Source organism: Streptomyces sp. NPDC096046 (genome assembly GCF_040303285.1).
GTDB lineage: Bacteria > Actinomycetota > Actinomycetes > Streptomycetales > Streptomycetaceae > Streptomyces.
This window is the reverse complement of sequence record NZ_JBEOSZ010000055.1, coordinates 1-43,793: the sequence shown is the minus strand read 5'-3', so window position 1 is coordinate 43,793 and position 43,793 is coordinate 1. Positions and strand designations below refer to the sequence as shown.

The 43,793-nt window shown below is 68.4% G+C and carries 32 protein-coding genes and 11 pseudogenes; 14 read left to right on the top strand and 29 right to left on the bottom strand.

All coding sequences use genetic code 11. The features are described 5' to 3' along the window. Positions 1–164: 164 nt before the first annotated feature. The 3 genes and pseudogenes from ABTX62_RS32800 to ABTX62_RS32790 form a co-directional block, all read right to left on the bottom strand. Positions 165–1,073 carry a GlxA family transcriptional regulator gene (locus ABTX62_RS32800; protein WP_352119574.1) on the bottom strand — a complete coding sequence of 303 codons (909 nt, stop codon included), beginning with the start codon at positions 1,071–1,073 and terminating at the stop codon, positions 165–167. 10 nt (positions 1,074–1,083) lie between these two features. After that, positions 1,084–1,683, bottom strand: coding sequence for an isochorismatase family protein (locus tag ABTX62_RS32795; RefSeq protein ID WP_352119573.1), 600 nt, complete (start codon positions 1,681–1,683; stop codon positions 1,084–1,086). A gap of 225 nt (positions 1,684–1,908) precedes the next feature. After that, positions 1,909–2,759 (bottom strand): annotated as a pseudogene (locus tag ABTX62_RS32790) (IS5 family transposase). A gap of 234 nt (positions 2,760–2,993) precedes the next feature. On the opposite strand from ABTX62_RS32790, the gene ABTX62_RS32785 reads away from it, so the two are divergent. Further along, entirely contained in the window at positions 2,994–3,371 is a 378-nt protein-coding gene (locus ABTX62_RS32785; protein WP_352119572.1) for an STAS domain-containing protein, read from the top strand. Positions 3,372–3,616: 245 nt separating this feature from the next. Here ABTX62_RS32785 and rox read toward each other — a convergent pair whose 3' ends face one another. The 3 genes and pseudogenes from rox to ABTX62_RS32770 form a co-directional block, all read right to left on the bottom strand. After that, complete coding sequence (rox, locus tag ABTX62_RS32780; protein ID WP_352119571.1) at positions 3,617–5,083, bottom strand: rifampin monooxygenase; 1,467 nt, start codon at positions 5,081–5,083, stop codon at positions 3,617–3,619. Between the two features lie 528 nt (positions 5,084–5,611). Continuing rightward, positions 5,612–5,713: pseudogene (locus ABTX62_RS32775) on the bottom strand (IS5-like element IS4811 family transposase); the annotation flags it as partial. A 53-nt stretch (positions 5,714–5,766) separates the two neighbouring features. Continuing rightward, the gene (locus ABTX62_RS32770) at positions 5,767–6,306 is read right to left on the bottom strand and encodes a GNAT family N-acetyltransferase (RefSeq protein ID WP_352119570.1); all 540 of its coding nucleotides are present in this window, start codon (positions 6,304–6,306) and stop codon (positions 5,767–5,769) included. A 769-nt stretch (positions 6,307–7,075) separates the two neighbouring features. Here ABTX62_RS32770 and ABTX62_RS32765 point away from each other — a divergent pair. Beyond that, entirely contained in the window at positions 7,076–7,654 is a 579-nt protein-coding gene (locus ABTX62_RS32765; RefSeq protein ID WP_352119569.1) for a hypothetical protein, read from the top strand. Between the two features lie 201 nt (positions 7,655–7,855). Here the strand turns inward: ABTX62_RS32765 and ABTX62_RS32760 are convergent. Continuing rightward, a pseudogene (locus ABTX62_RS32760) lies at positions 7,856–9,179 on the bottom strand (aldehyde dehydrogenase family protein). A 476-nt stretch (positions 9,180–9,655) separates the two neighbouring features. Between ABTX62_RS32760 and ABTX62_RS38025 the strand changes: the two are divergent. Next, positions 9,656–9,799: pseudogene (locus ABTX62_RS38025) on the top strand (IS256 family transposase); the annotation flags it as partial. 18 nt (positions 9,800–9,817) lie between these two features. On the opposite strand, the pseudogene ABTX62_RS32755 reads toward ABTX62_RS38025, so the two are convergent. Continuing rightward, positions 9,818–10,906 (bottom strand): annotated as a pseudogene (locus ABTX62_RS32755) (IS256 family transposase); the annotation flags it as partial. A gap of 486 nt (positions 10,907–11,392) precedes the next feature. Here ABTX62_RS32755 and ABTX62_RS32750 point away from each other — a divergent pair. Together ABTX62_RS32750 and ABTX62_RS32745 are read left to right on the top strand one after the other, a co-directional pair. After that, entirely contained in the window at positions 11,393–11,887 is a 495-nt protein-coding gene (locus tag ABTX62_RS32750) for a lamin tail domain-containing protein (protein ID WP_352119568.1), read from the top strand. Between the two features lie 158 nt (positions 11,888–12,045). Then, positions 12,046–12,265: pseudogene (locus ABTX62_RS32745) on the top strand (IS701 family transposase); the annotation flags it as partial. A 166-nt stretch (positions 12,266–12,431) separates the two neighbouring features. Here ABTX62_RS32745 and ABTX62_RS32740 read toward each other — a convergent pair. From ABTX62_RS32740 to ABTX62_RS32720, 5 genes are all read right to left on the bottom strand, one after another. Further along, a complete protein-coding gene (locus ABTX62_RS32740; protein WP_352119567.1) occupies positions 12,432–12,878 on the bottom strand; it encodes a DUF2690 domain-containing protein in 447 nt (148 codons plus the stop codon). A 299-nt stretch (positions 12,879–13,177) separates the two neighbouring features. Beyond that, entirely contained in the window at positions 13,178–14,185 is a 1,008-nt protein-coding gene (locus ABTX62_RS32735; RefSeq protein ID WP_352119566.1) for a hypothetical protein, read from the bottom strand. Further along, positions 14,182–14,712: a SigE family RNA polymerase sigma factor gene (locus ABTX62_RS32730; protein WP_352119565.1), complete on the bottom strand. Its 531-nt coding sequence runs from the start codon at positions 14,710–14,712 to the stop codon at positions 14,182–14,184. The genes ABTX62_RS32735 and ABTX62_RS32730 overlap by 4 nt, the downstream gene beginning before the upstream one ends. A gap of 817 nt (positions 14,713–15,529) precedes the next feature. Next, positions 15,530–15,814 (bottom strand): hypothetical protein, encoded by a 285-nt coding sequence (locus ABTX62_RS32725; RefSeq protein ID WP_352119564.1) that lies wholly within the window; start codon positions 15,812–15,814, stop codon positions 15,530–15,532. Then, complete coding sequence (locus ABTX62_RS32720) at positions 15,811–16,473, bottom strand: HNH endonuclease family protein (RefSeq protein WP_502998058.1); 663 nt, start codon at positions 16,471–16,473, stop codon at positions 15,811–15,813. Before ABTX62_RS32720 ends, ABTX62_RS32725 begins: the two co-directional genes overlap by 4 nt. Before the next feature lie 2,625 nt (positions 16,474–19,098). Between ABTX62_RS32720 and ABTX62_RS32715 the strand changes: the two genes are divergently transcribed. Then, a complete protein-coding gene (locus ABTX62_RS32715) occupies positions 19,099–20,508 on the top strand; it encodes a NucA/NucB deoxyribonuclease domain-containing protein (protein WP_352119562.1) in 1,410 nt (469 codons plus the stop codon). Positions 20,509–20,561: 53 nt separating this feature from the next. Here the strand turns inward: ABTX62_RS32715 and ABTX62_RS32710 are convergent, their stop codons facing one another. Beyond that, positions 20,562–21,029 carry a hypothetical protein gene (locus tag ABTX62_RS32710; RefSeq protein WP_352119561.1) on the bottom strand — a complete coding sequence of 156 codons (468 nt, stop codon included), beginning with the start codon at positions 21,027–21,029 and terminating at the stop codon, positions 20,562–20,564. Positions 21,030–21,383: 354 nt separating this feature from the next. Between ABTX62_RS32710 and ABTX62_RS32705 the strand changes: the two are divergent. After that, positions 21,384–21,743 (top strand): annotated as a pseudogene (locus ABTX62_RS32705) (transposase); the annotation flags it as partial. Between the two features lie 33 nt (positions 21,744–21,776). Here the strand turns inward: ABTX62_RS32705 and ABTX62_RS32700 are convergent. The 5 genes and pseudogenes from ABTX62_RS32700 to ABTX62_RS32680 form a co-directional block, all read right to left on the bottom strand. Next, positions 21,777–22,196 carry a VOC family protein gene (locus ABTX62_RS32700; protein WP_352119560.1) on the bottom strand — a complete coding sequence of 140 codons (420 nt, stop codon included), beginning with the start codon at positions 22,194–22,196 and terminating at the stop codon, positions 21,777–21,779. After that, entirely contained in the window at positions 22,193–23,446 is a 1,254-nt protein-coding gene (locus tag ABTX62_RS32695; RefSeq protein ID WP_352119559.1) for an IS256 family transposase, read from the bottom strand. The genes ABTX62_RS32700 and ABTX62_RS32695 overlap by 4 nt, the downstream gene beginning before the upstream one ends. A gap of 388 nt (positions 23,447–23,834) precedes the next feature. Next, positions 23,835–24,062, bottom strand: a pseudogene (locus tag ABTX62_RS32690) (DUF8825 domain-containing protein); the annotation flags it as partial. Between the two features lie 306 nt (positions 24,063–24,368). Next, entirely contained in the window at positions 24,369–25,907 is a 1,539-nt protein-coding gene (locus ABTX62_RS32685) for an FAD-binding oxidoreductase (RefSeq protein WP_352119558.1), read from the bottom strand. 394 nt (positions 25,908–26,301) lie between these two features. Continuing rightward, positions 26,302–27,846: a serine/threonine-protein kinase gene (locus ABTX62_RS32680; RefSeq protein WP_352119557.1), complete on the bottom strand. Its 1,545-nt coding sequence runs from the start codon at positions 27,844–27,846 to the stop codon at positions 26,302–26,304. A 344-nt stretch (positions 27,847–28,190) separates the two neighbouring features. Here ABTX62_RS32680 and ABTX62_RS38020 point away from each other — a divergent pair, with 344 nt between their 5' ends. Beyond that, complete coding sequence (locus ABTX62_RS38020) at positions 28,191–28,550, top strand: helix-turn-helix domain-containing protein (protein WP_502998057.1); 360 nt, start codon at positions 28,191–28,193, stop codon at positions 28,548–28,550. Then, complete coding sequence (locus ABTX62_RS32675; protein WP_502998056.1) at positions 28,478–29,257, top strand: IS630 family transposase; 780 nt, start codon at positions 28,478–28,480, stop codon at positions 29,255–29,257. The genes ABTX62_RS38020 and ABTX62_RS32675 overlap by 73 nt, the downstream gene beginning before the upstream one ends. Positions 29,258–29,278: 21 nt before the next feature. Here the strand turns inward: ABTX62_RS32675 and ABTX62_RS32670 are convergent. After that, a pseudogene (locus ABTX62_RS32670) lies at positions 29,279–29,700 on the bottom strand (transposase); the annotation flags it as partial. A 161-nt stretch (positions 29,701–29,861) separates the two neighbouring features. On the opposite strand from ABTX62_RS32670, the gene tap reads away from it, so the two are divergent. The 3 genes from tap to tpg are packed head-to-tail and all read left to right on the top strand — an operon-like array spanning position 29,862 to position 32,810. Further along, positions 29,862–32,033: a telomere-associated protein Tap gene (gene tap, locus ABTX62_RS32665; RefSeq protein WP_352119556.1), complete on the top strand. Its 2,172-nt coding sequence runs from the start codon at positions 29,862–29,864 to the stop codon at positions 32,031–32,033. A gap of 3 nt (positions 32,034–32,036) precedes the next feature. Further along, complete coding sequence (locus tag ABTX62_RS32660) at positions 32,037–32,249, top strand: hypothetical protein (protein WP_352119555.1); 213 nt, start codon at positions 32,037–32,039, stop codon at positions 32,247–32,249. A gap of 3 nt (positions 32,250–32,252) precedes the next feature. Beyond that, positions 32,253–32,810, top strand: coding sequence for a telomere-protecting terminal protein Tpg (tpg, locus tag ABTX62_RS32655; protein WP_352119554.1), 558 nt, complete (start codon positions 32,253–32,255; stop codon positions 32,808–32,810). Between the two features lie 42 nt (positions 32,811–32,852). Here tpg and ABTX62_RS32650 read toward each other — a convergent pair whose 3' ends face one another. Beyond that, positions 32,853–33,590 (bottom strand): IS3 family transposase, encoded by a 738-nt coding sequence (locus tag ABTX62_RS32650; RefSeq protein ID WP_352119553.1) that lies wholly within the window; start codon positions 33,588–33,590, stop codon positions 32,853–32,855. A gap of 32 nt (positions 33,591–33,622) precedes the next feature. After that, positions 33,623–33,910, bottom strand: coding sequence for a transposase (locus ABTX62_RS32645; protein WP_352119552.1), 288 nt, complete (start codon positions 33,908–33,910; stop codon positions 33,623–33,625). A 487-nt stretch (positions 33,911–34,397) separates the two neighbouring features. Between ABTX62_RS32645 and ABTX62_RS32640 the strand changes: the two are divergent. Beyond that, positions 34,398–35,605 (top strand): annotated as a pseudogene (locus ABTX62_RS32640) (IS110 family RNA-guided transposase); the annotation flags it as partial. Positions 35,606–35,986: 381 nt separating this feature from the next. Here the strand turns inward: ABTX62_RS32640 and ABTX62_RS32635 are convergent. The 7 genes from ABTX62_RS32635 to ABTX62_RS32605 form a co-directional block, all read right to left on the bottom strand. Beyond that, a complete protein-coding gene (locus ABTX62_RS32635; RefSeq protein ID WP_466350461.1) occupies positions 35,987–36,658 on the bottom strand; it encodes a lytic polysaccharide monooxygenase auxiliary activity family 9 protein in 672 nt (223 codons plus the stop codon). A gap of 604 nt (positions 36,659–37,262) precedes the next feature. Then, complete coding sequence (locus ABTX62_RS32630) at positions 37,263–37,682, bottom strand: hypothetical protein (RefSeq protein ID WP_352119551.1); 420 nt, start codon at positions 37,680–37,682, stop codon at positions 37,263–37,265. Between the two features lie 280 nt (positions 37,683–37,962). Then, positions 37,963–38,283 carry a hypothetical protein gene (locus tag ABTX62_RS32625; RefSeq protein ID WP_352119550.1) on the bottom strand — a complete coding sequence of 107 codons (321 nt, stop codon included), beginning with the start codon at positions 38,281–38,283 and terminating at the stop codon, positions 37,963–37,965. A gap of 64 nt (positions 38,284–38,347) precedes the next feature. Continuing rightward, a complete protein-coding gene (locus ABTX62_RS32620) occupies positions 38,348–40,426 on the bottom strand; it encodes a sensor histidine kinase (protein ID WP_352119549.1) in 2,079 nt (692 codons plus the stop codon). Positions 40,427–40,481: 55 nt separating this feature from the next. Beyond that, positions 40,482–40,856 (bottom strand): response regulator transcription factor, encoded by a 375-nt coding sequence (locus ABTX62_RS32615; RefSeq protein WP_352119548.1) that lies wholly within the window; start codon positions 40,854–40,856, stop codon positions 40,482–40,484. Beyond that, a complete protein-coding gene (locus ABTX62_RS32610) occupies positions 40,856–41,227 on the bottom strand; it encodes a response regulator (RefSeq protein ID WP_352119547.1) in 372 nt (123 codons plus the stop codon). Before ABTX62_RS32610 ends, ABTX62_RS32615 begins: the two co-directional genes overlap by 1 nt. Before the next feature lie 761 nt (positions 41,228–41,988). Next, on the bottom strand, positions 41,989–43,161 hold the full coding sequence (locus ABTX62_RS32605; protein WP_352119546.1) for a glutathione-independent formaldehyde dehydrogenase: 1,173 nt from the start codon (positions 43,159–43,161) through the stop codon (positions 41,989–41,991). 418 nt (positions 43,162–43,579) lie between these two features. Here ABTX62_RS32605 and ABTX62_RS32600 point away from each other — a divergent pair. Continuing rightward, positions 43,580–43,675 (top strand): annotated as a pseudogene (locus ABTX62_RS32600) (transposase); the annotation flags it as partial. Positions 43,676–43,793 lie beyond the last annotated feature (118 nt).

Here is a 43,793-nt window from a genome sequence, read left to right as displayed (position 1 = left end):
TCCACGGCCGAGTACTCACACCATCACGAACGGCCAAATCAACCAGCCGGTCACGCCCGACCAGGACACCTCAACAAGATCGTGTTACGAGCTCTAAGAGGCTCCACCAGTAGGTAGGCACGGGAGTCAATTGCCTTCCAGGGGCGTTCGATTACCTGACGCAGTCAGGCCGTGCGGGCGCGGAGGCGGCGCAGCATGCGTGGGTCCTCGAAACCGACTGAGCGGGCGGCGGCATCGATCGTCGCGCCATGGCTGATCAAGTGTTGGGCGCGTTCGAGGCGCAGGGTCTGCTGGTACCGCAGTGGGGTGAGTCCGGTGACGCGGCTGAAGAGGCGGGTGAGGGTGCGTTCGCTCACGCCGACGGCCGAGGCCAGGGTGGGCAGCGGGAGCGATTGGTCGAAGCGGGCGTCGATGAGGTCCTGGGCGCGGTGCACGGTGTCGTCGAGGTGGGACCGGTGTCGGAGCATCGCGCTGGACTGCGGCTCATGGCCGTTGCGGCGAGCGTAGACGACCATGTCCCGGGCCACCTGGGCGGCGACGGCCGGGCCGTGCCGGGTCGCGACCAGGTGCAGGGCCAGATCGATGCCGCTGGCGATGCCGGCCGAGGTGATTACCCGGTCGTCGGCGGTGAACAGGACGTCGCGGACGACCACCGCCCTGGGGTGGCGCAGGGCCAGCTCGTCCTGCACGTCGTGGTGGGTGGTGCAGTGGCGGCCGTCGAGCAGGCCGGCCTGGCCGAGCGCCTCGGCTCCGGCGCAGACGCTGGCCACCGTCCCGCCCCTGGCGTGATGGTCCCGGAGGACCCGCAGGGAGGCGGCGCCGATGGCGGGGGCGTCGGCCAGGGGGACTGTCCGCCAGCCGGGCACCACGATCAGATCTTCGGGCCCGAGCTCGGGCCAGTCGAGTCCGGCCACCAGCGGCAGCCCCTGGGCGGTGGAGACCTGTGGCTGCTCGGCGACGTAGGCAAGTACGTAGGGATGCCCGAAGTCGGCGGCCGTGGAGAAGACCTGCGCGGGGCCGGCCAGGTCCAGCAAGTGAACTCCGGGCACCAGGAAGAAGACGATGTGGCTCACGATTCGGTCATCATGCCGGAAATCCTGCTGCGGCCTCCAGCTGGTCGACCGTCGCGATGGTGGCGAAGCGTCCGGCGAGGGCGTACTCGGTGCGCCTGATGACCTCTTCGGCAGGCAGCGTGCGGGGGTCGGCCAGCAGCTCGGCGACGCTCTGGTCGGCGGGAGCGTCGCGGTGCGGGATGGGATTGGTCGCGGTCGCGTCGACGGCAAAGGTGACCCGGTAGCCGAGGTCGCTGGCGACGCGGGTGGTGGTCTCCACGCACTGCTCGGTGCGGATGCCGCAGACGGTGAGTTCGTGGATGCCGCACTCGGTGAGGAGTTGTTGCAGGTTGGTGGTGGTGAAGGCGTTGTGTGAGGTCTTGTGGATCAGCGGCTCCCCATCCGCTCGCTCCAGCTCCTCCATCAGCCGGACATGGCCGAGGGCGGGGTCGAATACATCGCCGGTGCCGGGCTCGGAGTGCAGTACCCACACCACCAGGTCCCCGGCTTGGCGGGAGAGCCGGACCAGGCGGTTCACCTGGTCGGCGATCTTCAGGTCGGAGGTGGTTTCCCACAGCGGACGGGCGCGGAAGGACTCCTGGACATCGATGACGATCAGTGCTCGGGTCATGTCCCCAAGCCTGAGCCGCGCTGGCCGGGCGGCAACAGGCCGCATCGGGTCCGGCAGCGGACCGATCCGGTCAGTAGTAGGTCAGGCAGTTGAGCAACCACAGCAGGGCCGAGGGGAACTGCGCGAGATCGGTGGGCAGCTGCCTGCCCTCCCGCTTCCCGCACGCAGTTGATCAAGCACAGCCTCGCGCCTCTGGACAGTGACATTAGGGCGTCCGCGAGCAGGTCATCGAATGCGAGGGTTTCGTGGGCGGAGTCCCAGCGGTAGAGGGTCCAGGCGCGTCGGAGCATGCAGCGGACGGTGATGATGGTGCTGGCCAGGGCGATGAAGAACTCGACTGGGGCTCTTCGTCGCTCGGTACAGCGGCGGTGCTTGCCGAAGTTGTTCATCCAGGAGTTCGTGCGCTCCACCACCCACCGTCCACCAGTTTGGATGGAGGTCTTCGCGCCGCGCTCGGCGATCTGACCAAAGATCCCTCGGGCTTCCAGGTCCTGGTGGACCATGCCGTAGTCATACCCGGCGTCCAGGCTCAGGCGCGGGTGCTCGGGCAGGGGCCCCAGGGCAGCTTCCAGGTCGGCGAAGCGGTCGAGGGTGGCGGGCAGCAGCGTGTGGTCGCGGGTGTTGGCCGGCGCCTGGTCGGTGACCAGCGGTATGCCGTTCCCGTCCGTCAACTGCGAGCGTTTGATGCCTTGTTTCGCTCGGTCGACGGGGCTCTTGCCAGCGCACTCGCCGCCGGAGGGGGCCTTGGTGATGCAGCCGTCGGCGGACAGCTGGTCGAGTTCCAGGCCGATCATCCGGTCGTAGGCGGACAGCACGAGCAGCCTCAGGGTCTCCATCACCCCAGCCGCGATCCACTCATCGCGGCGGCGGCGCAGGGTGGTGGCGGAGCAGGAACTGTCGGCCGCCCGCTCATATCCGCAGCCGAAGACCAGGACCTGCACCAGGCGGTCGAAGACCACCGTGTCACTGATGCGCGGGTTGTGGCAGCCCCACGGATGGCGGTCCTCACGCGTGGGCAGCAGCGCGAGGAACTCGTCACGGATCGGGTCGAGAACGCATGATGGGACGGCAGGCACGGATCCCCCGATGATCACGAAGCGTAGAGAACTCCATGATCGGGCGAACCGTGTCTACCCCTGCCACCACCACTCAGTTCAGCACCTACTGGCGGACGCTCTAATACCCCGTTCACCCCCCGCGCGTACCCGCGCATGCGGGGTACACGCTTTACGCCTCCGATAGGAAGGCATTACCCGCACGGTGCAGGGCAGCACTGCTGGTGAAGGTCTTGATGTGCCAGTATCACCCACATGGCTGATAGAGAGATGGCGGACACCCAAAGAGGTGCGCAGCCGGGCCAGCTGTCGGTCATGATCACCGCCACCGACGGCATCCGCGTGATCACCGCGGCCGGCGAAATCGACCACGACACCATCGAACCCCTCCGCCAGGCCCTGCAAGCCCCCAGCCTCCCCCGGCCCCGCATCGTCATCGACATGCACCAGGTCACCTTCATGGACTCCAGCGGCATCAACACCCTCATCGCCGCCCACCAGGCTGTCACCGCGGCCGGCGGTTGGCTCCGCCTGGCCGGCCCCGCCGGATCCGTGATGCGCACCCTGCAGATCGTCGGTGTCGACGCCCTCATCGACTCCCGCCCCACCCTGCGTGAGGCACTCACCAACTGACCAGCCTCTCCGGCCGCCTTGGCAGCACTGACGTCCGCCAGGCGCGGCCTGAGGCCGGAGCGCCCCCTCCAGCCCCGAGGAACCTGCGCACCGCCGTGGCCGCGAAACCCAGGCTGCCTTTCCTGTCGCGGGGCCCGCACACCCGTCGTACACAGAGCGTGAGGGATTCAGCTGGGCTATTTAGCACTTGAGTTGGCCGCACTGAGCAGTGTGGTTGGCCCGGCCTGGTGCCTGGCACTCAGCCCTCAGTTGGCGGTCGCGCCGAACCACCTGGGCAGGTGGCTGATCAGGTCCTGCTGATCTTCACCGACCCACGCCACGTGGCCGTCCGGTCGTAGCAGCACCGCGGGCACGTCCAGTTCCTCGCTGACGTCGACGACGTGGTCGACCCGGTCTGCCCACCCGGCGACCGAGAGCCGTCCGGTCTGGTCGAGCAGCATTCCGCGGCCGCCGTGCATCAACTCATAGAGGCGCCCACGCTTCAGGGCCACGTCCCGCATCCGCCGACCGAGCAGATGATGCCCCTCGCCGAAGTCGTAGCGGACCCCGACCGCGATGATCTTCTCGATCAGGTACCGGTTCACCTCCTCGAAGTCCATCAGTTCCGACACCAGCCGGCGCACCGCCCGGGGACCCGGCGCGGTAGACATCAGCTCCATCTGTGCGCGGGTGTTGTCCAGCACGTCGGCGGCCACCGGGTGCCGTTCGGTGTGGTAGCTGTCCAGCAACCCCTGCGGTCCCCAGCCGCCGACCTCGGCGGCCAGTTTCCAGCCGAGGTTGAACGCGTCCTGGATGCCGAGGTTGAGGCCTTGTCCGCCGGTTGGCGGGTGGATGTGCGCCGCGTCGCCGGCCAGCAGTATCCGGCCGACGCGGTAGCGCTCGGCCTGCCGGGTGGCGTCGCCGAACCGGGAGAGCCAGCGTGGCGAGTGCACGCCGAAGTCGGTGCCGGCGAAGTCCCGCAACTGCTGCTTGAACTCCTCAAGGGTCGGCGGGACGGTACGGTCCTCGGCCACCCCCTCGGCGGGCACGACGACGCGGTACACCCCGTCCCCGACCGGCCCGGCGCCGAACCGCTTCTGGGTCTTGCGGACTTCGGCCACCACGGCGGCCAGCGTCTCCGGCGGCACGGCCACCTCCATCTCGCCCAGCAGTGTATCGACCCTGGTGGGCTCGCCGGGGAAGCCGACGCCGAGCAGCTTGCGCACCGTGCTGCGGCCACCGTCGCAGCCGACGAGGTAGCGCGAGCGCAGCCGCGTGCCTCCCCCGCCGGCTACGCCCTCACTGGCGGGGGTACCCCCATTGGCCAGTTCGACGGTCACCCCGTGCTCGTCCTGGTTCAGCCCGACCAGTGCGCAGCCGCGGCGGATCTCGGCGCCGAGCTCGGTGGGGCGCTCGGCCAGCAGGCGGTCAGTGGTGGTCTGCGGGATGCCGAGGACATACCCATGCGCGGTGTCCAGCCGGTCGGGCCAGGGCTTGTCGAGGGCGGCGAAGAAACCGCCGACCTTGTACTGCTGGCCGTGCGCGAGGAACCGCTCCAGCAGACCGCGCTGGTCCATCACCTCGATGCTGCGCACGTGCAGGCCGGTTGCGCGGACATAGCTGGCCGGCTGCGCCTCCTTCTCCAGCACGAGCACACGCACGCCGTGCAACCGCAACTCGCTGGCCAGCATCAAACCGGTCGGTCCGGCGCCGACCACGATCACGTCAATCATCAAATCCCCCACTGAACAAGGTTGCGCCGGTGCCCGCAACCGCACCGCGAGTCCCACCGGTGGTTTCACGTCCCGCGAGACCCAGAGATCAGCAAGAACACACGTACTTCGTGAATCCACGATTTCCGCAGGTTCTGGCCTCGGCCGGAGATTCTGCAGCACAACCCGGGTCTTGCCGCAAGGCCCCCGGTGCGCTATACGTTGAGAGTGGCAAGGAGCGGGTAACCTCCTTGCCTTTGCCTTTTGCCGTCGGTGTGGACGGACACGCTCCTCCCGATGCCGTGACGCGCCGCCTACGGCGATACCACCGGTCCAGGAGACCTACGGGATGCAACCGCGGACCGCGAGGTCCACCCTCTTCAGCAAGGTCGACTCGACCGTCGTCGACTGCGCATGATCGCCACCATGTCGGGCCAACCGCGATGCTGCTCAGTTGGCGGACGCCTCAGGTTTCCGCCCAGGTCGCGATCCCCACGGCTTTTGGCGTCGGAGCTGATCAAGGGCGTCGTGTCCACGGTGTCAGCGGGGCTTGGGCTTCCTCGTCCACTGACTGGTGCGGGGGCTCTTGCGGGTGAGGCGCTTGGTCATCACAGTGATGAGTGCCCAGTTCAGGTGGGCTTCGGAGTGCTGGGGCGGACGCCCTCTCCCCGCCGCAGCCTGACCAAGCGACCGAGCCGATGGCGTCAGACCCGCACACCACGCGCGATTCGGTACAGCACGTTCGGACGCAGTGGCCCTTCGGGCGCGGCGGGGTCGTCGAAATCGTCAGCAGGGTCGCGGGTCATGCCGATCCGGCGCATCACTGCCTGTGAACGGAGGTTGGTAGCAGTTGTCACTGCAAGGATCTCGGGTAGTTCAAGCGTTTCGAAGCCGAAGGCCAGGCCAGCCAAGGCGGCCTCGGTGGCGTAACCCTGGCCCCAGGCCGAGCGAGCGAGCCTCCAACCGATCTCAACCCCCGTGAACGGCATGCCATCATCCACCTGGTCCAAGCCCGCGAAGCCGATGAACGCGCCCGTGGCCTGCAATTGAACTGCCCACCATCCGTAGCCCCGCTGGTCGAACTCGGCCTGGAACTGCGCCACAGAGGCATCGCTCTGTTCACGGGTGAGCAGGTCGCCCAAATGCTCCCGAACCACGGGATCAGCATTCATCGCCGCCCACGGTTCAAGGTCGGAGTCTTGCCATCGACGGAGCACGAGGCGATCGGTACGCAGTTCAGCCATGCTGCCCAGCCAACGTGAGCGCTGCCCCCAAGGCAATCCATTTTCTTCGGGACTGCTACCGCCGCTCAAAAGGAGAATGGACGGCTGGCCCCAAGCCTGACGAAGCGACCACCGCCCCGGCGAACCTTTCCGATCCGCCATCTCAGTAGCCGTTCGCGACACCAGCGCACCCCAGAGGCTCGGTCTGTCTGCAGAGCTCGTCGGGCTCGCGGATAAAACAAGAGGTCGACCCTGGGGCGGGCTCGTGCCGTGAGGATCAACGTCCGGCCGGCCGCCGGGAGTTTCACGGTGGTCACGGAGGCGCCGGGCTGTGCCGCTCTTGACAGAGGTCTCGAAGACCAGGGGAAACGAAGGCATCAGCCCGGCGCCCGCGTCATCACCGCGAGGTGCGGACGGTGGTGGGGGCCGTGGCCGTGGCGTAGGCGCCGGGTCTCGCCGCTCTAGTCTAGGCGAAGGCCTCTCGGGCAGGCTGACATCAGGCGTTGCCCGACGCCCACGACACCGCCACGGATCCCACCGGTGGACAGCGGCGCCAGTCTCAGAGCGGGTCTCCAGGACCATGAGGGCCGAAGGCGTTCCGCTGCCCGTTGTCGACCGCTCACCCAGCCCCTTGCGAAGACCGGACCGAGCCGCCTACACCCCGGATTAGGGAATCGGTCGGGTTGGAGGCTGTGGTCTTCAAGCGGCTCACCGACGCCTGCAAGCCGTCGGTTCGGGGTTTGTCACGAGGGGTAGGGGCGTTGTCGGTGGCGGCCGGTACGTTGCGATCATGGGTATCTATCTGGTGAGTGTCACCGCGCAGGACTGGTCGCAGCCAGGGGAGGACGGGTACGGGGACGTCGCCGCCGCGCTGAACACCGAGCTGGAGAGGCGCGGGCTGCCCCCTTACGAGCTGCGGCAGGCCGCACGGGAGGCGCCGGGCTGGTTCGAGGAGAAGGTCAGCCCGTCCATGGACGGCTTCGTGGCGCTGTGCAGGACGCGGCTGACCGACGCGGAGCTGTCGGCCCTCCTCGACTGGAGCGTGCTGGTGCCCCTCCCGCTGGAGGACGAGATCGTCCTCCCCGTCGGCACCGCGTACTCCGGCGAGGAGACAGCGGTCGCCGGCGCCCCGCGGGTGCTCGCCTTGGCCGAGCGGCTGGCCGGTGCCGTCGGCCTGCCCGTGGACGCGATACCGGCGGGCGAGAACCTCGCACTGAGCCTGTGGTTCCTGGAGGGCGGGGCGGAGCGGACCGCCCGGGTGCGGCCGGGACCGTGGACCGAGGACCGGGACGCGGCCTTCTACGTAGCGCTCTACCTGCGCGCCGCGCAGTACTCCCTGCGGTACGGCTGCCCGATGACCTACTCCTAAAGCCGGCCATGGCGGCGGCCGACCGGCCGGAAAGACCGTACACGGGTCCAGGCCGAAGGCCGTGCCCGCCGCCTGTCCGAGTGCCCCGCCTCTCCCGTACCGTCGGCAGGACGAGCATGGCGAGGCGGGGCAGCGGGGCAGGGCAACGCCGGGATCGTTCACGAGCGGCGATGGCGATGCGGTGCGCGCCCGATGACAAAGTCAGCTCAGCGGCTTGTCCAGGACCGCCTTGCGGTGGCTGAACGTCTCGATGGAGTACCTGCCGTGGTAGTTGCCCATGCCGCTCTCCCCCACCCCCGCCAAACGGCAGGTCGGAGACGGCGAGATGGGCGAGCGGCAGGCCGTATCCCAGGCCGCCGGAGGAGGTCTCCGCGGCGATCCTGTCGCGGGTCTCGCCGGACTCGCTGAAGACGTACAGCGCGAGGGGCTTGTCACGGTCGTTGATGAAGTCGATCGCCTCGTCGAGGCCGGACACGGTGACGAGGGGCAGGATCGGCCCGAAGATCTCCTCCTGCATCACGGGAGACTTCGGGTCGACGTCCGCGAGCACCGTGGGCACGATGTACTTGCCGGTGCGGTCGCTGCCGCCGCCGGTCACGACACGGCCGGAGTCGAGCAGGGCGGACAGCCGGTCGAAATGCCGCTCGTTGATGATCCGGCCGTATTCCGGCGAGGCGGCGGGGTCCGCCCCGTACAGGGCGTCGATGGCGCGGACGAGGGCAGTCTCCAGTGCGGCTGCGGTCTCCGGGGTGGTGAGGACGTAGTCGGGTGCCACGCAGGTCTGCCCGGCGTTGATGAACTTGCCGCGGGCCAGCCGGTCGGCGACCACGTCGAGGTCGATGTCGCGGTCGACGAACACCGGGGACTTGCCACCGAGTTCCAGGGTGACCGGGGTGAGGTGCTCGGCTGCGGCGCGCATCACGATGCGGCCGACGGTGCCGTTGCCGGTATAGAAGACGTGGTCGAACCGCTCCGCCAGCAGGGCGGTGGTCTCCGGGACGCCGCCCTCGACCACGGCGACCGCTTCGGTGTCGAGGTAGGCCGGGAGGAGCTCGGCCAGCGCGGCGGAGGTGGCCGGGGCCAGCTCGCTCGGCTTGGCCACGACCGCGTTCCCGGAGGCGAGCGCGCCGACCACCGGGGCGAGCAGCAACTGGGCCGGGTAGTTCCACGGGGCGATGACGAGCACGACGCCAAGGGGGTCGTACCGCGTCCAGGCGCTCGCGTCGGCGCCCAGGTGCGCGGGGACGGGAGCGGGCTCGGGGCGCAGCCACCCCTCGAGGTGGTCCAGGGTGTGGTCGATCTCCCGGATGGTGAAGTCGATCTCGGTGCGGTAGGCCTCGGTGCTGCTCTTGCCGAGGTCGGCGTGGAGGGCGGCGGCGAGGTCGGCACCGCGCTCGGTGAGCATCGCCCGCATGCGGCGCAGCTGGCCGGTGCGCCATGCGAGCGGCTTGGTGCGTCCCGTACGGAAGGTGGCGCGCAGCCGGGCCACGACGTCGGCGGGCTTCTCGGGTGTGGGGTGGCTCATGGCGTCTCTCCGGTGAGCGCCGGGTCGTGTCCGCCCGGCGCTGAATATCGATCAGATGTATATGCCAACCTTTCTCCTGCTCCCTTGCGTCCCGTCGATACGTCTTCGTGACGAGGCTCACGGGCCGGCCGGCTGATCACCGGCACGCGGATCCGCGTAGGTGTAGAAGCGCGCAGCAGCGTCTGTTCCGCCGCCTTGGGGAAACCGAGCTCCGCGAGTTCTCCGGCCTGCGCCAGGAGCCCGGCCCGGTCGGCCTCGGTCATCCACGCCTTCGTACAACGGACTGCCCTTCCTAGGTCTTCGGGGTCGGTACGCGATGGCGTCCCACGGCGTGGTGTAGCTGATCTTGGCTGGCAAAGTGCGCCGCTTCCGTGCCCTCGCGTGCATCGACTGCCGGTGAATGCTCCCTGAAAACGGGGCAGGCCACCGTGCAACTGTCCTTGGTGAACGGCCAGTTCAGTCCAAGGGGGTGCCCGGTGGCCTTGTCCCAGCATGACCTACTTCGCCTGCTTGAGTCACTACGTTCGGCAGATGGTCTTGAACTTGTCCGCGAAGTCGCCGAGCGGCTGCTGCAGGAACTGATCGAGGCCGAGGCCACCGCCAGGATCGGGTCATGTCCCCTGTGGTGGTGTAGCTGATCACTCGGCAGTGCCGGGCAGGCACGTGGTGTCGTCCGGATAGAGGGTGTCCATGCTCTCGATGGAGAGGTAGCGGCGGGGGAACGCGATCCACTCGTCGTGGAGCTCGACGAGGACGGCGGTGGCCAGGCGGTTCACGGCGTCGGTGTTCGGGAAGACCTGGACGACGTCGGAACGGCGTTTGATCTCCCGGTTCAGCCGTTCAAGCGGGTTGGTCGACTGGATCTTCTTCCAGTGCTGATGGGGGAAGTCCGCGAATGCGGTCAGGTCCTCCTTGGCATCGAGGAGCATGTCTCTGACCTTGGGGAACTGTCGGCCGAGCATGTCCGCGACGGTGTCGAGCTAGGCCCGGACCGCTTCGGCGGTGGGCTGGGCGAAGACGGTGCGGATCGTCGCGGCGACCATCTCCGCGGATCCCTTCGGAATCACGGAGAAGACGTTGCGCACGAAGTGAACGCGGCAGCGCTGCCAGGCTGCCCCGATCATGACTTTGCGGATGGCTTTGACGAGGCCGCTGTGGCTGTCGGAGATGACGAGACGGACGCCGCTCAGGCCGCGTTCCCGCAGCGAGCGCAGGAACTGGGTCCAGAAGGCCTCGGTTTCGCTGTCGCCGACCATGACGCCGGGGACTTCGCGTCCTCCGTCCTCGGTGACGCCGGTGGCGATGACGACGGCCTGGGAGACGATCTGGTGGTTGAGGCGTGCCTTGACGTAGGTGGCGTCGAGGAAGAGATAGGGGAACCGGATGTGATCGAGGGGCCGGGTCCGGAACGCGTCGAGCTGTTCGTCGGGGCCGGCACAGATCCTCGACACCTCGCTCTTCGATATGCCGGTGTCTGAGCCGAGGGCTTTGACCAGGTCGTCGACGGAACGGGTGGAGACGCCGTAGACGTAGGCCTCCATGACGACCGTGTAGAGGGCCTGGTCGATGCGGCGCCGGCGTTCCAGCAGGCTGGGGAAGAAGCTCCCGGCCCGCAGCTTCGGGATGGCGAGTTCCAGGTCTCCGGCCTGCGTGGTCACGGTCTTCTCCCGGTGCCCGTTGCGGTGGGCGGTGCGGGTGTCGGTGCGTTCGCCCCACTCAGCGCCGATCCTGGATGGCGTCCCGCAGAGTGGTGTAGCCGATCAAGCTGACGGAATCCCCAGGTCGCGGCCCGAATCGCCCTCGCCGGAGGCCCTGTTGAGGCTCGCCGGGCCGGGACCAGCAGTGATCGCACGACGGCTGGCAGCGGCACGTACCGGACGGTTCCAAAGCGGAAGCGACGGACCGTGATCGGCTACACCACGACCAGGGACACGACCGTCTCACCTGAGTTCGGCGGAGGATGAGACGCCAAGGAAGTCCCATCCGTGCAGGTGGCAGGGGCGGACAGTCATGATTGCTGATCTTGCCGAGCTAGGTTCCGAGCGGCCGTTTGGGTCGGCGGCGTGGTCCGGAGGCCGGGCCTCCACCGCCGCGGGCAGCGTGCCTCTGCGTCCTTCGAACGGGTGAAGGTCCTCATATCTGCGCAACCGCCGGACCCGGGTGCATGTCCTGCACAGGCGACACCACCCGCTCAACCCATCGGGAGCCCGCTCTTGCGCAAGAACCTCGTCACGGCTGCCGCTGTTGCCGTCGGCGCACTGACCGCCCTGTCCTTCGTCCCCGCACACGCCGCCGAGTACAGCTCCGCGTTGAAGATCCGCGCAGTCCAGTACGACGCGCCGGGCCGGGACTCCAACAGCTGCTCCTCGGGCAACACCCGCGAGGAGTACCTGACGGTGAAGAACTACTCGTCCCGCTCGACGATCAACCTCAAGGGCTACGTCGTCAAGGACGCCACCGGTAACCGCTTCGCCTTCACAGCCAACCACTACCTGCAGCCCGGCGACTATGTGAAGCTGCGCGGCGGCCACGGCACCGACTCCGACACCCACAACGTCGTCTACCGCGACAACTGCAACTTCCTGTGGAACAACGACAAGGACACCATCTACCTGTACAAGCCCTCAGGCAGCCGCGCCGATGTCCACGCCTACACCAAGAGCAACGACGATCCCGACCGCAACGGCTACATCAAGTTCCACGGTTAATACTCCAGTCTGACTTCGCGATCTTGTCGCGGACCCGGCTGGGAACGGGTACGGCCACCGCGTGATCACCGGGGGTTGTGTGGACTCCTGAAGATCGTGCGGTGGCCGCAGGCCATAGCGTGGACCCTGCCTACTGGTGGGCGATGTTCGACCAGGTCATAGTCCGGATCGCGGGCCGGTTCCGGCGAGTTGAACCCCGGGCTGCGGCCCGCGCCTACCTGCTCGGACTCCTGTCGAGCGTCGAACGGAAGAACTGCTGGCAGCTGGCCGAACAAGGCGGCCTTGCCCGGCCCGGGCCGATGCAACGCCTGCTGGGACGCCGAGGCGGTCCGCGACGACCTGCGCCTCTACGCCGCCCATCAGCTCGTTGAGCAGGGTGAAGCCGATGGCGCCGACAGCGATCGCCACTCCGGCTGCCGGTGGTGGAGAGCGACGACGACGGTTAACGTGCTCACCGGCAACAGCACCAGTGCGCCGGCCGGATCAACGGCCAGCCGGTGCTCTGGCACGACCAGACCAAGGGCAGGAGTCTCGACGAGGAAAACTAGTAGGAGGCGGTGCGTCCCTCGTAGACGTAGACACCGCTGTCCCACATTCCGTGCGCGTACGAAGTGACATTGGCGTCGTTGACCATCGCGGTGTAACAGGACGAACCGGTGGTGCTCACCCAGCAGGTGTACTCGCGGCCGTCGCTGTTGCGATGGACGGTCGCATACGGTGTGAACTGGTCACGGGTGTCGTACGAGGCATTACTGATCCGGCCCCACGCTGCGCGGCACGAGGGGCTGTACCGCAGCTCGAGCAGTGCTTGGCCCAGCTTCACGCTCTGCACCGTCCTGGCGTCGGACTGGCAGTAGGTGCTGGGGTTCTTGCCGTCGCAGGCCGAGCCCGAGCAGGTGGCAGCGCTGGCGGGAGAGGTCGTGCCGATGGTGGCCGCGGAGACGAAGAGCATCGTCACGGCGGAACGTGTGAGCAGGGTGCGTGAGCGCATGGAATCCTCCTGGATGACATGGGAAACGGCTCAGCCATACGTCCAGGCGCGTGGTACGGGCGTTTGTGAGCGCGCCTGTGAAAGCTCATGTCCGCATGGCCACTGGTGGTTGAGCTAGCAACTTGGTTTGAAGGGCGGCCAGTTGATTCTGGCGTCGAGAAGGCGTGGCCCGGTTCTGTGTCGGTTTGCCGATCGGTGGGCGCAGAGGCCTCCACATCTGCCACCCGCTGATCTCTGATCCGGGGACAGGCCAGTCCGCTGGCCAGCCGGGTTTGGGCAGCGCAGCACTGGCTAACGCCCTACGGCAGGGTCTTGTCGTACGTTTTGTCCGTGTCCGAGTCGTAGACCAGCTTGCCAGCGGCGTCGAAGCCCTTGATGTGCGGGGTCTTCGTCACCTGCTGGTTCAGGACGCCGGAAGCGACGAACCAGCCGTGGTCCAGGGCGGCCGTGGCGCTGCCGTCGCCGTAGTCGACGGTCACCTTGGCCACGGACGGGTCAACCATGCCGATCACGCCCCAGCGGAAAGGCAGCTTCCACTTGCCCTTGTCGATCGACGACTGCTGGTACAGGTCACCCGCGTTCGCGTCTGGCACGATCGGACCGGCGCCCGTCCCGTAGGCGTCCTTCGAACTGGTGCTGATGCCGGCGGTCCCGCCCTTCCTCACGTTGCAGACCACCCGGAAGCCCTCCGGCCGCTCCGCCACGCCGACGACGCGGATGCCGTCGCCGGGGGCGTTGAAGACGCCCGTGCTCTTCACCGCCAGGATGATCCGGTAGCTGTCGGCCTTTGCCAGGTCCGCGCCGACCGCGCTCCCCACGTGCTCCTGGTCGAGGCATTGCTGCAGCGCGTCCGATGCCTGGGCGAATGTGATGCCGTCGAACAACTGCTTCTCGGAAGCGGGCGGTTGAGGTCCGGAGGTGGTCGTCGACCCGGAAGTCGACGCGGTGGCGCTGACCGACGACATCGGCGTCGCCGTGTCAGCGCCCCCTCCCCCGTTCCCCCCGACCACGGCGTACGCCCCCGCCGGCACCGCGACCACCGCCGCCAGTGCCGCCCCGATCGCCGCGACCCGCCGCCGCCGTTCCGACACGCCCTGCCGGCGGATCGCCGGGTACGGCGCGGGCGACGGCCGGATGGTGTAAGCGTCGTCCGTCATCAGTTCCCTCACCAGTTCCTCGAAGTCCCGCTGGTCATCGGCCTCGTGCGCCGTACGCACCCCGTCGGCCCCGCCAGCCCCGCCAGCCCCGTTGTGCGCCTCACGAGCCTCACCGGCCTCGTTGTCCGCCTCATGTGCCTCTTGGTTCACCTTCCACCTCCCAGTCCGGACACCGTGCGGTCCTCGCGCACCAGCCCCGGATAGCCGCGCAGCTTTGCCAGCCCTTTCGAGGCCTGGCTCTTGACCGTTCCGGGGGAGCATCCGAGCACCTCGGCCACCTCCGCCTCCGACAGGTCCTCCCAGTACCGCAGGACCACCACCGCCCGCTGTCTCGCGGGCAGCAGAGCCAGCCCGGCGAGCAGGGAGCCACGCTCCTCCACCCGCCCGACGGCCTCGTCCCCGCCCGCCCTCTCTGGCGGGTACGCGGTCAGCGCCTCCGTCACCCGCCGCTTGCGGAACCGGTCGCTGTTGCAGCTGACCAGCATCCGCCGGACGTAGGCCTCCGGGTTGTTGCTGCGCGCGATGCGCCGCCACGACCGGTACGCCTTCGCCAGCGCCGTCTGTGTCAGGTCCTCCGCGTGGTGGACGTCGCCCGTGAGCAGGTAGGCGGTCCGGACGAGCCGGGACCATCGCGCCCTGACGAAATCTTGGAACTGGCCCTCAAGTTCGGCCTGCATCAAGCACCCTCCTCGCCCTCCAGACCACCACTGGGGCGGAATCAGTTGCCCGTGAGTTCGGGAACCGTTCGAATGACGGCATGGAGAGGATGCCGGGAACGGCGCCGAGTGGGCCGGGTGGGCCCGGGCGCCGAACTCTTGGGGGTGCTGCGGCTGCCCTCTGGGCGGTTGGTGCCGGGCGGGGACCGCGGCGGGGACGCTCCCCGACGGCGTCGGCCCCCCGCGTCCCGGCCGGCCCGGCGGGCAACGAGTTCTGCAGTCCTCGGCTGTTGCTGACGCGGAACTCCGTCCGCGCCCTCATGGCGGTGCGGCAGTGCCAGCGCCGGGCCCGGCTGCCTCGGCAGCCGACAGGCAACAGCCGGCCGCAGCCACTACTGACGGCGGTCCCTCGAGGAACCTGCTGGATAGATCACGAAACCGGACTGGAGTATTAACCGGCCAGACCCGGCCCCGGGCCGGCTGCCCAGCCCACCTCAGCCACTGGCTGGGGGCCGTCGCTGAGACGGGCAAGGCAGTATTCCTCCACCGCGAGCGGGGCAACCGCATGCCAACTCCGGGCCCATGAGCCTGAACCCAGCTGCTACGCAGCTCCAACCCCGGCCACCGAAGACTGGGGCAACGCTGGGCGAGCCCCGTCTCGGTGCGTCCTGCCGAGTACCGGGTCTGGCGCCCGCACCAACCGCACGTACGGCACGTGGACGGCACCGCGTACGCCGTACTCACCGAGCACTTGGAGCCGCCCCGCCCCGAAGGCGCTGAGGCCGTCCCGGTACCTGGCTGGGGTGCTGGCGCAGACCGGCAGTCGCGCGTGGGTTGTTCAGCGGGGGGCTTCGGCGCCGTCGCCGTGGCGGACCCGTTCCATGACTTGTTCGTGCAGGGCCGCCAGGCCCTCCGCAGGCACCGGGACGGGGCTGCCGGTGAGGCTGTACCACTCGTCTGCGTCCGTGTATTGGATGGCGATGTGAGCGTGCCCATCGGCCAGTGGACGAGTGGCGATAGTGAGGTCGCCGGTGATGACGCCGACCTCATCGGTCATCGCACCGCCAGGTCCGGCCTTCACCTCGCTGACCAGCTGCTCCGGCTGCGGGGGGCGTGTGTTCATGAGGGACAGGTACCCAGCATGTCGGCCAGCGTGGTCTTCTCGTTCTCGGTCACCGACAGCTCGTAGGTGGACTTCACCGACACCCAGGCCCGGGCGTAGGTGCACCAGTAGGTTTTGGACGGCGGCTGCCATTCGTCCGGGCCCTGGTCGCCCTTGGACCGGTTCGACGCTGCGGAGACGGCCAGCAGCTGCGGGTGCGTGAGGTCGTTCGCGAAGGCCTTCCGCTTGTCCTGCGTCCACGTGTTCGCCCCCGAGCGCCAGGCGTTCGCCAGCGGCACCATGTGGTCGATGTCGAGGTCCGACGCGTTCGTGAACGTCTTGTCCTCGTACACGCTCACCCAGCGGCCCGAGACCGCCCGGCATTCGTCGTCCCGGGTGACGCTGGTGCCGTCGCGCTCGAGGACCGTCTCGCGGGTGCTGCAGTTCTCTCCCAGCTCCGCCCAGTGGGGGAACTTGGCCCGGCTGTACCCGGACATCGAGCCGTGCGGCGCCACCTTCAGGCCCGCCAACTCGGTGCGAGCCTGCTCCGCCGGCGGCACGCCGGGCAGCGTGCCCGTGTCACTCTCGCCACCTGGTGCTCCAGCCGAGAGTGAGGCAGAGGGCTTGGCATCACTCGACGGTTGGGTCGCCGGATCATCGATGGCCGTACAACCGGCCATCGCAAGTACGGCCACGGTCACCAGGCCCCGTTCCCACCACCACTGCTGACGCCCCATGACCTGCTGATTCCCTCTCGCCCGGTGGATGTACGCGCGCAGCCTAGCCGGTGAGAAAAACCTCTGCCCACACGCAGCAACGCCGAGAGCATCCCCCGGGAACGGCTCGCGCATACGGTGCGTCGAATGTCCTGCACCTCTGCCTGCCGTCCAGGCAGTAGCGCGTCCTGATGGAGCTGCTGACGGACTTCGGCGTCCGCCGCCATGTCAGCCACCCGGCCCGGGGAACTCGTGGGCATCGCGTCTGTGGGCATCGGCCGCGAGCTTGGACACCGCGAACCGTACGAGGTTCTCCGGGATGCCCACCCACGTCGCCGGGCGTGGTGCAGCTCTCCAGCAACTCAGGCATCGCAGCCTGCTGCTGGGCGTGGACGGCGGTGGCCCGATGCGCGGAGCAACGACCAGACTCCCTGCCTGGATAATCAACCGCAGGGACTGCGGCTGACCCTTCGTCGCGCCCGAGGCGGCCTTGATGGCCGCCGAACCCTCCGGCATGTACTCGGTCGTGTGAAGGACGCCCCGATCGGAGAACTTCCACGGGCGGGCGCCCGGGCGTAGCCCTGCGTTTCACCTGGGATACGTCCGGCTGGCTCTCCCACCGCATGGGCCCGTGGGAGAGCCAGCCCTGTCACACTCGCCTCAATCAGCCGTGTTTCACCACCAAGCCGTGGCGTTGTTGTTGCCGCAGACCGCACCGGAACTGCTCACGACGCAAGCCCGGAAGGCGTGGCGCGAGTCGCTACTCGTCCCGCGCAGCACAGCTTTGACCATGCACCGCTGATAGCGGCACGGAGCGGGGGCGCGATCAGCGCTTTCCCGACAGCGCCGCCCGTGTGAGTCTGAATGGCCACACCGGCTCAACCTTCCTGCGTTGCTCATTGGCATGCTCACCGGGTCGCCGCAGAGAATCTCGTGTGTGCCCTCGCCGCGCGTACGGCCTGCTCAGCCTTGGCGACGCGGTCCTGGCGCTCCGGGGCGAGGACGGTTGACCGTACGGCGCTGCCCTCGGAGGGAGCACCGTACGACCTTGACCTACAAGGTGGCGGAGTGTCAGGGGGAGTCGTGGCGGCACTGAGTCGCCATGCTGACCCGCCGCTCGACTGCTTCGGCGATCGCCTTGGTACTTCGAATCACGGGAGCACACCTGTAGCTGCGCATAGTCGCTCGACATCACCCGAATGTGGGCGTTGCAGGGGAACCATCCTGGTGTTGAGCCCCAGTGTCCCGTCTCGAATGATCTGGTCCATAGCCGCGGCTGTGACCTGCGGCGACCAGATCACTTGAGACGGAAGCGGCCCGAGAATCTCAGACGATCTGGTCCCGGAACTGCGAATGCGCCGCGTGCGCCCGGCTGCCGACCAGGGCATCTCAACCAACCTGGCCCAGCAGGACCAGATCATCAGAGACGGGGACCAGGTCGACGGAGACGGGACACCCAGGTGTCGCTTGTTGTCCGCGGACAACAAGCGACCGGTCTCAGTTGAGTTGGACCACGGCAGGGCCGTGACCTGCGGTGGTCCAGGTTGAGTGAGACGCCCTCGCGGGGCGCGTCTCACTCAGGTTGAGGCACTACACCAACACCGTGAGATCAGCGGGACACCGTGACCTGCAGCGTCTCGCTGAATCTGGGCCATCGGGAGCAGATGGTTCAGGTTCAGCGAGACGGGGCCGCCTTCAGCGATGTCCTGTCCCGGATAACTGTGGGCAGGGCGAGGTCCTGACCTGCGGTGCCTACGGTCGAGTGGGACAGGTTGGTGGTCGGCGTCCCGTTCAACCGTAGGCAGCCGCCTCTAGGGTGTTTATCGCGGAAGTCCACTGGTCGGCCCGGAGGTGCCATGTCCCTGCAGATGGAGCTGGTTGCGATAACGCTCGATTGCCCTGATCCGCTGGCTTTGGCGGGGTTCTATCAGCCGTCAGCCTCAGCAGGAGGCGGTCAGGACTTCCAGTGACGATGACGTCTCGGATGCAACAGGGGAGGACAAAACCGACCAGCCGCGCAAGCTGCCGTACGACGATGCTTTCTTTGTGGTCGGCCACTTGCACGTGAAGATGGAGCCGGCGGTGTTCGTGAACGGCGCTCGTGTGTGGCTGAAGATCCTGCGTGACCAGCATCCCGCTGAGTACAGCGCGCTACTCCAGGAACTGGCCGAGCAGGAGCAGCAGCCAGCCTGAGGCAGCAACGCAAACGGCCCGTATCCTTGCGGTTTTGCCCGGGGGTACGGGCCTTCGCAGTGGTCGGCCCTGTCCGCCGCCGCCCTCGCTCCGGAGCGCCTTCGGGTGCGGCTGCGCCCAGCTCCCCGCAGGTGCACTGCGGAACGTGGAGGATGCTGCGGCCCGTGTGGCCGGGCCGGACCCGCCGCACTTGGTGCAGCAGCCGTCCGACTTCCAGGTCCGGGCCTCAGGAGTGCCGCCCATGCCTGATCGGTGCAAAAGTCGATCTCGGCCAACAGCGGTCCTGATCGCGTCAATGCGGCGTGTCGCCCATGCGTACGATCAGCCGACCGATAGACCTTCCCTCGACCACACGTTCGGATCGCTGATTCGATTCGCATAGGTTCGGGGGTTTTCATGCACATTCCGTGGCTTAAGCGCGCCGGTAGACAGGCGCTCACCATAGCGACCGCGGTCGCCCTGCTGTCGGCCGTGCCGTCCATGGCGCGAGCAGACGCGTCGGCTGATCCTGAAGTTGAGTCGTACGTCCTGCCGCTTGGTTCGGCGACACCATCGCTTGAGGAGTTGCAGAGCGAGGGCGGCGTGGCACGTCTGCGGGACATTGCCCGTAACGCGGAGCCGATCGCGCAGTTGCCGCACGAGACGGTGGGCCCTGCGGCGTCGTACGCGCAGCGGGCGACTCAGCCGTCCCGCACCGCCCCTGTAGGTTCAACCGCCTCGCCGACGCCCATGATTGCGGCTCCGGAGCCGGCCCGCACGATGACGCTCGATGAGTGCAAGAAGGGCCTGGGCACCACCAAGAAGTTCTACTTCACGTCCCGGTTCGCGGCCTGTTCGGGTGCCTCGTTCGTGCAGACCTGGCTCGTCAACGGCAGGCCCTCTGGCGTGAGCATGTTCAACGTCCGGGTCGTGGGCACGATCGCCAAGAACAGCCGCACGATCAACTTCAAGTACTACTTCACCGAGATGGAATCGCAGGGCACCACCGAGGCACCTGCGCTGAAGATCGGTACCAAGGGAAAGATCCCCAACAGCTGGCCGTCCACGGTCCGCTACACCCGGGGCGGCAATATGCCCGGAACGAAGACGTTCGCCGAACTCAAAGTACTGCGTTCGTTCAACGAAACCGTCCACGCCAAGCCCGGACAGGGCAGTCAAGGCACCACAGACCTGATCGCAGCCATCTACCAGCCGTCCATCACCATCACACCGCCACCCAACGCCCAGATCACCGGCGACCTCAAGGGTGACCTGTTCTTCCTGCCGCCGCGCTGGGACGCTGCCAAGTACCTGGCGAACTCCACTGGTGGCGGCAACCCCGACAAGCGGGGCGCAGCCTCATTCGCCTACGTCGGAATGCTGAACTACAGCACGAAGACCGGTGCCGAGGAGCGGGCTGCGGCTCAGCACATCAAGACAGCGTTCACGAAACCACAGGACACCAAGCCGTACATGTCGGCGAAGAAGGTCCCCGGTCAGACGCCCGACCAGGCGCTGCACCGAACGGTCAGCACGAAGCGCAGGGACGACAACCGCAAGGAAGCGGTCAAGCAGTGCAGGCGATACTGGGGCGCCAACTACACCCAAGGTGGCGCGCGCGAGTGCGACGAGTACCCCTTCGCCTCCACCTATGAGGGCGCCGCGGAGCACGAATACGACGCGGACGCGAAGAAGTTCAACTTCTCCGTGAAACCGATCGCCAAGGAAGACAACGGTGCAGGCGGCAGCCTGCTGCTCAGTTTCTACGCCAAGAACCGGGTCATCGACGGGATGGAAGACGGCTTCATCGTGAAGATCGTCTCCTGACGTGCCGACGGCGGGAGTGTCGAACTGTCGGCGCTCCCGCCCCTGGTCCGTGTTCAGGCCGTTGCGGGCCAGAACTGCACGAGGTACCTTTCCACGCCTTCGCCCGTACCCTCCTGCTCCGACAGTGCCCTGGCCTCGCTGCGCCCAGCACAGCTCACCCGGACCCGCCAGGAGCCCCCCGAATCGGCAAGGGTGATCACGTCGTCGGCGCGGCCCAAGCTCATTGACCACACAGCCACTTCACCGCTGGTCGACTCGAAGTCGGTCTCAGCCTGCTCGTCCCATCGCGAAGGATCCTGCTCGGGCGGCTCGCCGTCCCACACCTCCACGGTGACCGCAGCGGCATGTGTGTGGCCGGCACTGAAGATGTCAAGACGCCCCGGAAAGTCGTTCAGGAACACGCCCTGCTTGAAGTCGTCAGGGAAGGGGACGGGCAGATCACCGTCATCGGACTCCTGAAGCCCGAAGCCGTGATACCCCACATCCGCATCAAGGTGTTGCTGCCGGACAAGCTCGGCCACAAGAGCTCCTTTGGCGCGACAGACGACTGGTCATCTCCGTGATCCTAAGTCGGCCCCTTCCAGATGCGCAGTGGCATCGCCTTCTGGCCAGCTGGCAGCCGTTCTGACCGCCAAGCTGGCTGAACTCACCTTGTCGCTGCGATGTCGTACGAGACTGATGTGGTTGGAGCGGATCAGGCGCTGACTCCTCGGGTGCTGTGGAGCACGTGTCGTCGACGGGGCCCAGAACGCGGAATGAAGATCTTGGGGTTCTGGCCCCGCCGCCTGAGCGGCGGGGCCAGACTCTTTGTTGTGGTGATGGGGGAATGGGCCGGGGAGACGGTCGGGCCGGATGTGTGAGAGACCTGCCGGGAGTTGATCCCGGCGGGGAGTGTGTTCGCGTTCCTGGCCGAGCATCGTGGTGCGCTGTTTCCGGCGGAGATGTTCACGGACATGTATCCGTCGGCGAACGGGCGGCCCAGTATGCCGCCGCAGATCCTGGCCGCCGCGCTCACGCTGCAGGCCCTGCACGGGTTGTCGGACATCGAGACGGTCCAGGAACTGCGCTGTGACCTGCGGTGGAAGGCCGCCTGCGGGCTGGGCCTGCACGACATGGCGTTCGATCCGTCGCTGCTGGCTTACTTCCGCCGTCGTCTGGGCCGTTCCACCCGCCCGAACCGGGTCTTTGAGGCCGTGCGTGAAGTCGTAAAGGCCACCGGGGTCCTCAAGGGAAAGGAGTAATTGTCAATACCTGTGGACCAGTTGATCTCAGGTTCGCTCGGGTGGACTGATCGCGACGAGTTCGACCTCGAAGCCGTCGTTGTTCTCCAGGTAGGCGGCGTAGTGCTGTGCGCCGCCGGCGTGCGGGTGCAGCTCGGGGAACATCAGGCGCCAGCCATGCTGGGCGGCCTCGACGGCCAGCTTCTCGACGGCAGTGGCGTCCTCGACGTGGAACGCGAGGTGGTTCAGGCCGGGGCGGTGGCGGTCGTGCCGGTCGGCGGTGAGGGCCGGGGACTGTTCGAGGACGAAGTAGGTCGGCCCGAGCTGCCAGCTGCGGCCGGTGGCCCAGCTCTGGGAGATGGTGTAGCCCAGCGTCGCCAGCAGCCAGCCGAGCGAGGCGAGCGCGCGGTCGAGGTCGGGCACCCAGATCTCGACGTGGTGCAACGTCCCGTGCGTCGGCCGGTTCACGCGGCCACCGCCTCGGGGCGCTCGACGAGGTGGCCGCGCTCGAAGCGGGCGCCTGCCCGGACCAGGGCGACGAGGTGGGGTGCGTTCACGGCCCGCCAGCGCGTCTGGGCGGACTCGACGAGCTTGAACACCATCGCGAGCGCGGCAACGCGGGAGCCGGCACCTTTGGTGACCTTCGTCCGCAGGCGGACGGTCGCGAAGGTGGACTCGATGGGGTTCGTGGTCCGCAGGTGAATCCAGTGCTCGGCGGGGAAGTCGTAGAACGCCAGCAGCTCGTCTTCGTCGTCGACGATCTTCTTGACGGCCTTGGGGAACTTCGCACCGTACTGCTTGGCGAACGCCGTGACGGCCTGGGCCGCGTGCTCGCGGTCCTCGGCGTTGTAGATGTCCTGGAGGGCCTTCTTCGCCGCGGGCTGGGCCGACTTGGGGAGGCTGTCCAGCACGTTCGCGGTCTTGTGAACCCAGCACCTTTGGTGGCGGGTGATGGGGAACACCTCGTTGATCGCGTTCCAGAAGCCGAGGGCGCCGTCGCCCACCGCGAGGACGGGGGCGCGCATCCCGCGCCGGGCGGCATCGCGCAGCAGGTTTGCCCAGGACTCGGATGATTCGCGGTAGCCGTCGGTCATGGCGATGAGTTCCTTGGTGCCGTCCGCGCGCACGCCCATCAGCACCAGGACGGCGGCTTTGGCCTGTTCCAGGCGGATCTTCAGATGGATGCCGTCGGCCCAGACGTAGACGTAGTCGCTGGCCGACAGGTCGCGCTCGTTGAAGGCGGTGTGGTCGGCCTGCCACTGCGCGGTCAGGCGGGTGACCGTGGCCGGGGACAGGCCCGCCGAAGAGCCTAGGAACTGCTCGAGTGCGGGCACGAAGTCGCCGGAGGACAGTCCGTGCAGGTAGAGCAGTGGCAGGACCTCGCTGATCTTCGGGGACTTCCGTGCCCAGGGCGGCAGGATCGCCGAGGAGAACCGCTTTCGCTCGCCCGTGGCCGTATCGATGCGCTTGTCGTTGACGCGCGGGGCTTTGACCTCGACCGTCCCGGCGGCGGTGGTGACCTTGCGTGGCTGGTGGTAGCCGTTGCGGACCACCAGGCGTCGGCCGTCGTCGTCGCGCTGGTCGGCCAAGTCGGCTATGTAGGCGTTGACTTCGGCTTCCAGCGCGGCGGCCAGCATCCGCCGGGCGCCCTCGCGGACGATCTCGTCGATCAGGGAACCGTTCGGCGTGGAGCCGTCTTCGGTGACTACGCTGAGCACGGGCGTGCCTTCCCGGCCGGCGCTGCGAACGCCGGTCTACTCGGTGACCATCAGTCGATCACTCGGGAAGGTACGCCCTTCGCGTGCCAACCCGAGGCCGATCCACAGGTCTTGAGCATTGCTCAAGGGAAAGCACCGCCGGGCACTGGACTCCACCGTCCTGGACGACGGATCAGTGACCTGGACTTCAGAAACAGGCACCACTCCAGCCAAGGGACATGGGCAGAGCAGTCGCAACGGGGATGTCAGCAGGCCGACCAGGGCAAAACCGCTCGGTGACCTGCGCGGACACGGGGGGCGGTCCTGCGGGCCGCGCAACAGATAGGCGCAACCCTTGGCGCAACCTCGTGCTCCTGGCCGACCGGAACGACTGGTCACGCGGCCCGGAAACGGCTCCGTGGGCGCGGACGAGGTGGCGCAGCTCGGACCGTGCCGCCGGCACCGTTCGAGGGGGCGGTCTCCCAGTAGGGGTGCCACCACAGCCGTACGGACAGGAGCAGCAGGCGGCGGCGCAGAGCGGTGGTGCGCGGGGGCGGGGTGCGGCGAGCGCTTGGTAGGTGGCGTTCCAGGCGGCTTGCGTCTGCACCAGGTCGTCGGGGAAGTCGGTCACGTCCATACCGGCATTAGATCGCTTGTTTGAATTACGTGTCACTTCGGACACGCCCTGCCCGGCGCCCGTGGTCGGGGTCGCGCCCGGCATGGTCGGCCTCATGACTGCGCCGCCGGGGTCGTCCAGGAGGCAGGTCGAATGTCCGTGCCATTTTTCGGAATCGTCGGGCAGGACCCGGAACACCGCGTGGCGGCCCAGTGCCCGGTCGGCACTCCCGACCGCCGACCCGCCGACCGCCTGTGCGCCGCTGTCGTCGAGCAGCCCCGTAAAGGGGGTAAGGCAGAGGGGGCCTGGCGGGCCGGACGCCTGAGACTAGAGCGCCTGAGGGAACGTGAAGAATCCCTTCGGGTCGTACTGGCGCTTCAGCTGCGTCAGTCGGCCGGCCGCGTCCCCGTAGTACGCGCTCCGCCAGTTCGTCAGGGTCGGGTCCGTGTAGTTCTGGTACGCGGCCCCGGACGCGTAGCTCCGCATGGACGCGTGCGTGGACGTCAACCAGGACCGGGCCGTCGTGCCGGAGGTGCCCGTGCGCCAGCTCGCGAGGTACTGCGCCAGCATGCGCGAGCGGCGGTGGACGAACGCCGTGGCCGTCGGGGAGACCCGGTTGACGGCACCACCGAGCGCGGTGAACGCCACGCTGCCCGCGCCGCCCCGCACCGACGCCACTTGCCGCAGGAGCGTCTCGATGCCGGCCTCGGGGATCGAGCGGTCGAAGAAGTCCGAGCGGGCCGCGTACGTCTCACGGCGCAGGGCGCCCTGCGGGGAGCGGCCGGGGGTGGCGCCCGGCAGATGACATTGGGCGTCCGAGGAGAAGGACGAGCAGCCCGCGTACAGCTCCACCGCGGTCTCGTACGACCGCCGCTCGAGCGAGACGCTGCCTGCCGGGGCGCCGACCTGCCCCACTAGGCGGTCGACCGCGTTCTGCAGTTCCGCGTACGTGCCCAGCGAAAAGGCGGAGACGGAGACGGTGGGCGCACCCCCGTTGTTCAGCTGGCAAGCGGACCAGATCTCGTCGGGCTGGTCGGGGCCCCACTCCTGCCAGGCGGTGAGGACGGCCGCGGCCTTGGACCAGGGCCAGGTGAGGTCCGCGGACACGGCCTGCGGTGCCGGGTGCGTGCGGAAGCGCAACTCGGTCACAACGCCGAAGTTGCCGTTGCCCGCGCCGCGCAGGGCCCAGAAAAGGTCCTTGTTCTCGGTGGCGTTCGCCACTAGCTCCTTGCCGTCCGCCGTGATCAGGCTCGCCTGGGTGAGGCTGTCGCAGGTCAGTCCGTAGGCCCTGGAGATCATGCCGTGACCGCCGCCGAGGGTGAGGCCGGAGACGCCGACGCTGGGGCAGGAGCCCGCGGGTATCGTCATGCCCTTCGTGGTGAGCGTGCGGTAGACGTCGATGAGCTTGGAACCGGCGCCCACGACCGCCTCCTGCGCGCTCGCGCGGATGGTGCTCAGCTTGCCGACGTCGATGATCAAGCGGCCGTTACCGGAGGACCAACCGGCATAGGAGTGACCGCCGTTGCGGATCGCGACCTCGATGTGGTGGGCCTGGGAGTACGCCAGCACGGTGCGGATGTCGGCGGCGTGGGCCACGTACGCGACCGTGGCGGGCTTCAGGGAGTCGTAGCGGGTGTTGTAGAGCTGGTGGGCGGTGGGCCAGTCCTGGTCGCCGGGGCGGACCAGGATGCCGTCCAGGTCCTTGGACAGGGCGGTCCAGTTGGCGGCGACGCGCACGCCGCTGGCCATCGTACGCCTGGGCGTACCGGAAGCAGTCGATGCGGTGCTCGTGCTCCTGGTGCACGCGGTGGTGACTGCCGTCGCGAGTGCGGCGGCGGATCCACCGATGAATGTACGCCGTTCCAATGGGTGCCTCCCTCGGGTTACGTCGAGCCAGACGTAACTTCGCGACGGCAGGTTTGCAGGGACCTGGCACAGTCTTGTCAAAGAGCGGCCTCGCATCGTGTGGCTTCGAGGTCTCTGGCGTGCCCCCAGGAGAGGCGCCGGAGCGCACAGGGTGGCGCCTGGCCTCGATACGTGTTCGAGGACAAGGGAACGACCGCCGGTGAACGCGGCGCCGGATCGACACCCGGCACACTCGTCCGCAAGCGGCCGAGCGCCAACTGCTCCGGCAGGCCACGCCGCCCGCAGCAGGAGGCCGGCTCAGCCGGAGAAGCTGTGCAGGCGCGGTACTGCCGGTCCGCGACAAGCCTCGGGCAGCGCGCCCCTGGGATGTGCACAGTGCGGTGCCGCCTGGCCGCTAGGACCTGTCCTGGGCGGCGAACCCGCCTCGCACGGTGTCGAAGACAGGGCGGTAGGTGCCCCACCGGGACTCCGCGGCCGAGAGGTAGATGTCGTACTCCCGGCCGCCCGCGGTGCCGTATCCGAGGTCGATGGCACGGAAGGAGCGGGCGCGGCCGTGGAAGGTGAACTCCCACACCGCGGCCGGCTTCCCTTTGAATGTAGTCTTCTGCATGCGCAGCCTGCGGTACGTGGGGTAGTTGATCTTGGTGTTGGCCTCGATGTCCTTGAAGTGCTCGACGGGGTGCGAGCCGGCCGGGTCCACCATGCCGATCGTGATGCCGGCCAGGCCGGTCGGATCGGTGTAGGTGACCTCGTCGCTCGGCCCCTTCTTCGGCTTCCAGCCATCCGGCACGGGGAAAGAGACGCTGAGCTGCCGGTCTCGGACCAGGTGGTAGCCGTCGGGGACGGGCGAGGGTGTGGCCGACGCGGTGGCGGTGCTGCCGGCCCCCCGATCGGCCCCGCCGCCGTGCGAGGAGGCGTAGAGGGTGACCGCCATGGCGGCCGCGGCCAGGATGGTCACCACTGGCACGACGCGCCGCCCTCGCCTCCGGTTCTCGCGGCGATCCCGCGCGCCCCCTTCCGGCGGCACCGGCGGGGCGTGCCCCGTCGGGGACGGCCGTGCCACGTCCTCATTTGCGTCGGCCCCGTCGGGGGCGACGGCGGCTGACGAAGCGGCCGTCGAGCCACCGGACCAGGTGGCTCGCAGAGCCATTTCTGTCTGCTCCACCGTGGGCCGGTCCTCGGGGTTCTTCGACAACAGAATCTCGATGAGCGGTTCCAGCGGACCGGCCTGCCGCATCGGCTCCAGCGGGTCGACGGCGATGGCGTACGCGGTCTCCATGGCGGTATCGCGGCGATATGGCGGCCGCCCCTCGACGGCCTGGTACAACGTCGCGCCCAGCGACCACAGGTCGGAGGGAGGGCCGGGCCGCTGTCCGCGGATCCGCTCCGGGGCCATGAAGTCGATGGAGCCGACCATCTCCCCGGTCTGCGTGAGCGTCGAGGTGCCGGTGGTCTGCGCGATACCGAAGTCGGTCAGCACCACCCGTCCCTCGGCGCCGAGCAGGACGTTGCCCGGCTTGATGTCACGGTGCAGGACACCGGCGGCGTGCGCGGCCCGGACGGCGGCGATCATGCCGAGGCCGATGCGGGCGGCCTCCTCGAGCGGCAGGGTCCGGCCGCCCTTGAGGATGTCGCCGAGGGCGGGCGCGGGGACGTACTCCATGATGATGCAGGGCCGCCCGTCGTCCTCGACGACGTCGTGCACGACGACCACGTTGGGATGGACGACCCGGGCTGCGCTGCGAGCCTCGCGGCGGGTGCGCTCGTACAGCGTGGCGACCTCGGCGTCGGACAGGTGCGGCTGCGTGTGGAGCTGCTTGAGGGCGACCTGGCGGGCGAGCACCTCGTCCTCGGCCCGCCACACCGTGCCCATACCACCGCTGCCGATGCGCTCGGCGAGCCGGTAGCGCCCTGCGACCAGCCGTCCCTCGTCCGACAAAGCCCTGACCTCCGCCTTCTCCGCCCCCTACGCGTCACTTCGCCCTGCACACTAACCGAACTCGTCAAGAGGCCAGGGGGCGGTCCGACAGCGACAGCAGCCCCCGGCCGCGCCGAGGAGACCGTCGGCGCCTCCGCCTTCCGCGCTCTGCTCACCGGGACTCCGCCGGCTGCCCAGCTTGCCGCGCTGTTCCTGGCGGCTCGCGCCTCTGCCCATCTGAACGGCACGCTGCCGGACGACCTGCCGCGAGCCTGCCGTGATCGCCTGCCCGGCCTGGTGACGAAAGCACCTTCAGTACAATTCCCCTCGAACTGTGGAGATCTTCTATTGATCCGAAACGGTAGGTGTTCTGGGTCGTTGTTCCCTACGTGAGTGAACTGGTGGGGGATGCAAGGCAGTTGTCGCCGTCGGCGCAGGAGGCCCTTCGGCTGCGGGCGGTGGCCGCGTTGGCGGCGGGCCGGACTCGCGAGGATGTCGCGGCGGTGTTCCAGGTCTCGCTCAAGGCGGTGGACAACTGGTGGGCGAAGTGGCTTGCCGGCGGACGTGAGGCGCTCGTGGCCCAGCCGCGCGGGCGCCGGGTCGGCGAGCATAGGTTCTCAACGCGGTCGACAGGCAGGCGGTCCGGCAGGCCGTGCTGGATCACCGGCCCTGTGACCTGGGGCTGGCGGGGCAGCTGTGGACGCGAGCCGGTGTGGGGGACCTGATCGCGAAGCTGTACCGGGTGCGGCTGACCGAGCAGGGGGTGGGCAAGTACCTGCGCCGGTGGGGGCTGTCGTTCCAGCGCCCGGACAAGCGGGCCGTCGAGCAGAACCCGGAGGCGGTCCGCGTCTGGCGGGAGGAGACCTGGCCGGCGATCCGCGCGAAGGCGAAGGCCGAAGGCGGGGAGGTGTTCTTCGCCGACCAGGTCGGCATCCGCTCTGACCAGGTCACCGGCCGCACCTGGGGCGCCAAGGGGTGCACTCCGATCGTGCGCCGCTCGGGCAACCGGTTCTCGGTGAACGCGATGTCCGCGATCAGCACGAAGGGCCGGATGCACTTCATGGTGTTCACCGAGACCTTCGACGCCGACGTGATGTGCCGCTTCCTCGACCGGCTCGCAGGCCACTTCGACCGCAAAGTGCACCTCGTCGTGGACGGTCACTCCACCCACCGCTCCCGCAAGGTCCGCACCTGGCTCGCCGACCACCCCGACCGGATCGAGCTGCACTTCCTGCCGTCGTACTCGCCCGAGCTCAACCCCGACGAGCTGGTCAACGCCGACCTCAAACGGAGCCTGCCCATGCACAGCCGGGACCGTGACCAGGCCCAACTCGCCGCAGAGACACGCCGGTTCTTCCACCGCCGTCAACGCCAGCCGCACATCGTCCGCGGCTACTTCGGCGGCCGACACGTCCGCTACATCCTCGAATAGAACCGTTTGAATTTCGGATCAATAGGTGGACGGGGCGATCTTGCAGTCGTGCTCGGTGAGCACGCGGCAGATCGGCTCGACACCGCCGAAGCGGGCCCGATGCTCGTCGATGAACGCTACGAGCGTGTGTGTGGCCGGTCGAGCTCGGCCGCGAAGAAACTTGCCGCGGCCTTCAGGATGTCGTTCGCTCGCTTCAACTCGGCGATCTCCTTCTTCATCGCCTTGATCTGCGCGGACTCCTCCGTGGTCGTCCCCGGCCGCTGCCCGGAGTCGACCTCGTCCCGCTTCACCCAGTTCCGCAGGGTCTCGGCCGAACCGATTCCCAGCTTCTGGGCGACCGCCCTCAAGGCGGCCGACTCGTTCGGATAGTCACCACGGACCTCAGCGACCATACGGACCGCTCGTTTGCGCAGCTCAGAGGGATAGGAGGAAGGGCGTGCCATGACTCAATCCTTTCACGGAATCGAGTCTCTATCGAACACGGGGCGATTCACCCGGACATCGCGGCCCTCGCCGTGCTAGGGCTGAACTGGGCCCTGGAAGGCTAAGGAACGGGATAAGTTTGTGGTTAAGCAATTTTCGCCTGGAGTGAGGGGGCAGGGTCATGGCCTCTGAGGAAGAGCTGTTCGCGTCCGTCGACGCTCTGTTGAACGAGGAGCCGCACCTGCCGCCTCCGGCGGAACGTGCCCGGCTGCGTGAGGCCGCCGGCATCACCCAGGCCCGCCTCGCCACCGCGTTGAAGACCACGACCCAGTCAGTGAAGAACTGGGAGAACGGCCGCAGCGAGCCGAAGTCGCCGCGCCTGGACGCCTACCAGCGACTGCTGAAGGGGTGGGCGGCGAAGTATCCGGCTCCCGGTGCAGCCGCGCCGGCGCCAGTCGCATCGGCGGCGTCTGCCGGACCGGCTGCGTCGGCCGGACCGGCTGCGTCGGCCGGACCGGCTGCGTCGGCCGGACCGGCTGCGTCGGCCGGACCGGCTGCCTCCGCGGTGGAGACGGCAAATGCCCCGCAGACTCCCACCGTCCCAGCAGCGGGGCCGGCGCGACCCGCCGCCCGGCCGGCCGCGGCATCGCGCCGTCCGGCCGCGACGAAGGCGGCGCAGCCGACAGCCGATCCGCGTTTCCCGCACGGCCCGCTCGCAGTGCTCGACGGTGACGGCTGCGCGTACGGCAGGGGCGGCATCGTGCTCGACTGCCCGGCGACAAGCGCGGTGGAGCTGGTGGAGTGGACGCTCAGGGAATCCGGGCTCGGTGCGCCGCGTCTGCACCGCAACGGCAAAGACAGCGACCCGCTGATCGTGCTCACCGCCGCGGCCGCCGTGAAGCTCGGACTGCCCGAGCGCCTGGAAGGCCACGAGCAGCGCCGCTCCCTGCGCCTTGCGGAGGACCACCCCGTGGTCAAGCAGGTGGTGAAGGCGAAGTGGCGGCTCACCCAGCGCGGGTTCGGCCCATGGGCAAGGATCTACCGCAAGGCCCAGGGCCGCGAGCGGCAGTGCGTGCAGCTGGCGATCCTGTCCTGGGACGCCCTCGATGAGCGGTCCTGGCCCGGCGTGAGCGAGATGGAGCCGGCCGACGTCGCCCGCGTCCTCAGCGTGTACGCCCAGCGGGTCATCACCCCACGCGGCTCCACCGCCGTTTCGGGGCTGGAGCTGATGACAGCGCTGCGGCCGCCCACCCGCGCGGTGCGGGACCCGCAGACGGGAAACTGGGTGCCCGGCCACACCCCCGGCTCGCTGGGCACGGAGCCGATGGACCCGGCGCCGCCGGAGGCCACCCCCGAACACCCCGTCGTCGTCGACGGCGGCTGGAGCGGCGGATTCCTGAACGAGGAGGCGTACCAGTGGGTGCGCGACGTCAGCCTGCTCACCGATGAGGAGTGCACGCTGCCGTACGCGGTCGGCCTGGACCTGAACACCGCCTTCCTCGCCGCCGCGGCCCGCCTGGTCGTCGGGCTCTCCGCCCCTGATCACTTCCGCGCCCCGACGTTCAACCCGAAGATTCCCGGCTCCTGGCTGGTCGATCTGTCCCACGTCGAGGTGGATCCGCGCCTGCCCTCGCCGTTCACCCCGGACGGCACCCGCCCTACCGGGCCTGCCTGGTACCAGACGCACACCGTCGCCTACGCCCAGGAACTCGGCTACAGCGTCGCTCCCCTGGAGGCGTACCTGCGACGCGAGACCGGCGCGTACCTGGACCCGTGGCACGACCGGCTCAAGACCGCCTACGTGGACACCCTCGCCGAGCTCGGCGTCACCAAGGACCTGTCGGATGCCGAGTTCCTCGCGGCGATGGAGCGGCACAAGGACGTCGACCCGGCTCTGGCGGCCGTCCTCGCCGCCATCAAGGCCACGGTGAAGGGCGGCATCGGCAAGCTGCGCGAACGTCCGCAGGGCAGGAAGTACAAGGAGGGCGAGCGGTGGCCGGCCCTTCAGCGGCCGACCTGGCGCCCCGACATCCGCGCCGCCGTCATCTCCAAGGCCCGCATCAACATGCACCGCAAACTGCGCAACATGGCCACGATGACGGGCCTGTACCCGCTCGCCGTGCTCTCCGACTGCGTCGTCTACCCGAGCCCCGGCAACAGCCCGCTGGACTTCCTGCCGTACGCGGCGTCCGGCAAGCCTCAGCCGGGCGGCTTCCGCCTCGGGCCCACGCCGGGCCTGGCGAAGCTGGAGGGCGTCCAGCCGATGCTGTGGGCGGTCGACCTGATGGAGAAGGGCCTCAACCCCGCCCGGCACATCAAGGGCGGCGACGCCGTCCTCGACGAAGGAGAGTAACCGGTGAGCGAGATCGACGGCGCGATCGAACGCGCCGGCGCCCGGCCGGAGCCGATGCCGGAGCGCCTTCAGGCCCGCACCATGGCTGCGGTGCAGTTCTCCGTGCGTGCACGCCGCACGTCCCTGCGGCGGCCGCTGTGGCGGCACGACCCGTGCGAGCGGCAGTTCCGGCGAGTCCACGCGGGCTGCCAGGACTCCAACTTTGACAAGGGCTGAGCTGTGGCAGAGATCGAGGACGCCATCGAGCGCGCCGACCGTGAAGCCTTCACCCGCCAGCCGCCCAAGACCCTCAAAGGGCAGATCGGCTACCTGCTCAAGCAACTCAAGACCACTCGGGCTGTTGCCGAGGAGATCGGGGTCAGTCAGCGGTCGGTGGAGCGCTACCGCAAGGGCGAACGCAAACACCCGCCCAAGGCGATCGCGGACCGGATCGACGACGCCGTACGGCGGCGCTGGCAGCCGCAGGTGCGCAAGCGCCGCCAGAAGCAAGCCGCCACCGCGACCGGGATCACGGTGGAGACCAGGGCCCGCTTCGGCTACACCGCGCCCATCGGCACCACCGACGACGGAAGATTCCGACGACTCACCGTCCACCTCCCCCCGCAGTTCGCACAACGCCTCTTCAACGCCCGCGAGGCCGGAGCCAGCGACCAGCAGATGCGCCAGATCATCGCCGAAGGACTCAAAGAGATCTACTTCCAAGACGGCGGAGCCCGCGCCATGGGACTCTCCGACGTCACCCTCAACGACATCGACTACCTCGACCTCGACTACTAAGAAGCCATTGTCGTACCGAACTTGATGGGCGATTTCCGCAGGTCAGGCACGATGTCGGGGTCGGCGAGACATGCTCGGGCCGTCGGGTTGTCTCGTGGGGGAGGTGCCGGGATGGCGTCGGTCGTCTGTCTGCTGGAGGAGCGGGAACTGGCCGCGCGGGAGCGCGTGGAGGGGCTGCGGGAGGAGGCGGACCGGGTGCTGTCCGAACTCTCGGAGGCGGAAACGGACTGGCAGGAATGGCTGGTCGCCCGGCAGCGCGTGGGTGAGGTCCTCTCCGCTCCGCGAGTCGGCGAGGCCGGCCCGGTCCCGGCGGAGGAGTCCTCCGTGCCGGAGCGGGAGCCCGAGCCGGTGGCGGACGTGCCCGCCGTGGTGTCTGTCCCGGAGGCTGCGCGGTCGGGTTCGATCGTGCCGGTGGCCGGGGTCCCGGTTGACGAAGTCCGGGGTGGCCGGCCGCTTCCCCGACCGGGTCAGCCCCCGCCGTCTGCGGAGCCGTCTGCGGACCTTCCGGGCGATCAGACCGAGCTCGGCCATCAGCTTTGCGACGGTGTTCACCGAGACCCGCCAGCCTTGCCGCACCAGCCGGATCCAGATCTTCGGCGAGCCATAGGTGCCGCCGGAGTCGGTGAACTCCTCCTGCACTGCCTCGGCCAACTGCCGGCGACGTACTTCCCGCCGGGTCGGCCGGCAAGTGCGGTGCTTGTGGAACCACGACTCGCTCACGCCCAGGGCGCGGCACGAGACACGGTGCGGGATACGGTGCGCGGTCCTGAAGTCGCTCATCACCCCGGCCACTTGTGCCGGGTCCGCCACGCCTACTTCACCCACAGGACCATGCAGCGTTTGAGCACATCACGCTCCATGACCAGCTCCTTGTTGTCCCGCTTGAGCTGGGCGTTCTCCCGCCGCAGCCGCTCCAGCTCGTCACTTTCACCATCCGACGCGGTCCCGGCCCGGCGAGCGCGCGAGACCCAGCTGGCGAGCGTGGTCTCGTTGATGCCCAGGTCCGTGGCGGCCTCGGCGATCGGCTTGCCGGTCTCCGTCACGATCCGTACCGCACCCTCACGGAACTCCGGATCGAACTTCCGTCGCTTCTCCGCCATGACTCCCAACTTCCCCTGCAGTCACGGTCTTCACGCTACGCGGGGAGGGACAGCGGTGGCCTGGTCCCACGATGCTGGCAACACAAGGCTCGGCTATGCAGCGGACTTCGCACGTCGGGAATTCCGCAAGTCCGAACAGCCGCAGTGGCCAGTACGCACCGGGGAAAGTGATGTCACACCCATCATGACAGGTCAGCGATCCAGCGCACCTTCGGTGCGCGCCGGGGGCGTGGTAAATGCCGTGGAGTGCGCCGGGGGTGCTTCTGTCTGCCCTGACGGAGGTTGCTGCTGGTCCGGGACGCTGGTGGGGTTCGTTCCGGCCGAAGCCGATGTCTCTGTGATGCCGGTGAGCTCGCAGGTCAGCGTGGCACTGGGGGCCGTCCACGGGAACCGTGGAGTGTTGCTGTGAGCACGTGCGTCAGAATTCCTGATTCACCCTGGCCCTCCCGGAACGGCGTACCGCTTGCCCAAGGGAGGGAACAGGGCCGTGGACGTGCTGCAGGAACGCTGCGCAGGGCTGGATATCAGCAAGAAGGACGCCAAGGTATGCGTCCGCACGCCGAGCGCGAAGCGGCGGAGGTCATTCGCCAACGAGACCACGACCTGGGGCTCGACCACGAACGCGGTACTCGCCCTGCGGGATCATCTGCTCGCCGCCGAGGTCACGCTCGTCGTGATCGAGGCGACCTCGCACTACTGGAAACCGTTCTACTACCTGCCGGCCGAGGAGTTGAACGTGATCCTGGTCAACGCCCGGCAGGTCAAGAACTGCCCGGTCGCAAGACGGACGTCTCCGACGCCGCCTGGCTGGCCCAGCTCGGCGCGCACGGCCTGGTCCGTCCCTCGTTCGTGCCACCCCAGCCGGTGCGAGAGTTGCGGGACCTGACCCGCGCCCGCACCCAGATGACCCGCGAGCGCGGCCAGATCGTGCAGCGGCTGGAGAAGCTGCTGGAGGACACCGGCATCAAGCTGGCCGTGGTCGCCCCCGACATCATGGGCGCCTCCGGCCGGGCCATGCTGGAGGCCCTCATCGCGGGTGAACGCGACCCGCAGGCACTCGCGGACCTGGCCAAACGCAAGCTCCGCAACAAGATCCCCGAACCCACCGAGGCCCTGACCGGACGCTTCCGCGCCCACCACGCGTTCCTCACCCGGCTGCACCTGGACCACTACGACCAGCTCACCGACGCCATCGGACAGCTGGACGAGCGGATCGAGGAGGCGATGGCCCCCTTTCGAGGCGCCCTCGACCTGCTCGACACCATCCCCGGTATCAACCAGGCCACCGCCGAGGTGATCATCGCGGAGACCGGCGGAGACATGGCCCGCTTCCCCTCTGCCCGGCACCTCGCCTCCTGGGCCGGGGTCTGTCCCGGCCACCACGAGTCCGCCGGCCGCACCAAGAACACCAAGGTCCGCCCCGGCAACCCCTACCTCAAAGGGGCCCTCGGCCTGGCCGCCTTCGGGGCGGTGAGAACCAACAGCACTCACCTGCAAGCACGCTACAAGCGGCTGACCGCCCGCCGCGGTCCGCTCAGGGCACTGGTCGCCGTCGAGCACTCGATCATTACCGCTATCTGGCACATGCTCACCGACAACGTCCCCTACCGCGAGCTCGGCGGCACCTACTTCGTCCAGCGCGACCCCGAACGCGCCACCCGCCGCGCGATCACCGCGCTCAACCAGCTCGGCTACACCCGACCTGACGGCCCGCCGCCTCACCGGCGAGACCACCATCTCCTGGCGCGACCCGACATCAACGGATCAAAAACCTATACCGGGATGAAGCAACGAGAGAAAACGGTCTCTCAGCGACGAGAAACCCTCTTCGCCGAGACCGCCAACCGCCTTCCAGACCTTACTGGACCACAACGAGATTCCCCGGTCGAAGTCCTGGCGGTCCTCGGCAGTTGAGTCCGACCATCCGAGATCCCCGACAGAGTCACGTGAGGAACGCAGAAAGCCCCGTCGGGGCAGGGTGACCAAATGGGGCCACTGCCCCGACGGGGCTCGGTCGGCCGGGCGGCGGGTTACCGGCGCCCGGCAGAGGCCGGTGTCGTGTGTGTGCTTTGCGGCTCAGCCGAAGTTCACGTCGCTGCACCACATGTAGGCCTGGTCGAGGTGCGAGGCCTGCCAGATCACGAACAGGATGTGGTGTCCGGTGTAGCCGGAGGTCTGGACAGGGAACGTGATGTTCTGCGCCGGGGCGAAGCGGCCGGTCTGCGTGATGAAGTCGAGGTTGCTCCAGCCCAGGGTCTGCGTCTTGGGGTTGAAGCCCTGCTTGCTCACGTAGACCTTGAAGTAGTCGGCACCGTGGGACGCCTGGTCGTACAGGTGGACCGAGAAGTTGTTGCCGACGGTGGTGGTCTTCCACGGTCCGGGCTTGTTCAGGCTGGCGTTCCTCGAGAGGTTGTTGCTGCAGAGCGTCCCGTCGGGGGTCCGTGCCTGGAACTGGCCACCGAGGCCGTCGCGGAGCGCGCTCATCCAGTTCCACATGGTGTCGGGGTTGGCCTGGAAGGCCTGCCAACACATGGGGTCTTGGGTCTGCATGGCCGGGTTCGTGTGGTTGTTGCCCCACGTCTTCCAGCACTGGTACGCGCGGGTGGCGGGGCCGACGACGGTGCCGTGAGCCTGGGCGGGGGCCGACCAGGTGAGTGCGCCGACAACCACGGCGAACAGCATGACGAACGCCTGGAGAGGCCGGCGGAGGGGCGACAAACGCCCGGCTAACGGACTCTGTTTCCGCATGTGGGGGGACTCCTTCCAGTTGCAAGGCTGTCATGGGAGCGCTCCCAACGGTAGGTATTCCGAGTGAGATGTCAATGAAACAAACAGAGTTGATTACAGGGATGGGCGGCAGCAGGGAATCTGCCGTGAGCCGGGAGTCAGAACCGTTCCCGGAACCGGAAAGCGAGGATGCGGCCTGGACTGATGTGCCTGCCCGGCGACGCCGCCCTCTCCTGGCGCAACCCGACATCTAGGGATCGAACACTCATTCCGGGATTGAATATCGGAGAAATCGACCTCTCAGGGGCTGACCAGCTGAACGTGACGCACATGAGCGCTGAGTTCATCGGCGGCGCTGCCAACGCCGCCGCCCTTCTTCCGGTCGGTCCCGGCGGCGCTCTCAAAAGATCTTGGGCTGTGCGGTAGCCGAGTGGGTCGCCTCGCTCGATGACGGTTCGGCAGCCGCGCCGGTGCGAAGGGGCCGGCTCTGGAGGCACGGCCGCTCGCCGGGGGTCAGCGGGCCTGGGCGCGGGCGTTGTAATGCTCTTGCAGCCGGCGGAGCATGATGCGGCAGTACTCGGCCAGTGGCCGGTGCTGGCCTTCGTCGAACGGCGTTGTGCTCCGGTCATGCCGCCGCCGGACGGGATGTGGCCGGTGTCGCGTCGTGCTGGTGGCGGTTGCGCATGTCTTCGTCCCACAGGGACAGCGCGCGGCGCCGTCGTTCGGCCCGGCCGGCGCCCTCCAGGAGCCACAGGCCGGTGGCGAAGTTCTCCAGGGCGCCGCGCAGCAGGGTCCAGGGGCTGGTGGGGTCGACCTCGCCTGCCGATGTCAGGCGGCGCAGAGCGTCGGCGTGGGCCAGGCCGGCGGTGTAGGAGGTGCGGATCAGGTGGGAGGCGGCGTACGGGCCGAGCGGTGCGTCCTCGGTGGCGAGGCTGCTGGCCGGGGCGGGGGTGGGCAGTGGCCGGTAGGCGCCGTGGGCGCGGGCCTGCTCGATCTCAGCGAAGAGGGGCAGGAGGTAGGCGCCGTTGAAGGCCTGCGTGCTCATGCCCGCCCACGGTAGAAGCCAAGAAGCTCCAGGGGTAGCGGGTTTGGGCGCTGTCGGGGTGGGGGGTGCTGACGGCGATAGGCCACGTCCCGCCCCGCCGAATACGAAGCCAACTACTACACCGAACTCACGAAACCCAGGTCACAACCACATTCTGAGATCTCTGTGGAGCCCGGGGCGGTTCAACGTGCCGGTTGCACGCCACTGTCGCAAAGCCGCCGCGGCGAGGAGGCCGGAGGAACGTCTCCGCCTCCCGACGGTCTTGGCCTATGGCCGCCGCTTACGGTGCTGTGAAGACGACACTGGCGAACGCCAGTCCACTCGCTGTGCCCTTCGGCGGCAGCGTACCCAGCGGCTCGCCCTGGCAGGCAGGGCTCGGATACAGCGTGGCACTGCTGCCGGTGTTGTTCGTCACACTGCCGTTGGCCGTCGCCTGGATACAGGAGGCGTCGGCTGGGTTGGTCAGGGTGACGCTGAGTTTCGAGTAGGCGTGCGTGTAGAGGAACGTGCCGGCCGCGGCCTGGGCGCTCGAGGGTACCGCGATGGTCAGCAGCGTGGCGGCGCCGGCAGCGGCTACGACGGCCGGGATGCGTCTTCCCATGTTGTTCTCCTAGCAAGAAGAAAGGATCACTTTCCTCAACAGATACGAGTCGTGTGACTACTGGTCAGGGAGTGGGGGTGGTTGCCGTCGTCTGATCAGTGGCGGTGAGGGGCAGGCGTGCGGTGACGGTAGTGCCCTGGCCTTCGCGGGAATGGATTTCGGTTGCGCCGCCGTGGTTGTCGATGATGGTGCGGACGATGGTCAGGCCAAGGCCGGTGCCAGGGATGGCCGCATCGGTGGCGTTGGAGGCGCGGAAGAAGCGGGTGAACAGCTGCTTCTGCTCGGTGGCGGGAATGCCGATACCCGTGTCGCTGACGCTGATGACGGCATGACCGTCCTGCTGGGCGGCGCTCACGTGCACCTGCCCGTCCTGGGGGGTGAACTTGACGGCGTTGGAGAGCAGGTTCATCAGGACCCGGTCGAGCTGGTCGCTGTCAGCCTCACAGACGAGAGGGCTGCCGGGGCAGTCGGCGCCGAGGCGGACGGATGCGGCTTCGGCGGCGGGCCGGATGGCGTCGACCGCGGAGGCCACCAGATGGCACAGGTCGACGGGCTTCTTCCGCGAGGTGTACTTGCCGGATTCGATGCGGGAAAGAGTCAGCAGGTCCTCGATCAGGGTGCGCAGGCGGTGGGCGTTGCGGGCGACGACGTCGAGCATTTTGTGCTGGGGTTGGGTCAGCGGGCCGGTGTCTTCGTCCTCGAGGAGTTCGATGTAGCCGACAATGCTGGTCAGCGGGGTGCGCAGTTCGTGGGAGACCGTGGACAGGAAGTCGCTCTTGGCCTGGTCCAGCGCACGGAGTTCGTCCACCAGATGCTTCTCGTGCTCGTAGAGGGTGGAGGTGCGCAGGGCGCGGGCGACGCCGCCGGCCATGGATTCGGCCGTTTCGATCTCCACGCTCTCCCAGGGGCGGTCGCTGCGGGTGCGGGCCAGGCAGATCGCCCCCAGGGGTTCCTCGCCTACGCCGAGCGGGATGACCGCCACCGCGTGCAGGCCCAGATCCGCCGAGGCCGCACGGTTGGCCTCCGGCAGACCGATCTCGCCGAAAGAGCCGGGGGCGCCGGGCACCGGCCGGGTGTCGGCGAGGTAGCCGGGCAGGTCCGGTACCAGCCAGGTCGTTGCCCGACGGTAGTGGTCCCGGAGCACCTCGGCGGGAATGCCCGGCAGAGCTTGCTGCTCGTCGGCTGACAGCAAACCCTTCTCGGCGGACCAGGCCCGCGCGACGGGCACCAGTGGGATGTCACCGTCACGGAGGAGGAGGAAGACGAAGTCGGCGTCCAGGCCCTCCCCGATCCCGGCGCACGCCTTGTCGAGCACCTCCTCTACGTCCAGGCGCTCACGGATCCGCACCCCTGTCTGCCGGGCGATCTCCCCCAGGCGGCTGCGGGTCTGCTCGATGCGGCGCAGGCGGTCACTCTCGTCGGCCAACTGATTGACGGACTCTGCCACCGCCCGGGTCTCGCGGGGTCCTTCGGGCCGGACACGGGCGGAATGCTCACCCGCCGTCAGCCGGCCGAGGGCCTTCTGGATGTGCCTGAGCGGGGGGACCACGCCACGGGTGGCCCGCCGCGCCGTAAGGAGCGACAGGGCAAGGGCTGCGGCGACCAGCGCGGCGAACGCCGCGGTGCCGGCGGTGACGAGTGTGTCGGAGCGGTCCCGCAGCCGCTGGATCTCGCCGCTGAGCTGATCCTGCAACTGCCGGTTGGTGCCGGAGAAGCGCTCGAGCGCGGCACTGCCCTCGCGGGCGAGCTCTACCGCTTGCGCGCTTCGGGGCGCCGCCTTGGCCTGCTGGTCGGCGATCTCCACATAGGCGGCCAACTGCCGTTGCTGCCTGTCGAGATTGTCTTCCGTCTCGGGCGTGGCATACCGGCGGACCGCGGCCATGGCGCCCGGGTAGTCATCGCGGGCCTGGCGGTAGTCGTCAAGGAGGTCTCGGTCGCCCAGCAGGAGGTAGCCGCGCATGGACCGCTGCATCTGAACCGCCTCATGGTGCAGGCGCATATTGGCGGCCCAGGCGGGCTGCACGCGGTCAGCGATCCGGTCCTGCACGGCATTCTCCATCACCGCGCCGGTCAGCGCACCCGCCCCCACCAGGGCAATCAGCGCGGTCAGGACGCCGAACGCGATGTTCAGACGCCGCCCCACACTGTCACGCTCCGACCCGCTCACACCGCTTGTCTTCACGCTCGCCTCCAGGCAGTTACCGGCCGGCCCGGATCAGTACCGCCTCGACCCGGCGGGAGAGCTCTCTGGGACTGAACGGCTTGGTGATGTAATCGTCGGCCCCCGCGGCGAATCCCGCCTCGATATCGCCTTCCTGGGAGCGTGCGGTGATCAACAGAATCGGCAGCGCCGCGGTCTCGGCTGCGGCACGCAAGGTGCGGCAGACGTCCAGCCCGGACATCTCCGGCATGCGGATGTCCAACAAGGCCAGATCCACCGTCTGCTCCCGGATGGCCTGCAGCGCCCGCAGGCCGTCTTCGACGGCCGTCACCTCATGGCCGTCGTTTGTCAGCTTGAACGCGACCAGCTCCCGGATGTCCGTGTCGTCGTCCGCGATCAGCACACGAGCCATCAGTCCTCCCCAGCGCGGGACGCTCTGAAGGAATCAACCATCCCGGTCACCGACGCCCGCCCGAACGGCTTGGCCAACAGCTCCGTCGCCAGATGGAGCAGATCCTGCGGGTCGAGCACGGAGGAGACGACCAGATGGCACCTTCTGGTCCGCTCATCCGCCCGCAGCCGGCGCACGATGTCCCGGCCGTCGATGTCCGGCAGCAGAATGTCGATGATCACCATGTCCGGCGGGTCCGCGAACGCCAACTCCAGCCCCTTCACGCCGGACTCCGCAGCATCCACCCGGCACCCCAGCGCCCGCAGATGCTCCTCCAGCAGGACCCGGACATCCCGCTCATCCTCGATCACCAGCACATACGGATGCTCCACCACGGCCTCCAGCCACCCAGCACAAGACTCAAGATCAATGTCACACCAGTTGACAGATGCCGCATCCCACCGCAGGTCCGGTTCCCCGGCAACGACGCGCCGACGACCGCCGCGGCGCTTTGAGACCACATTCGTTCACTGCATACACAGTGGGCAGTCTGACTCAGGTGCGTGTGCCGGCCACCAGAGGAAGGCCCCGGCCTGGACACCGAGGTCGGAGTCTCTGCCCGACAGGCGACAGCGCAGATCAGGGCCGGAAACCGCCGGCACCAGACCCGCCCCACCCTCGCCGATGCCCCCCGCTCTCGTGTCCACTCCTGCCGGGGCGTCGACGGCGGCCTGCGCGGCGGCGAGGACGTCGGCCGGCTCGCCCGCGACCTGGGTCAGGTCCGGCTTCGGGCGCAGCAGTCTCGCGGGAGCCGATGCCGGCCTCGTCCGCGACCGCCTGCAAGGCGGCTGTCTCGTCCGGGTAGTCGTCGCGCACTTCGGCGCCCATGCGCACCGCGCGACGGCGCAGCTCAAGCGGGTGACGGGAGGGTCATGCCAGTGACTCGATCCTTCACGGAGTCGGGGCGGTTCACCAGGACGGTAAATCAGGACTCCGACGCCCCCAGGACGCGGCGGGCGAGACGGTGCGGAATCAGCTGGGCAGTTCGCCTACCCAGCCGGGGCGAGTGCGCTCAAAGGGAGTAGGCACGCCTACGCGAGGACCTCGCCCCACCCCGGACGCGGCGTCTGCTGCACTCCCGGACCGGCCGGGCTCACGGTTTCAGCACGACCTTGATGATGCCGTTCGCCCTTCGGTCGAAGTCCCGGTAGAGCACGGGTGCCTCGTCGAGCTTTGCGTGATGACTCACCACACGCTGGGGCTCCGCTCTGCCTGTGAGGATCAGGTCGCGCAGCAGGGCCGTGTATCGGCGATCATGCGTCCGGCCGAAACCGACTTGGATGCCCTTGTCGAACAGGACCGCCCAGGGGACCCGCAGGGAGCCGTCCGCGTGGCCGGCCGGTGCAGGAGCGTGGTCCCTTGCCGCGTACACCCCGGCGATGCCGATTCGCCCCGTCGGATTCACCAGCGCCGCCAGGTCCTCGATGACCTGGCGGGGATTCTCATGGGCGGAGTCGGAGCGATCGATGGCTTGGAATCCGACCGCGTCGATCCCGCAGTCAACGCCGTCCATGCCATCCTCACCGGGGGGCAGCTGCCCAGAACGCCGCCGGGCGCGGATCTGTTGCACTGGGTCACCATCACGGAGGTCGATGGGCACTGCCCCATACGAATGGGCCACTTCCAGCCGCTCCGGAATCCGGTCCACCACGAACACCTGCGCCGCTCCCCGTAGCACGGCGGAGTGGGCGGCGAGCAGCCCGATCGTGCCAGCACCGAAGACGGCCACGACGGCGCCGGGGCACACGCCCGCGAGTTCCGTTGCGTGCCAGCCGGTGACGAAGGCATCGGCGAGCATCACGAACGCGTCCTCGTTCACGTCTCCGGGTTCACCGGGCACGGGCAAACAGTTCGCGTCTGCGAAGGGCACCCTGAGCAACTCTGCCTGAGCGCCGCGGTAGGGTCCCATCCCGGCGTACCCGTACGCGGCGCCGAAGCTGCCGGGACGGACCCGGCTGCAAGCGGCGCTCAGGCCGCGGGAGCAATGGAGACAGGTGCCACAGTACAGATGGGTGGGGACTACAACCCGATCACCCACCGAGACGGCGCTGACGGCGGATCCGGCCTGCTCAATCACTCCCAGCGGCTCGTGTCCGAGCACGAGTCCGGGCTGGGCGCCCGTGCGACCGTCGTACATGTGGAGATCGGTTCCGCACAGGGCGCTGGAGGTCACACGGACGATCACATCGGTGGGCTGCTCGATTTCCGGGTCCTGCACATCCTGCACGGACACCGCTCGGGTTCCTTCGAACACTACAGCCTTCATGAGGCTCCTTATCTGGGAAAATCACGTGAGGTGACCGCACCCGATTTGAGCGGCACGTCGATACAGCCGCCCTGAGCGTGCCCCTGGCCCCGCCTGTTTGCTCCGATAGCCACGTTCACGTCTCCCTATTGCGACCCGCTGCTCGCCTTCATCATTACGCCCGGCTCGTCAGGGCGCCGGGGCCGACGAGCTGAATGGGTTGAGGTTCGGTGATGGCAAACGTCGCCTCGGGCGGTTCCGACGGGCCGCCGCTCGCAGAGCGGCGGGATGGTCGATCGCAGAGGCGAATCAAGCCCGGGCTCTGACCCTTGATCCTGGACACACGAGACAGTGGATCCTGAAGAGCTGAGAACGGACATCTCGTGGTCATGAAGAACTATCCGCCGCCGTTCAAGGCGGACGCGGTCGCGCTGTACCAACCGCGCCCGATGCGACGATCCGGCAGGTCGCTGCAGATCTGGGAATCAATCCGGAGACCTTGTGGAACTGGGTGCGGGCAGCCGGTGCGAGCTGACCGCGGGGACGCCGGGCCTACTGTAAGGGGTCCTTTCACTATGAGCGTCCGATCAGGGCACGTGGTCTGGTGCCGTGCATCGCAAGGCGCCGGGAAGCCCTCGTAGCGGAGCTACTGG

Excerpts from the sequence above, each read along its gene's own strand:
- tap (WP_352119556.1), top strand. The coding sequence starts at position 29,862 with ATGGCCTCTGAGGAAGAGCTGTTCGCGTCCGTCGACGCTCTGTTGAAC.
- ABTX62_RS32605 (WP_352119546.1), bottom strand. The coding sequence starts at position 43,161 with ATGAAGGCTGTAGTGTTCGAAGGAACCCGAGCGGTGTCCGTGCAGGAT.
- ABTX62_RS32765 (WP_352119569.1), top strand. The coding sequence starts at position 7,076 with ATGGGTATCTATCTGGTGAGTGTCACCGCGCAGGACTGGTCGCAGCCA.
- ABTX62_RS32785 (WP_352119572.1), top strand. The coding sequence starts at position 2,994 with ATGGCTGATAGAGAGATGGCGGACACCCAAAGAGGTGCGCAGCCGGGC.
- ABTX62_RS32715 (WP_352119562.1), top strand. The coding sequence starts at position 19,099 with ATGCACATTCCGTGGCTTAAGCGCGCCGGTAGACAGGCGCTCACCATA.
- ABTX62_RS32645 (WP_352119552.1), bottom strand. The coding sequence starts at position 33,910 with ATGGCGGAGAAGCGACGGAAGTTCGATCCGGAGTTCCGTGAGGGTGCG.
- ABTX62_RS32615 (WP_352119548.1), bottom strand. The coding sequence starts at position 40,856 with ATGGCTCGTGTGCTGATCGCGGACGACGACACGGACATCCGGGAGCTG.
- ABTX62_RS32740 (WP_352119567.1), bottom strand. The coding sequence starts at position 12,878 with ATGCGCTCACGCACCCTGCTCACACGTTCCGCCGTGACGATGCTCTTC.
- ABTX62_RS32795 (WP_352119573.1), bottom strand. The coding sequence starts at position 1,683 with ATGACCCGAGCACTGATCGTCATCGATGTCCAGGAGTCCTTCCGCGCC.
- ABTX62_RS32650 (WP_352119553.1), bottom strand. The coding sequence starts at position 33,590 with ATGAGCGACTTCAGGACCGCGCACCGTATCCCGCACCGTGTCTCGTGC.
- ABTX62_RS32730 (WP_352119565.1), bottom strand. The coding sequence starts at position 14,712 with ATGCAGGCCGAACTTGAGGGCCAGTTCCAAGATTTCGTCAGGGCGCGA.
- ABTX62_RS32725 (WP_352119564.1), bottom strand. The coding sequence starts at position 15,814 with ATGAACACACGCCCCCCGCAGCCGGAGCAGCTGGTCAGCGAGGTGAAG.
- ABTX62_RS32720 (WP_502998058.1), bottom strand. The coding sequence starts at position 16,473 with ATGGCCGGTTGTACGGCCATCGATGATCCGGCGACCCAACCGTCGAGT.
- ABTX62_RS32635 (WP_466350461.1), bottom strand. The coding sequence starts at position 36,658 with ATGCGGAAACAGAGTCCGTTAGCCGGGCGTTTGTCGCCCCTCCGCCGG.
- rox (WP_352119571.1), bottom strand. The coding sequence starts at position 5,083 with ATGATTGACGTGATCGTGGTCGGCGCCGGACCGACCGGTTTGATGCTG.
- ABTX62_RS32625 (WP_352119550.1), bottom strand. The coding sequence starts at position 38,283 with ATGGGAAGACGCATCCCGGCCGTCGTAGCCGCTGCCGGCGCCGCCACG.
- ABTX62_RS32770 (WP_352119570.1), bottom strand. The coding sequence starts at position 6,306 with ATGGCTGAACTGCGTACCGATCGCCTCGTGCTCCGTCGATGGCAAGAC.
- ABTX62_RS32630 (WP_352119551.1), bottom strand. The coding sequence starts at position 37,682 with ATGAGCACGCAGGCCTTCAACGGCGCCTACCTCCTGCCCCTCTTCGCT.